The organism is Bacteroides sp. AM37-9 (assembly GCF_003603455.1).
GTDB lineage: Bacteria > Bacteroidota > Bacteroidia > Bacteroidales > Bacteroidaceae > Bacteroides > Bacteroides xylanisolvens.
In genome coordinates this window covers 230,687-288,357 of sequence record NZ_QTNF01000003.1, presented here as the reverse complement: position 1 = coordinate 288,357, position 57,671 = coordinate 230,687, and the positions used below count along the sequence as shown (strand labels likewise).

Annotated in this window: 45 protein-coding genes and 4 pseudogenes (2 of these 49 running past the window's edge); 31 read left to right on the top strand and 18 right to left on the bottom strand. The window is 42.3% G+C overall.

Annotation, left to right across the window (positions count from 1 at the left end):
- Nucleotides 1-664, bottom strand: partial view of a tetratricopeptide repeat protein gene (locus DW862_RS03860; protein ID WP_004323056.1) — the 5' portion only. The gene continues 1,031 nt to the left of window position 1, outside the view; only the first 664 of its 1,695 coding nucleotides appear in the window; it begins with the start codon at nt 662-664; its stop codon lies off the left edge, out of view.
- A gap of 135 nt (nt 665-799) precedes the next feature.
- The gene (gene xerD / locus DW862_RS03855) at nt 800-1,759 is read right to left on the bottom strand and encodes a site-specific tyrosine recombinase XerD (RefSeq protein ID WP_004317151.1); all 960 of its coding nucleotides are present in this window, start codon (nt 1,757-1,759) and stop codon (nt 800-802) included.
- A gap of 62 nt (nt 1,760-1,821) precedes the next feature.
- Between xerD and aroQ the strand changes: the two genes are divergently transcribed.
- The 20 genes from aroQ to DW862_RS03755 all read left to right on the top strand — a co-directional run bounded on the left by aroQ (nt 1,822) and on the right by DW862_RS03755 (nt 32,890).
- Nucleotides 1,822-2,241: a type II 3-dehydroquinate dehydratase gene (aroQ, locus tag DW862_RS03850; RefSeq protein WP_004311171.1), complete on the top strand. Its 420-nt coding sequence runs from the start codon at nt 1,822-1,824 to the stop codon at nt 2,239-2,241.
- Between the two features lie 36 nt (nt 2,242-2,277).
- Complete coding sequence (gene pyk / locus DW862_RS03845) at nt 2,278-3,735, top strand: pyruvate kinase (RefSeq protein ID WP_008023274.1); 1,458 nt, start codon at nt 2,278-2,280, stop codon at nt 3,733-3,735.
- Between the two features lie 20 nt (nt 3,736-3,755).
- Nucleotides 3,756-4,412, top strand: coding sequence for an O-methyltransferase (locus tag DW862_RS03840; RefSeq protein ID WP_120067301.1), 657 nt, complete (start codon nt 3,756-3,758; stop codon nt 4,410-4,412).
- 16 nt (nt 4,413-4,428) lie between these two features.
- On the top strand, nt 4,429-4,761 hold the full coding sequence (gene rbfA / locus DW862_RS03835; protein ID WP_004296522.1) for a 30S ribosome-binding factor RbfA: 333 nt from the start codon (nt 4,429-4,431) through the stop codon (nt 4,759-4,761).
- A gap of 17 nt (nt 4,762-4,778) precedes the next feature.
- Nucleotides 4,779-6,005 carry an FtsX-like permease family protein gene (locus DW862_RS03830; RefSeq protein WP_120067300.1) on the top strand — a complete coding sequence of 409 codons (1,227 nt, stop codon included), beginning with the start codon at nt 4,779-4,781 and terminating at the stop codon, nt 6,003-6,005.
- Nucleotides 6,006-6,150: 145 nt separating this feature from the next.
- On the top strand, nt 6,151-6,702 hold the full coding sequence (locus tag DW862_RS03825; protein WP_008642439.1) for an RNA polymerase sigma factor: 552 nt from the start codon (nt 6,151-6,153) through the stop codon (nt 6,700-6,702).
- A gap of 156 nt (nt 6,703-6,858) precedes the next feature.
- Entirely contained in the window at nt 6,859-7,974 is a 1,116-nt protein-coding gene (locus DW862_RS03820) for a FecR family protein (protein WP_120067299.1), read from the top strand.
- A 151-nt stretch (nt 7,975-8,125) separates the two neighbouring features.
- On the top strand, nt 8,126-11,515 hold the full coding sequence (locus DW862_RS03815) for a TonB-dependent receptor (protein ID WP_074910504.1): 3,390 nt from the start codon (nt 8,126-8,128) through the stop codon (nt 11,513-11,515).
- An 11-nt stretch (nt 11,516-11,526) separates the two neighbouring features.
- Nucleotides 11,527-13,473, top strand: coding sequence for a RagB/SusD family nutrient uptake outer membrane protein (locus DW862_RS03810; RefSeq protein WP_008642445.1), 1,947 nt, complete (start codon nt 11,527-11,529; stop codon nt 13,471-13,473).
- A 32-nt stretch (nt 13,474-13,505) separates the two neighbouring features.
- The gene (locus DW862_RS03805; RefSeq protein ID WP_087317350.1) at nt 13,506-15,146 is read left to right on the top strand and encodes a SusE domain-containing protein; all 1,641 of its coding nucleotides are present in this window, start codon (nt 13,506-13,508) and stop codon (nt 15,144-15,146) included.
- Between the two features lie 98 nt (nt 15,147-15,244).
- Nucleotides 15,245-16,807 (top strand): DUF4832 domain-containing protein, encoded by a 1,563-nt coding sequence (locus DW862_RS03800; RefSeq protein ID WP_087322166.1) that lies wholly within the window; start codon nt 15,245-15,247, stop codon nt 16,805-16,807.
- Nucleotides 16,808-16,818: 11 nt separating this feature from the next.
- Nucleotides 16,819-18,468 carry a DUF4832 domain-containing protein gene (locus DW862_RS03795; RefSeq protein ID WP_087317346.1) on the top strand — a complete coding sequence of 550 codons (1,650 nt, stop codon included), beginning with the start codon at nt 16,819-16,821 and terminating at the stop codon, nt 18,466-18,468.
- Nucleotides 18,469-18,691: 223 nt separating this feature from the next.
- A complete protein-coding gene (locus DW862_RS03790; protein ID WP_118196026.1) occupies nt 18,692-20,899 on the top strand; it encodes a glycoside hydrolase family 3 N-terminal domain-containing protein in 2,208 nt (735 codons plus the stop codon).
- A 79-nt stretch (nt 20,900-20,978) separates the two neighbouring features.
- Nucleotides 20,979-23,432 (top strand): glycoside hydrolase family 3 protein, encoded by a 2,454-nt coding sequence (locus DW862_RS03785; RefSeq protein WP_120067298.1) that lies wholly within the window; start codon nt 20,979-20,981, stop codon nt 23,430-23,432.
- 29 nt (nt 23,433-23,461) lie between these two features.
- Nucleotides 23,462-24,574, top strand: a complete 1,113-nt coding sequence (locus DW862_RS03780; RefSeq protein ID WP_008023255.1) for a glycoside hydrolase family 105 protein — start codon at nt 23,462-23,464, stop codon at nt 24,572-24,574.
- Between the two features lie 53 nt (nt 24,575-24,627).
- The gene (locus DW862_RS03775) at nt 24,628-26,496 is read left to right on the top strand and encodes an FAD-dependent oxidoreductase (protein ID WP_120067297.1); all 1,869 of its coding nucleotides are present in this window, start codon (nt 24,628-24,630) and stop codon (nt 26,494-26,496) included.
- A 7-nt stretch (nt 26,497-26,503) separates the two neighbouring features.
- Entirely contained in the window at nt 26,504-28,570 is a 2,067-nt protein-coding gene (locus DW862_RS03770; protein ID WP_120067296.1) for an alpha-galactosidase, read from the top strand.
- A 234-nt stretch (nt 28,571-28,804) separates the two neighbouring features.
- A complete protein-coding gene (locus tag DW862_RS03765; RefSeq protein ID WP_120067295.1) occupies nt 28,805-30,103 on the top strand; it encodes an acetylxylan esterase in 1,299 nt (432 codons plus the stop codon).
- Nucleotides 30,104-30,217: 114 nt separating this feature from the next.
- Nucleotides 30,218-32,014, top strand: coding sequence for a glycoside hydrolase family 2 protein (locus DW862_RS03760; protein WP_120067294.1), 1,797 nt, complete (start codon nt 30,218-30,220; stop codon nt 32,012-32,014).
- 21 nt (nt 32,015-32,035) lie between these two features.
- A complete protein-coding gene (locus DW862_RS03755) occupies nt 32,036-32,890 on the top strand; it encodes a DUF4886 domain-containing protein (protein WP_120067309.1) in 855 nt (284 codons plus the stop codon).
- A 146-nt stretch (nt 32,891-33,036) separates the two neighbouring features.
- Here the strand turns inward: DW862_RS03755 and DW862_RS03750 are convergent, their stop codons facing one another.
- On the bottom strand, nt 33,037-34,242 hold the full coding sequence (locus tag DW862_RS03750) for an ATP-binding protein (protein WP_015531771.1): 1,206 nt from the start codon (nt 34,240-34,242) through the stop codon (nt 33,037-33,039).
- Nucleotides 34,243-34,408: 166 nt separating this feature from the next.
- On the opposite strand from DW862_RS03750, the pseudogene DW862_RS03745 reads away from it, so the two are divergent.
- From DW862_RS03745 to DW862_RS03725, 5 genes and pseudogenes are all read left to right on the top strand, one after another.
- Nucleotides 34,409-34,531, top strand: a pseudogene (locus DW862_RS03745) (N-acyl-D-glucosamine 2-epimerase); the annotation flags it as partial.
- A 623-nt stretch (nt 34,532-35,154) separates the two neighbouring features.
- Nucleotides 35,155-36,285 carry a hypothetical protein gene (locus DW862_RS03740; protein WP_087306392.1) on the top strand — a complete coding sequence of 377 codons (1,131 nt, stop codon included), beginning with the start codon at nt 35,155-35,157 and terminating at the stop codon, nt 36,283-36,285.
- An 8-nt stretch (nt 36,286-36,293) separates the two neighbouring features.
- Nucleotides 36,294-38,429, top strand: a complete 2,136-nt coding sequence (locus tag DW862_RS03735; protein WP_087306394.1) for a ThiF family adenylyltransferase — start codon at nt 36,294-36,296, stop codon at nt 38,427-38,429.
- A 9-nt stretch (nt 38,430-38,438) separates the two neighbouring features.
- Entirely contained in the window at nt 38,439-39,707 is a 1,269-nt protein-coding gene (locus DW862_RS03730; protein ID WP_087306396.1) for a patatin-like phospholipase family protein, read from the top strand.
- Nucleotides 39,708-39,872: 165 nt separating this feature from the next.
- The gene (locus tag DW862_RS03725) at nt 39,873-41,231 is read left to right on the top strand and encodes a transposase (RefSeq protein WP_118313744.1); all 1,359 of its coding nucleotides are present in this window, start codon (nt 39,873-39,875) and stop codon (nt 41,229-41,231) included.
- Nucleotides 41,232-41,588: 357 nt separating this feature from the next.
- On the opposite strand, the gene DW862_RS03720 is transcribed toward DW862_RS03725, so the two are convergent.
- Nucleotides 41,589-42,659: a ComEC/Rec2 family competence protein gene (locus DW862_RS03720; RefSeq protein WP_087306398.1), complete on the bottom strand. Its 1,071-nt coding sequence runs from the start codon at nt 42,657-42,659 to the stop codon at nt 41,589-41,591.
- Between the two features lie 385 nt (nt 42,660-43,044).
- On the opposite strand from DW862_RS03720, the gene DW862_RS26135 reads away from it, so the two are divergent.
- From DW862_RS26135 to DW862_RS03700, 6 genes are all read left to right on the top strand, one after another.
- On the top strand, nt 43,045-43,182 hold the full coding sequence (locus DW862_RS26135; RefSeq protein ID WP_186337514.1) for a hypothetical protein: 138 nt from the start codon (nt 43,045-43,047) through the stop codon (nt 43,180-43,182).
- Nucleotides 43,163-43,483 (top strand): helix-turn-helix domain-containing protein, encoded by a 321-nt coding sequence (locus tag DW862_RS03715; RefSeq protein ID WP_004308054.1) that lies wholly within the window; start codon nt 43,163-43,165, stop codon nt 43,481-43,483. Before DW862_RS26135 ends, DW862_RS03715 begins: the two co-directional genes overlap by 20 nt.
- 12 nt (nt 43,484-43,495) lie before the next feature.
- Entirely contained in the window at nt 43,496-43,843 is a 348-nt protein-coding gene (locus DW862_RS03710; protein WP_005680084.1) for a hypothetical protein, read from the top strand.
- 99 nt (nt 43,844-43,942) lie between these two features.
- Nucleotides 43,943-44,515 carry a DNA cytosine methyltransferase gene (locus DW862_RS26275; RefSeq protein ID WP_241150204.1) on the top strand — a complete coding sequence of 191 codons (573 nt, stop codon included), beginning with the start codon at nt 43,943-43,945 and terminating at the stop codon, nt 44,513-44,515.
- Nucleotides 44,516-44,572: 57 nt separating this feature from the next.
- Entirely contained in the window at nt 44,573-45,013 is a 441-nt protein-coding gene (locus DW862_RS26270) for a hypothetical protein (RefSeq protein ID WP_241150205.1), read from the top strand.
- Between the two features lie 97 nt (nt 45,014-45,110).
- Complete coding sequence (locus tag DW862_RS03700; protein ID WP_087306400.1) at nt 45,111-45,884, top strand: phage antirepressor KilAC domain-containing protein; 774 nt, start codon at nt 45,111-45,113, stop codon at nt 45,882-45,884.
- A gap of 78 nt (nt 45,885-45,962) precedes the next feature.
- Here DW862_RS03700 and DW862_RS03695 read toward each other — a convergent pair whose 3' ends face one another.
- From DW862_RS03695 to DW862_RS03625, 14 genes and pseudogenes are all read right to left on the bottom strand, one after another.
- Nucleotides 45,963-46,448, bottom strand: coding sequence for a hypothetical protein (locus tag DW862_RS03695; protein WP_087306403.1), 486 nt, complete (start codon nt 46,446-46,448; stop codon nt 45,963-45,965).
- Between the two features lie 11 nt (nt 46,449-46,459).
- Nucleotides 46,460-46,924 carry a TraQ conjugal transfer family protein gene (locus DW862_RS03690; RefSeq protein WP_087306405.1) on the bottom strand — a complete coding sequence of 155 codons (465 nt, stop codon included), beginning with the start codon at nt 46,922-46,924 and terminating at the stop codon, nt 46,460-46,462.
- Between the two features lie 51 nt (nt 46,925-46,975).
- Nucleotides 46,976-47,464: a hypothetical protein gene (locus DW862_RS03685; RefSeq protein WP_087306407.1), complete on the bottom strand. Its 489-nt coding sequence runs from the start codon at nt 47,462-47,464 to the stop codon at nt 46,976-46,978.
- 10 nt (nt 47,465-47,474) lie between these two features.
- The gene (locus DW862_RS03680) at nt 47,475-48,059 is read right to left on the bottom strand and encodes a conjugal transfer protein TraO (RefSeq protein WP_087306409.1); all 585 of its coding nucleotides are present in this window, start codon (nt 48,057-48,059) and stop codon (nt 47,475-47,477) included.
- A 2-nt stretch (nt 48,060-48,061) separates the two neighbouring features.
- Nucleotides 48,062-48,961, bottom strand: coding sequence for a conjugative transposon protein TraN (traN, locus tag DW862_RS03675; RefSeq protein ID WP_087306411.1), 900 nt, complete (start codon nt 48,959-48,961; stop codon nt 48,062-48,064).
- A 33-nt stretch (nt 48,962-48,994) separates the two neighbouring features.
- A complete protein-coding gene (traM, locus tag DW862_RS03670; protein ID WP_087306413.1) occupies nt 48,995-50,110 on the bottom strand; it encodes a conjugative transposon protein TraM in 1,116 nt (371 codons plus the stop codon).
- Entirely contained in the window at nt 50,111-50,299 is a 189-nt protein-coding gene (locus DW862_RS03665; RefSeq protein ID WP_087306415.1) for a hypothetical protein, read from the bottom strand.
- Nucleotides 50,299-50,559 carry a hypothetical protein gene (locus tag DW862_RS03660; protein ID WP_087306417.1) on the bottom strand — a complete coding sequence of 87 codons (261 nt, stop codon included), beginning with the start codon at nt 50,557-50,559 and terminating at the stop codon, nt 50,299-50,301. The genes DW862_RS03665 and DW862_RS03660 overlap by 1 nt, the downstream gene beginning before the upstream one ends.
- A gap of 12 nt (nt 50,560-50,571) precedes the next feature.
- Nucleotides 50,572-51,195: pseudogene (gene traK, locus DW862_RS03655) on the bottom strand (conjugative transposon protein TraK).
- Nucleotides 51,196-51,225: 30 nt separating this feature from the next.
- On the bottom strand, nt 51,226-52,245 hold the full coding sequence (traJ, locus tag DW862_RS03650) for a conjugative transposon protein TraJ (RefSeq protein ID WP_118313745.1): 1,020 nt from the start codon (nt 52,243-52,245) through the stop codon (nt 51,226-51,228).
- A 24-nt stretch (nt 52,246-52,269) separates the two neighbouring features.
- The gene (locus tag DW862_RS03645; RefSeq protein ID WP_118313746.1) at nt 52,270-52,902 is read right to left on the bottom strand and encodes a DUF4141 domain-containing protein; all 633 of its coding nucleotides are present in this window, start codon (nt 52,900-52,902) and stop codon (nt 52,270-52,272) included.
- A gap of 20 nt (nt 52,903-52,922) precedes the next feature.
- Nucleotides 52,923-53,357, bottom strand: a pseudogene (locus DW862_RS26265) (conjugal transfer protein TraG); the annotation flags it as partial.
- A 101-nt stretch (nt 53,358-53,458) separates the two neighbouring features.
- The gene (locus tag DW862_RS03630) at nt 53,459-55,270 is read right to left on the bottom strand and encodes a reverse transcriptase/maturase family protein (RefSeq protein ID WP_118313748.1); all 1,812 of its coding nucleotides are present in this window, start codon (nt 55,268-55,270) and stop codon (nt 53,459-53,461) included.
- Nucleotides 55,271-55,828: 558 nt separating this feature from the next.
- Nucleotides 55,829-57,671 (bottom strand): annotated as a pseudogene (locus DW862_RS03625) (TraG family conjugative transposon ATPase) (its annotated part continues 242 nt past the right edge of the window); the annotation flags it as partial.

The window sequence follows — 57,671 nt, the reverse complement described above, 5'->3', positions numbered from 1 at the left end:
CTTCGATGTTGCTGATCTTCTTGTTAGCAGCTTCGTTGACGTTAGCTACTTCTTTGTTGAATTCTTTAGCAGTCTTCAATTCGCTGGAACGAATGTTAGCTTGTTGGATCAAGAACATGATGTTGGCATCGTGTTTTTCTTTGATGATACGTTGGAAAGCGTCTTCGCCCAATGCAGGGTTAGCGTTACCTAATGTATTGTTTACTAATTCAGAAGTAGAGATTACACCATCAGCTATTTTCACAGCAGGAATAGTCACCACTTTCTTTCCGATAGTAGCTTTGAATTCCAGATACAATTCTGACTTAGCCATTTCAGGAACATAGTCAAAAGAAGTTTTCATCGTGTAGCTACCGCCCATCTTGTAAGAGATAGTCTGGTCGTTACCTTCCACTTTTTCACCTTGGAAAGTAGCTGGTTGGCCTTTAGCTTCGCCGCCATTCCATTTCAAAACCGGAGTAACTTCTACAACCGCTTTTTTGTTGAAATACTTTTCAGGAAATTTACCATTGATGGTCGCAGGAACTTTACCACCTACTGCCTCCAGCACTTGCGGAGTAACAGTGAAGTAATCAGCTGACAATTCACCCATTTTTTTGCTGCAAGAAGAGAATAATGCAACAACCATTGCCATGAGTAAAGGCAAGTACAACTTCTTAGTCATTTTAGGTATAAATTAAATGTTTGTAATTGAAATATCGTCTATTTGCCAATCTCCTTCTGCTCACACAGAAAAAGTAACGCAAAGATATTAATTCTTAATATAATTATATAGATAAGGGGGCGATTTTATCATAATTTAATGAAATAACTCCTCTTTTTCTTTCCTATACTTGATATTTCGTGGGTGATGCTCGATAATCTCACTACGAAGCATATTGCGGTCGATGTGGGTATAGATTTCCGTTGTCGCAATGGATTCATGTCCGAGCATACATTGAATGGCTCTCAAATTGGCTCCACCTTCCAGTAAATGAGTGGCAAAGGAGTGCCGGAAAGTGTGCGGACTGATGTTTTTGGTAATACCCGCTTTTTGTGCTAATTCTTTTATCATGTGAAAGATCATAATCCGGGAAAGACCTTTGCCTCTCCGCTGACTGACGAAAACGAAATCCTCATGCCCTTTTTTCACTTCAATCTGGTTACGGTCTGTGATGTAAAGCTTTATTTCATTAATAGCCCGGGGGGAGATTGGTACGAGTCGTTGTTTGCTTCCTTTTCCTTCTACTTTGATAAAGCCTTCATCAAAATAGAGGTCGGATAGTTTAAGGGTGATAAGTTCTGATACCCGAAGTCCGCAGCTGTATAGTGTTTCTAAAATAGCTCTGTTTCGCTGTCCTTCAGCTTTGCTGCGGTCGACGGCGGAGATAATCCGGTCAATTTCCTCCACAGTCAGTACTTCGGGAAGTTTGAAACCTATTTTAGGGCCTTCTAATAGTTCACTGGGATCTGCTTCCAGATAGTTTTCGAGGATGAGGAAACGGAAAAATGATTTGATTCCTGATAAGATGCGGGCTTGTGAACGGGGATGAATGCCGATGTCATGTAATCCGGCCGCAAAACGTTGAAGATCGGACAGGCATACGTCCAATACGTAAATCCCTTCCAATGTCAGAAAGCTCATCAGTTTGTCCAGATCCGTCAGATAGGCATCCAGAGTATTAAGAGATAAGGACTTTTCGAGTTTGAGATACTGCTGATACTTCCTGATTATCAGCTCTTGTTGTTCCTTCTTATGCTTTTTTTCGTTGATTTCCATTTCTTTTTTCTACCTTTGCACATTCTTTCAGATACAAAGGTATAAAAAAACAGGATTGCGCGATGAAGATACAAATTATTAATGGCCCGAATATTAATCTGTTGGGTAAGCGTGAACCTTCCATTTACGGAAGCGTTACATTTGAAGATTACTTGGCTGATCTTCGCAAAAGATACGTTGACGTGGAGATCGACTATTTTCAATCGAACATCGAGGGAGAAATGATAGACTGCATACAGCAGGTGGGATTTGATGTGGATGGTATAATCTTGAATGCAGGTGCGTATACACATACTTCCATAGCTTTGCAGGATGCTATTCGTTCTGTGACATCTCCGGTGATTGAGGTGCATATTTCTAATGTGCATAGTCGCGAGTCTTTTCGGCACGTATCGATGATTGCTTGTGCTTGTAAAGGAGTGATTTGTGGCTTTGGGCTAAATTCGTACCGTTTGGCTTTGGAGGCTTTATTGGATAGATAATAAATAAGGTAATAATATATAATAGGTAGAAAGACTATGTTATTGAAACAGACTAAGATTGTGGCTTCCATCTCGGATAGACGTTGTGATGTGGATTTTATAAAACAGTTGTTTGAAGCTGGGATGAATGTAGTGCGTATGAATACAGCGCATGCTAGCCGTGAAGGTTTTGAAGCTTTGATTGCAAATGTACGTGCTGTGTCCAACCGTATTGCGATTTTGATGGATACAAAAGGTCCGGAAGTTCGTACAACGGCTAATGCAGAGCCGATTCCATATAAAATAGGAGAGAAAGTAAAGATTGTAGGTAATCCGGATTTGGAAACAACTCGTGAGTGTATTGCTGTTTCATATCCGAACTTTGTGTCTGACCTGAATATCGGCGGTACGATTCTGATTGATGATGGCGATCTGGAACTGGAAGTTATTGATAAGACGGATGGTTATTTGCTGTGTGAAGTTAAGAACGATGCTACTTTGGGAAGCCGTAAAAGCGTAAATGTCCCGGGTGTTCGCATCAATCTTCCTTCATTAACGGAAAAAGACCGTAACAATATTCTTTATGCTATCGAAAAGGATATTGATTTTATCGCTCACTCTTTCGTACGCAACCGTCAGGATGTACTTGACATACGTGAAATTCTGGATGCACATAATAGTGATATTAAGATTATTGCTAAGATTGAGAATCAGGAAGGGGTGGATAATATCGATGAAATCCTGGAAGTGGCAGATGGCGTAATGGTTGCCCGTGGTGACTTAGGTATCGAGGTGCCTCAAGAACGTATTCCGGGAATCCAGCGTGTATTGATTCGCAAGTGTATTCTGGCAAAGAAGCCGGTAATCGTTGCTACTCAAATGCTCCATACAATGATAAATAATCCTCGTCCGACTCGTGCGGAAGTGACTGATATTGCCAATGCAATCTACTATCGTACAGATGCTTTGATGTTGAGCGGAGAAACCGCTTATGGTAAGTATCCGGTAGAAGCGGTGAAAACGATGACTAAAATTGCGGCTCAGGCAGAAAAAGATAAACTGGAAGAAAATGATATCCGTATTCCGTTAGATGAGAATAGTAATGATGTTACGGCGTTCCTTGCTAAACAAGCAGTAAAAGCTACTTCTAAGTTAAAAATACGTGCTATTATTACTGATAGTTATAGCGGACGCACTGCTCGTAATCTGGCTGCTTTCCGTGGAAAGTATCCAGTGCTGGCTATCTGCTATAAAGAAAAGACAATGCGTCATTTGGCTTTGTCTTATGGTGTGGAAGCTATCTATATGCCGGAATTGGCTAACGGACAGCAATATTACTTTGCGGCATTGCGTCGTCTGTTGAAAGAAGGCCGTTTGCAGCCTTCCGATATGGTAGGTTATTTAAGTAGTGGTAAGGCAGGAACAAAGACCTCATTCCTCGAAATCAATGTAGTGGAAGATGCTTTGAAGCATGCAGAGGAGACTGTATTACCTAACAACAACCGTTATCTTTAATTTTTAGAGAGGTAAGTTTTATGCAGGAAACCGAATCGATAGACGAATATATTTTGCAGCATATTGATCCCGAGAGCGATTACTTGAAATCGCTCTATCGGGATACGCATGTAAAGCTCCTTCGTCCTCGTATGGCTTCCGGGCATTTGCAGGGACGGATGCTGAAGATGTTTGTAGAAATGATTCAGCCTCGTCAGATATTGGAAATCGGAACGTATAGCGGCTACTCCGCCCTTTGTTTGGCGGAAGGTCTGCCGGAAGGTGGACTGTTGCATACGTTTGAGATCAATGATGAACAAGAGGACTTTACCCGTCCATGGCTGGAGAAATCACCGTTTGCTGATAAAATTCGTTTTTATATAGGTGATGCTTTAGAACTTGTTCCGCGTTTAGGTGTTACTTTTGATATGGCTTTTATTGATGGCGATAAACGTAAGTATATTGAATACTACGAGATGACATTGGCGTATCTTTCCGAAGGCGGATATATCATTGCTGATAATACTTTGTGGGACGGGCATGTGCTTGAACAGCCTCGCAATACGGACGCTCAAACAATTGGTATTAAAGCCTTTAATGATTTGGTAGCACAAGATGTGCGAGTGGAAAAAGTAATACTTCCTTTGCGTGACGGATTAACGATCATAAGGAAGAAAATAATAAGTAGTAAATCGTAAAACAGTAAATAACTTTATGGAAACAACCAGACAGAATAAGATATCTCGCCTGTTGCAGAAAGAGCTAAGTGAGATATTCCTGCTTCAAACAAAGTCCATGCCGGGTACATTGGTCTCTGTTAGCGCAGTTCGCATCAGTCCTGATATGAGTATTGCCCGTGTCTACCTCAGTGTTTTTCCTTCAGAGAAAGCAGAAGAGATGGTGAAGAATATCAATAACAATATGAAATCCATTCGTTATGAGCTTGGGACTCGTGTACGTCACCAGCTACGTATCATTCCTGAACTGAAATTCTTCGTGGATGATTCATTGGATTATATTGAGAAAATAGATTCATTGCTGAAGTGAAATAACTCATTGCAGAGGTGAACTTCTCTTTTTATATAGCCAGGCGTTATCTTTTTTCAAAGAAAAAGCATAATGCTATTAATATCATATCCGGCATTTCCGTATGTGGAGTGGCTCTTGCTACGCTTGCTTTGGTTTGCACTCTTTCTGTTTTTAATGGTTTTCAGGATATGGTGGCCAGCTTTTTTACGGCTTTTGATCCGCAGTTGAAAATTACGGTCCGTGAAGGAAAAGTCTTTGATGCACAAGATGAACGGATTCGTGCCGTTTGTGAGCTTCCTGAAGTGGAAGTGTTTACAGAGACGCTCGAAGAGAATGCAATGGTGCAATACAAGGACCGTCAGGCTATGGTTGTACTAAAAGGGGTGGAAGATAATTTTGAAGAGTTGACGGCCATAGACAGCATACTTTATGGCGCGGGAGAATTCGTTCTTCATGATTCGATCGTGAATTATGGCGTCATGGGAGTGGAATTGGTTGCGACTTTGGGAACTGGTTTGGAGTTTGTCGATCCTCTTCAGGTATATCTTCCCAAGCGAAATGCCAAAGTGAACATGGCAAATCCAGGCGCTTCTTTTAACCGTGATTATCTGTATTCTCCAGGTGTCGTATTTGTGGTGAATCAGCAAGAATATGATGGAAAATATATTCTGACTTCTCTTGATTTTCTTCGTCAGCTTCTGGATTATACAACAGAAGTCTCTGCGATGGAATTGAAATTGAAACCTAATGTAAATACTTCATCGGTACAATCTAAAATAGAAAACATACTAGGTGATGATTTTGTTGTTCAGAATCGTTATCAGCAGCAGGCAGATGTTTTCCGTATTATGGAGATAGAGAAACTAATCTCTTATTTGTTCCTCACTTTTATTTTAATGATAGCCTGTTTTAATGTGATAGGCTCTCTTTCTATGTTGATCTTGGATAAGAAGGATGATGTAGTAACTTTGCGGAGTCTTGGAGCTAGTGATAAACTCATCTCCCGAATATTCCTCTTTGAAGGACGTCTCATTTCTCTTTTTGGCGCTATTTCCGGTATTGTCCTGGGCTTAATCCTATGTTTTATACAACAGAAATTCGGTATAATTTCATTGGGAGGCGGTGGTGGTACTTTTGTTGTAGATGCCTATCCTGTCAGCGTTCACGCTTGGGATGTCGTATTAATCTTTATCACAGTTTTAGCCGTTGGTTTTCTCTCCGTATGGTATCCTGTACGTTATCTAAGTAAGAGACTTTTATAGCTAAATGGTAATGTTTTTATTATAGCCATTTTTCTATAATTGATAACTTTTAATTCCTTTTTATGGTGTTTTATTTTCGTAATTGATACGATACTGCTATATTTGGCTCAATTTTGTTAATTGGAAATAATCTATAAATACTTCTGTGAAACTTGAGAATAATGAAATATGTAGAATAGTAGACGGCGATGAAATTGCTTTCAATCGTTTTATGGAGCATTATTCTTCGCGTTTATATCACTATACATTTGCGCTACTTGGCCAGAAGGAGTCAGCTGAAGAGATTGTGAGTGATGTTTTTTTTGAAGTTTGGAAAAATAGAAAAAGTCTGGCTGAAATTGGCAATATGAATGCTTGGATCCAGACAATCACCTATCGAAAAGCGATTTCTTTTTTGCGGAAGGAAACTGGAAAGTATGAATTGTCATTTGATGATATCGAAGATTTTATTTTTGAGCCGGTTCAATCTCCAGCCGAGGAGATGATTAGTAAGGAAGAAATGGCTAAAATTAATGACGCCATTCAACAACTTCCTCCCAAGTGTAAACATGTCTTTTTCTTAGCAAAAATAGACGGGCTTCCTTATAAAGATATTGCAGATATGTTGAACATATCAGTGAAGACTATCAATAACCATATTGCTTTTGCGTTAGATGAAATTGCTAAAAGATTGAATATGAAATCTCGCAAGAGCTAAGTTTTTTACTCTCCTGCATTATTAATGCCTTATTTTTTCACATAGCTAACTCCACTTTTATTCTTTTTACCCGAAAAATGAAAAAAAATCATTTTTGACTGGGAGATTTTTTTTTTAGTTGCGTCTTTATCTATAGAACAACATTAAAATAGGATTATGAGCTTGAAAGAATACCATCGTCTCGCAGATTTATTTAGTAAATTGAATTCTCAAGAAAATATTGAGGATGATTTTACTTCTATGCCTGATGCTGAGAAGTTGAAATTCTTTTGGGAAAATTGTGTGCAGGAAAAGATTGATTCATCTTCTATCATAGAGAAGACTCAACGAAAGATGCGAAAAGATACTATGAAGCGCAGAAAGAAATATTTCTTAGTTGCTTCAGCTTCTATTGCTGCTTCCTTTTTGATTTGCATTTCAACTATTTATTTTTTTAATCAGAATGGAAGTGTTAATTTAGACTTCCAGGCTATTGCTGAAGAAATGGATAGCCAATCTGTTGAGGAAGTGACTCTTATTACTTCCAAGGAACAGCTTAATTTGGATGAAGATGTTTTCATTAAGTATTCGAAAGAGGGGAAAGTTGCTGTCAATTCACAAGTGATAAAAGAGAAAGAAGAGAAAACCAAAGAGGAACAAGAATATAATCAGTTGCTTGTCCCTGCGGGGAAAAGGGCTAGAGTAGAATTGTCTGATGGGACTCGGCTGGTCGTTAACTCCCAGTCAAAAGTGATTTATCCTCGTTGTTTTAAAGGAGACATTCGTAAAATCTATGCCCAAGGAGAAGTTTTCCTGGAAGTTGCGCATGATAAGAAACATCCTTTTATAGTGGAGTCTGATGATTTTAAACTGCAAGTGTTAGGAACGAAGTTCAATATCTCGAATTATAAAGGAGGAACAACTAATATTGTATTGGTGGAAGGTGCGGTAGAAGTTACTGATAAGAATGAAAAGAAAGCACGTTTGAATCCTAATGATCTGTTGAATATAGCAAATGGTACAATTGCTTATCAAAAGCAAGTTGATGTAGCAGAGTATATTAGTTGGGTAGAGGGGATTATGTTATTGAATGGTAATGATTTGTCGCAGATCATTCAAAGACTAAGCATCTACTATGGTATATCTATTCAATGTGATCCAATTATTGGTAAAGAAAAAGTGTATGGGAAATTAGATTTGAAAGATGATATAGACGAGGTGATTGAATGTATTCAGCAAACCCTGTCATTCACGATCGAAAAAAGTGATACTAGTATATATTTAAATAAATAATTTTTTTAATTAATCTTTTAATATGTTTGCCTATGAAGAACAGACTGCCATTATGACAAAAAAAATCGGATAAATATTGCCGTATTTACCCGATAGTAATTCCCTAGTTAAATCAATAAATCCAAAATTGTTAACCTAAAAAGAAATTTTTATGGTAAAGAAAACTATTTTTTTACACTTAAAGAAAAGACTTAAGCTTTTTTGCATTATAAACGTCTTTTTTATGATTCCATTCTCTTCATTCGGTACTAATTCTATTAGTTGGAATTCCGAAGAAGATTTATTCTCAGTACAGTATGAGAATGTTACAGTTAAAGATATTTTAGATTATATCGAAAAACATAGTAAGTATATTTTTATTTACTCTGCTAATGTTCAGAAAAATCTGAATAACAAAGTCTCCATTTCAGTTTCCAATAAGAAAATAGACGCTGTATTAAAAGAGTTGTTCTCAGAGACAGGACTGAATTATAAGATGTCGGGAAGACAAATTACTATTTCGGTGCCAGAAGCTCCTAAGGTACAGCAAACTACACAACAAAAGGGTATTAAGGTAACAGGTAACGTTTCAGATGAAAAAGGTGAGCCTTTGATTGGTGTAACAATCATTTTGAAAAATGATTCCACAGTGCATGCATTGACAGACATGAATGGTAATTATAGTATTATTGTTCCTGAAAGAAAATCTGTGCTTTCTTTCCGTTATATTGGTTTTGTTCCTAAAGAAGAGGTAGTTAATAACCGGAAGGTTGTTAATGTACAAATGGTAGAAGATGTTGGTCAATTAGATGAGGTTGTAGTGGTTGCCTATGGCGCACAAAAGAAAGAGTCTGTTGTTGGTTCTATCACAACGATTGAACCTGCTAAGTTAAAGGTTTCTACTACTCGTTCAATAAGTAATAATTTGGCTGGTACAGTTGCCGGTGTATTAGCTGTGCAACGTTCTGGTGAACCGGGATATGATAATTCTTCTTTCTGGATTCGTGGTATTAGTACATTCCAGGATGCCGGACAAAACCCATTGGTTTTGATTGATGGTATAGAACGCGATTTGAATAATATTGATCCTGAAGAGATAGAATCTTTTTCTGTGTTGAAAGATGCTGCTGCAAGTGCTGTTTATGGAGTGCGGGGAGCTAATGGTGTTATTTTAATTAATACAAAACGCGGACAAGTTGGTAAACCTCGTGTGACTGTAAAGGCTGAATTTGCAGCTACACAGCCTGTTAAACTTCCCGAGTATTTGGGTGCGGCAGATTATATGCAGGTTTTGGATGATATCTTGATGGATACAGGACAACAGCCTAAATATACAGATCGTATTGCAAAAACTCGTGCAGGTTATGATCCTGATTTATATCCGGACGTGAATTGGATGGATGCAATTGCAAATGATTATGCTTCGAATCAGCGTGTAACAGTAGATATCTCTGGTGGTACAGAGACATTACGTTATTCTTTTGTTGCTGCTGCGTATAATGAACGTGGTATTTTGAAACGTGATAAAAGCTATGATTGGGATCCTACTATTAAATTGCAACGTTATAACGTTCGTTCTAATGTGGATTTGAAATTAAGTCCTACTACGCAATTACGTTTTAATATTGGTGGATATTTGCAAGATAGAAATTCTACAACGAAAGATATATCTCAAATTTTCCAAAAAGCGTTCGTTGCTGTACCTCATGCTTTCCCTGCACAGTATTCCAGTGGACAGATACCGACAACAGAGGAGCCAAACGTTTGGGCATGGGCTACTCAAAGTGGATATAAAAGAAGAAGTGACAGTAAGATTGAAACACTGTTTTCTGTAGAACAAGATTTGAAATTCTTACTTCCGGGATTGAAAGTAAAAGGTACATTCTCATTTGACAGGTTTTCTTCAGGTACTGTTTCTCGTGGAAAGACACCGGATTATTATGTACCTGCTACAGGACGTGATGATGAAGGTAATTTGATTATAGCATCAAAATCCAATGGTACTAATTTCCTGGATTACTCAAAAAGCGGTGACTATGGAAATAAGAGCGTATATATGGAAGCAACTTTGTCTTATGACCGTACATTCGCAGAGAAACATTCCGTTGCTGCAATGTTATTGTTTAATCGTCGTAATTATGATGATGGAAGCAAGTTGCCTTACCGTAATCAGGGATTGGCAGGACGTGCATCTTATACCTATTCGGGTAAATATGTAGGTGAATTTAATTTTGGCTATAATGGCTCTGAAAATTTTGCCAAAGGTAAACGTTATGGCTTTTTCCCTTCAGGAGCAATTGGGTGGATTGTATCGGAAGAGGCATTTATGCAACCATTGCGTAAGGTCATATCTAAATTGAAATTGCGTGCGTCTTATGGTCAGGTAGGTAATGCTAATTTAGGTGGACGCCGTTTTGCGTACCTTTCTACAATTACCGATGACTATGATACATTAAACATGTATAAATGGGGATTGGATAGTAGTTATGGTTTAACTGGTATGGCGGAAGGTGAGTTTGCTGTACAAGATTTGACGTGGGAGATTGTTAATAAGATGAATTTGGGGGTTGAGCTAGGTTTCCTGAATGGTATGATTGATTTGCAATTAGATTATTTCGACGAACGCCGTAAAGATATATTTATGCCACGTGAGTCTGTTCCGATGACGGCTGGATTTATGAAGCAGCCTTGGAAGAATTTTGGAAAAGTGACTAATCAGGGTGTAGAAGTTTCCTTAAATGTTAATAAACAGTTTGGCAAAGACTTATTTGTCAGCTTAATGGGAACATTTACCTATGCTCATAATGAAATAACAGAAAAGGATGAACCTAGTGCAGTAGTTGGTACTAACCGTGCTGAAACAGGACATCCGGTAGGGCAATTAACTGGCTATATAGCAGAAGGTTTGTTTACAGAAGACGATTTTGAAGACGTAAGTACAGGTAAACTGAAAGAAGGAATTCCGACTCAAAGTTTTGTAAGCAAACTCCGCCCGGGAGATATCAGATACAGGGATGTCAATGGTGATGGTAAAGTGGACGTATTTGATAAATCGCCAATCGGAGGAACAAAAGATCCGGAGATAGTATATGGCTTTGGACTGAATATGAAATATAAGGATCTAGATTTTGGAGCTCTCTTTCAAGGAATAGGTCGTAGTTGGAATATTTTAGGATCAAGCATTATTCCGGGTGCCAATAGAGGAGTGACAGGCAATATGTTTACTAATGCAAATGATCGTTGGACTGTAGACAACCCAAGTCAGAACGTATTTTATCCGCGATTGGATGACGGTATAAATAGTAATAATAACCAACCATCTACATGGTGGCTGCGGAATATGAGTTTTTTACGTTTAAAAAACATTGAACTTGGTTATTCCTTACCAAAGAATTTGTGGAGAAATACTACAGTTATATCAGGCATTCGTCTTTTCGTGAGAGGAACAAATCTTTTAACATTCTCAAAATTTGATTTGTGGGATCCGGAAGTCGAAAATACTACAGGGGCTGCGTACCCAATTATGAAATCGTTATCTGCAGGTTTTGAAATTAAATTCTAATAATAGCGCATATGAAAAATAGCATATTAAAATTTATAGTACTAAGTATTATTACGACATTTACTTTTTCTTCTTGTTCTGATTATCTGGATAAGCAACCGGATGACCAGTTGGATTTAGAATCAGTATTTGAGAATAAAAAGAATATGGAACGTTGGCTGGCATATATTTATCGCGGCCTGCCCGAATATTATACTTATGATGGTCCGGATGCCATAGCTGATGAACTGATTCCTTCAGTTGGTTGGGAAGCGCAAGGATTTAAAGCCATTCAATATCAAAAAGGTAACTGGACAGCAGACAATCCCGGGGTAATTGCTTATTGGAATACTTATCCCAAATATATTCGTTCTGCTTATTTGTTTATAAAACATGCTCACCCATTGGAGGCTGTACCGGCTGAAGAAGTAGACTTTATGAAAGCTGAATGCCGTTTCTTTATAGCTTATTATAATTCTATGATGGCTATAGCTTATGGTTCAGTTCCTATTATTCGCGAGGCTAGTGAAAGTACTTCGGCTGATGATCTGATGTTGAAACAAGAGCCGTTTTATAATGTAATTGATTGGGCAGATCAAGAAATGCTGGAAGCTTCAAAACAATTGCCTGCCACTCAAACTGAAGATAAGAAATATGGCCGTGTGACTTCTGTTGGATGTTTGGCAATGCGTGCTCGTATGTTATTATTTGCTGCTAGCGACTTGGTGAATGGTAATCCTGCATTGGCGAATATAAAAAACATTGATGGAACCCCTATCTTTAATTCTGCACATGATCCGGAACGATGGAAAAGAGCAGTAGATGCTTGTAAACTGGTTATCGATGAGGCGGAAGCCGCTGGCTATCATTTGCATTATGAATATTTGGATAACGGTGATATTGATCCTTTTCTTTCTTATCAGAATGCAGTGATGAAGAGATGGAACGAAGCTAACAGAGAATTACTGTTTGTTCGCACAATGGATTCTGGTGGATGGTATGATAAAAACTGTATTCCACGTGGTTTGGGTATTAATGGAGTGGGAGCGATCGGAATAACCCAATCTTTGGTTGATGCTTTTTTCATGAGAAACGGTCAAAGACCTATTATAGGTTATAATTCGGATGGTTCTCCTAAAGTTAACCCTGATGCTAATTATTCAGAGACAGGCTTTAGTACGCAAAAAGAGACCTATTCTACAAAGTGGCAGTATGGGTCTTCAGAAGGAGATCGTAATAAAGATGAAAATGTAGTTGTAGATGCCAATACCTATAAAATGTATTGTGACCGCGAGCCTCGTTTTTATATTTCAGTACTGCATAACGAACAATGGCATATTGGTGGTAAGAGAAATACAGATTTCTATATGGATGGTAAAGACGGTGGTCCTTCTCATGACGCTCCATGGAGCGGCTATCTGGTACGTAAGAGAGTAGATCCATCTGCAAATCCCAAAGAAGGTAGTGGAGATTATAAAAACCGTCATGGTGCATTATGTCGTTTAGCAGAGATCTATTTAAGTTATGCTGAGGCGTTGAATGAATATAGCATTGAGAAGGGCACTTATACTGCCAATCAAAAAGAGATTCTGAAATATGTCAATTTGATTCGTGAGCGTGCGGGTATTCCCGAATATAGTGTTTCAGCTGAAGAAGGCAAGATAACAGCCCCATCAGATCCTGTAGAAATGCGCGAGTTAATTCGTCAAGAAAGGCGTGTGGAATTGAATTGTGAATCTGGACTTCGTTTTAATGATCTGCGTCGCTGGAAATTAGCCGAGAAAGTATTGGATGGTGATTTTTATGGCATGAATGCTTATATTAAAGTATCCGATGCGGACTATAGAAATAAATATTATACTCGTACAGTATATCAGACACGTAAGTTTATAAGCTATTGGTGGCCTATTCCACAGGACGATATTGATAAGAATTGGAATTTGGTACAAACTCCTGACTGGACCGTCGGAAACCAATAAATAGTTATAATATTAATATATTGAATATAGATATGAAAAACGGATATATATTTAAGAAGAACCTTTTACGGTTCTTCTTCCTGACACTTGCTTCGTGTTTCATAGTAGCATGCAATGATGATGACGATGCTACTAATTCGCTCGACAATCGTACAAGTTTAGTTCTTACTCCTTCTGATTATGAAATAGAACTCAAGGAAGATACCCCGGATGAGGTTGCATTGACGTTAAACTGGACGGAAGCTGACCCAATAGGCTCTGACTATTATATTTCCTATCTTTATAAAATGGATCTGGAAAATAACAGTTTTGGAACAAACACAATGATAAGGGAGTATATTGATGATGATTTTTCTAAAAGTTATACTCATAAAGAATTGCAGAGTTTATTGGTGTCAAAGTGGAAGCAGCAGCCTGGTGATTTAGTAAAGTTACAAGCCCGTATTATCGGTTCTGTAGAAGGGCCTAAGTTTGTAAAACCGGAAGTTTCTACAGTTACTATAAAAGTAAAGATGTATTCTGAAAAGACTTTTGTAGCAGACCATCTTTATATGTCAGGCACAGCTGTTGATGGTGAAGATATTGAAATCTTGCCAATGGAAAGTCAGCCGAAGCGTTATGTTTCCATTTGTGACTTGAAGGCAGGTAATCTTCACTTCCCGATTGTTTGGAAAGATGAAAATAAGATTAATGCCATCTCACCAGTTGCTGCAGAACAACAGATTACTGATGGAGCAATGGAAGCTAAAATTAAGGGGATAGATAATGCTGGATATTGGGTGATTCCTGAAGATGGGCAGTATCGTGTAGTGGTAGATTTTGAAACACGTACCGTTACTATAGGTTTGGCTAGTAATTTTATAGAAGCTGATAAAATCTATATTGCCGGAACTTGTGTTAGTGCAGATGTAGAGATGACTCGCACGATAGAAGATGAAAATCAATATGCGTTCCATGCAGAACTGCAACCTGGTACTATTTATTTCCCGATCTTGTTTAATGGACAGAAAGATATGGCTATTGCTCCCGAAGAATCGGGCGATTTTACAGATGGTACAGCAATGAATATCTCGACAATGAGTCCGGAAGCAGCTGCACTTGCTTATCATTGGAATATCAAGACTGCGGGTGTCTATCGTGTTGTGATTAACATAAATACTAAAAAGGTTACGATTTACTCCCCCGAAACAGATCCTAAACCAATGGTTGTTTCGTGGACATGGAATAATAATACGATGACTACCACTATTGAAAGAGTCTTTATTTGGGGACCATACGATGGATGGGCTAAAGATGGCACTGGTGATACAGGATTCACTATGGCTCATTCTATGACACCTAGTTTGGCAAATCCTTATTTGTTTATATACAAAGGAGCGGAGTTACCCAGAAAGAATTCCATTAAAGACAAAGATGGAAATGCACATCCGGGTGGATTGAACTTTAAAGTCGGACCGCAAAGTGCAGGTTGCTATACCTTTGGCTCAACAGCAGATGCCATCAGAGGATCTTATGACGGTTGCCTTGATATTGCAGAGAGTGACTACAATCAGAAACAGACTGTAGTCGGAGGGCAATCTCACAACCGCTATGCCTTCTTTAGTGTACCTGTAGGAGTTAATTACATAGAATTAGATATTAAAGAACTGACAGTCTTCTTTGATAAGAGATAATCAAGCAGGATAAAATTAAGAGTGCTATATCAATCTCGTGATTTTTATATGAATAAAGAGAACAATGATATAGCACTCTTTAAAAAACAATTAGTAGTATGGTTATAAGAAAGATTAGTTATTATAGAGTAATTGTGTCTCTTTGTCTGTTTATGTTCCTTTTATCTCCTGTTTTCGGAGACGAGAATTCAGCCGTTTCATTTGATAAGGAACTACCGGAGAATAACATAGTTACGATTCAGCCTGATTCTTTGCGTATTCTTCATAACCCGCTTACAGGATGGGTGCTCTATGCAAGTATGGGAGTGGATGCTGCAGATTTTTGGGCACAGTATGACCATATGTATATTCCTGAATTAGGACACAATGTTAGTGTGACAGATTATGCTCATACGCTTTATATTCGCGCTAGTTGGACAGATTTTAATCCACAGGAAGATGTATATGGTTGGAAAATTGATTCTAATTTAAGAGCATATATTGAAGGAGCTTATCAGCGGAATATGCGTTTGGCATTTCGTGTTGTAGTTGACAGTCGTGATAAGAGAACAGAATTTACTCCTCAATTTGTAAAAGATGCCGGTGCAAAAGGATTTATGAATAAAGGTAAATGGTCACCTTATTCTGATGATTCAGTTTTTCAGAAGTACTATACTAAATTTGTGAAGGCCCTGGCTAAAGATTTCAACGATCCTTCGAAAGTTGAATTTATAGATGGATTCGGACTTGGGAAATGGGGAGAATATCATACAATGATTTATTCAACAGGTGATGATACTCCAAAGAAAGCAGTTTTCGATTGGGTGACAGATATATATTCTCAAGCTTTTGATAAAGTTCCAGTAGTAATTAACTACCATAGATGGATTGGTGCGGGAAAAGATTGGGTAGATGATGAACATTTTGCTGCTGACAGTGAAGAAATGTTGGAAGAAGCAATCAAGAAAGGATATTCATTGCGTCATGATGCATTTGGCATGACAACCTATTATGGCAGTTGGGAGCGTAGGTTCGCAAAAAAATATCGTAATATCTGCCCCATTATTATGGAAGGTGGCTGGATTGTCAAATCACATAGTTATTGGCAGGATCCTAGAGGATATCGCAAGGATTCACACGAGGACGTAAGACGCGGTGAGTTTGATGACAGCAAAGAGGCACATGTCAATATGATGGATTTCCGTTTTGGCGATACAGAGTCCTGGTTTAAAGATGCTTTTGATTTAGTACGCCGATTCCTTCGGGAGGGGGGGTATAGGCTCTATCCCAGTGAAATCTCTTTGCCGCTAGAAGTCTCTAAAAAAACAACTCCGACTATTAAACATTGCTGGAACAATTTGGGATGGGGGTACTGTCCTACTAATATTCCGCAATGGAATCAAAAATATAAAGTAGCTTTCGCTTTGCTCGATTCTGAAACGAATGAGGTGCGATATACATTTGTGGATACGAATACTGATTTATCGAAGTGGATAAAAGGAAGTCCCGTTGAATATGTATTTGAGCCGGATATGTCCAAAGTTGAAACGGGTACTTATGTTTGGGCTGTGGGTTTGGTTGACCGGAGTAATAAAGATCTCATAGGGCTGGATATTGCCGCCAAAGGGGATATATTGGATTCGGGCTGGTTAAAATTGTCGAAAGTAAGCATAAAAAAATAAGAGCTATAGGTATGAAGATTAATTTTCAAAATATGTGCAGTTTGAGAAAAATAAGTTGTGGGCTTATTTTTTCTATGGCTATATCATTAGTCGCTTGCGGCAGTGATAATGATGAAGAAGGAGGTGATAATGGTGATGATGGTTTGGTAGAAGATACTTCTATTCCTGGAAACAGCATTGTCACGGTAAAGCAGAATCGAAATATCATTTTGCATAATCCTCTTTCCGGATGGGTATTATATGCGGGTATTGGTGATGGTTTATCTTCCACATTCTGGCAGGATTATGATAATTTCCCGTCATCGGAAGGCACTGTAAAGGTCTCTGATTATGCAAATACCTTATACCTTCGTGGTGCCTGGGCTGATTTTAATCCTGAAGAAGGAAAATATGCATGGAACTCCGATTGTGATACCCCTTCGGCTAAGCGACTGAAGATGTTGATAGAGGGAGCTAAGCAAAGAAATATGAAATTGGCCTTTACTTTTGTGGTGGATAGTCGTGATAAGCACTATAATTTTACTCCGAATTTTGTAAAAGAGGCTGGCGCGAAAGGATATGAAACACAAACAGGTTCAGTAAAAGTATGGTCTCCCTATCCGGATGATCCTATTTTCCAGAAATATTATGAGAAATTTATCAGGGCTTTGGCTAAGGATTTTAATGATCCCGACAAAGTACAGTTTGTAAGTGGTTCAGGATTTGGAAAATGGGGAGAATATCATAGTGTATGGTACTATCAGGTGCGTGAGTTGGGAAAACCGGAGCTGCCGACTCGTGAGGCTGTTTTCGATTGGGTGACAGATTTATATTCTCAAGTATTTGATAAAGTTCCTGTGTTTGTAAATTATCATCGTTGGATAGGTACAAGTAAGGAATGGGATGGCAATAATTATGATAAAGATACTGAAAGATTAATAGGAAAAGCAGTAGCTAAAGGATATTCATTACGTCACGATGCGTTTGGTATGAAAACTTATTATTCTACTTGGGAACGCAATTTTATAGCCAAGTGGAAGTATCTCGTTCCTGTAGTAATGGAAGGTGGCTGGGTGAAAAATTCTCATGGAAACTCGATTCAGGGAGATGGATATGCCAATTATGCAGAAGTACGTCAGGGTGAGTTTGATGAGGCTAAAACAGCCTGCGTCAATATGATGGATTTACGCTATAATTCAGACTTTCGTAATGGAGAAACTTATTCATGGTTTAATGAAGCTTTCCAATTAGTTAAACAATTCTGTACAGAAGGAAGCTACCGTTTATTTCCAGACAGGATTTCTTTGCCTACAACTATCTCTAATGGTAAACAGATTGAAATAGCGCACCGTTGGAATAATTTTGGTTGGGGATATTGTCCGACGAATATTCCCCAGTGGAAGAATAAATATAAAGTGGCTTTTGCTTTATTGGATACCAAGAATGATAAACCGAAGTATGTATTTGTTGATGGAGAACCGGAAGCTTGTGATTGGGTGAAAGGTACGGCTAAATCATATACGTTTACAACCCGGGTTGAAGGCGTGGAGGCAGGTAAATACATGTGGGCTGTTGGGATTGTTGACACGGCAAAGCAGAATGAGATTGGAATTCACCTTGCTGTAAAGAACAATGTAACATCTGCCGGCTGGTTGAAATTATTTGAAGTTACCGCTCGGTAAGTCATAGTCAATTGCTACGAGATACATTAATTGTTGGTAATGAGTGTATTGGCAGGTCATAGTTCTCCGGTTCGTTGGGCATATATCTCCAATGAACTGATTGTAAGTATCTGGTACTTAGCTAAATGATAAGTGCATGGAATGGCTGGAATAAGTATCTGCTTACGTATTGCCTGATATACATCTGAAAACTAGAAATAATAATTAACTGACGAAAACATTGATGAGAAAAAAAGTTTTGATTTTGGGATTGTGCCTATTGGGAGTCACACATTCTCTTTCGTCAAAAGATAAAAAGAGTATTCCTTTGTATAAGGATGCCAAAGCTCCAATTGAAAAACGTATTGATGATTTAATATCGCGTATGACATTGGAGGAGAAGATTTTGCAGCTAAACCAATATACATTGGGACGAAATAACAATGTGAATAATGTTGGCGAAGAAGTGAAAAAAGTACCGTCAGAGATTGGTTCTTTGATTTACTTTGATATAAATCCAGAGTTGCGTAATAGTATGCAGAAAAAAGCGATGGAAGAATCTCGTTTGGGTATTCCCATCATTTTTGGCTACGATGCTATTCATGGATTTCGCACCATATATCCTATTTCGTTGGGGCAGGCATGTTCATGGAATCCAGGATTGGTAGAACAGGCATGTGCGGTATCTGCACAAGAAGCCCGCATGTCTGGGGTTGATTGGACTTTTTCTCCCATGATCGACGTGGCACGTGATCCTCGATGGGGACGTGTAGCCGAAGGATATGGTGAAGATCCTTATACAAATGGAGTGTTTGCCGCTGCTTCGGTGCGTGGGTATCAGGGAGATGATATGTCAGCAGAGAACCGTATGGCTGCTTGTCTGAAACACTATGTAGGTTATGGTGCTTCGGAGGCTGGGCGAGATTATGTTTATACCGAAATTTCAGCTCAAACTCTTTGGGATACTTATCTACTGCCCTATGAGATGGGAGTGAAAGCTGGTGCGGCCACTTTGATGAGTTCTTTCAATGACATCAGTGGAGTACCCGGGTCAGCTAATCCTTATATCATGACCGAGATATTAAAGAAACGCTGGAAACATGACGGGTTCATTGTGTCTGACTGGGGGGCTGTGGAACAGTTAAAGAATCAGGGATTGGCCGCTACAAAGAAAGATGCTGCTCGGTATGCTTTTAATGCGGGGCTTGAAATGGATATGATGTCTCATGCCTACGATCGTCATCTGAAAGAGCTTGTAGAGGAAGGTAAGGTAACAATGGCACAAGTTGACGAATCAGTTCGTCGGGTATTGCGTGTAAAATTCCGTCTGGGTTTGTTCGAACGTCCTTATACTCCGGTTACTAATGAGAAGGATCGTTTTTTCCGTCCGCAAAGTATGGTTGTGGCCGCTCAACTGGCAGCAGAATCAATGGTGTTGTTGAAAAATGACAATCAGATATTACCACTTACAAACAAAAAAAAGATTGCCGTAGTAGGTCCAATGGCAAAAAATGGTTGGGACTTATTGGGTTCCTGGTGCGGACATGGAAAAGATACGGATGTGGAAATGCTCTATGATGGGTTGACTGCCGAGTTTGGAGGAGATGCCGAATTACGTTATGCAATGGGATGCAAACCGCAGGGCAATGACCGTTCAGGTTTTGCTGGCGCATTGGACGTTGCTCGTTGGTCTGATGTAGTCATTGTTTGTTTGGGCGAGATGCTTACCTGGAGTGGTGAGAATGCCTCCCGTTCTACGATTGCTTTGCCACAGATTCAGGAAGAATTGGTGAAAGAGCTAAAGGAGGCTGGTAAACCTGTTATATTGGTACTTTCTAATGGACGTCCCTTGGAGTTAAATCGCATGGAACCTCTTTGTGATGCTATATTGGAGATATGGCAACCGGGAATAAATGGTGCACGTTCAATGGCAGGTATTTTATCCGGACGTATCAACCCTTCCGGTAAACTAGCCATGACGTTCCCTTACTCCACAGGACAAATTCCTATTTATTATAATCGCCGCAAGAGCGGACGCGGACATCAGGGATTTTATAAAGATATAACAAGCGATCCGTTATATCCGTTCGGGCATGGATTAAGTTATACCGAATTTAAGTATGGCACTGTTACCCCTTCTGCCACTAAGGTGAAGCGTGGCGATAAACTGTCAGCAGAAGTGACCGTCACCAACACCGGTTCTCGCGACGGAGCAGAGACTGTTCATTGGTTTATCTCCGATCCTTATTGCTCTATCACCCGTCCGGTGAAAGAACTGAAACACTTTGAGAAACAACTTATCAAAGCCGGCGAAACGAAGACTTTCCGTTTCGACATCGACCTGGAACGTGATTTCGGTTTTGTCAATGAGGATGGTAAACGCTTCCTTGAAGCCGGCGAATATCATATTCTGGTACAAGGACAGACCGTTAAAATAGAACTGATAGACTAAAAATGTAAAGAACAAAAGTGTGTGAAGAGCTGATAGCTAAGTTGGTTTTTTACACATGCTATATTAACACAGAATCACCATGAAAAAGAAAATAGGAGGCATAGGTTTATGTATGCTTGCATGGAGTATATTAACCTGTGCACAGACAATCACTCCCCAAGTCGAACAACGTGCGAAGGACATTGTAACAAAAATGACTTTGCAAGAGAAAATAGAGTATATCTCCGGATATACCAGTTTTTCTCTGCGTGCCATCCCCCGTTTGGGAATACCTGAAATCAAGTTGGCTGACGGGCCGCAGGGAATTCGTAATCATGCTCCCAAGAGCACTTTATATCCTTCCGGAATACTTTCCGCTTCTACTTGGAACCGGGAATTACTTTATAAGTTAGGGCAAGGCTTGGGACAGGACGCCAAGGCAAGAGGAGTTAATATTCTGCTTGGTCCGGGCGTGAATATCTATCGTGCTCCATTGTGCGGCCGTAACTTTGAATACTTCGGTGAAGACCCTTACTTGACAGGTGAAACGGCGAAACAGTATATCCTGGGAGTACAATCGGAAGGAGTCATTGCTACAATCAAACACTTTGCTGCCAACAACCAGGAATGGAGCCGCCACCATGCCAGCTCTGACATAGACGAACGTACTTTGCAGGAAATCTATTTCCCGGCTTTCCGAAAAGCTGTACAGGAAGCCAATGTCGGCGCTGTAATGAACAGCTACAATCTGTTGAACGGTGTCCATGCCACCGAACATAAATGGCTGAATATTGATGTCTTGCGCAATCTTTGGGGCTTCAAAGGTATTCTGATGTCTGACTGGACTTCTGTATATTCCGCCGTAGGCGCTGCTAACGCCGGACTTGACCTCGAAATGCCGAAAGGACGTTTTATGAATTTGGAGAATCTGTTGCCTGCTATCAAGACTGGCACAGTGACAGAAGAAACCATCAACCTGAAAGTACAACACATCCTGCAAACTCTGATTGCTTATGGTATGCTGGATAAGGAACAGAAAGACAGCAACATCGCAGAGGATAATCCTTTCTCCCGACAGACAGCTTTAGAGCTGGCGCGCGAGGGTGTAGTCCTGTTGAAGAATGAAGGAAACTTGCTTCCGCTGAAAGGGAAGACAGCCGTGATGGGGCCTAATGCAAATTTGATTCCTACCGGTGGCGGCAGTGGTTTTGTCACTCCTTTTTCTACCGTCTCAGTGGCTCAAGGCTTGAAAGAATTGAAGAAAAAGAATCTGTTACTATTGACGGATGATGTGATTTATGAAGATATTGTCCATGAGTTTTATACTGATGCTAATCGTCAGATGAAAGGCTTCAAGGCTGAATACTTTAAAAACAAGACCCTTTCGGGACAGCCTGAAGTAATACGCACGGAATCCTCTGTTGATTATGACTGGGGATATGGGGCACCTTTGGACGGCTTTCCGACAGATGGATTCTCTGTCCGTTGGACAGCCTGCTACATGCCACAAACTGACGGTCAGTTGAAACTTCATATCGGTGGTGATGACGGTTATCGTCTGTTTGTGAATGACAAGCATATTACGGGAGATTGGGGAAATCATTCCTACTCTAGCCGTGAAGTTGAACTGCCGGTTGAGGGTGGTAAGGAGTACCGTTTCCGGATTGAATTCTTTGATAATATTTCTTCGGCCATCATTCGTTTTAATGCTTATAGTCTTAATGAGGCGAAACTTCGTCAAGGATTGGCAAAGGTGGATAATGTTGTGTTCTGCACAGGTTTCAATAGTAATACCGAAGGCGAAGGCTTTGACCGTCCGTTTGCCTTGCTTCGCTATCAGGAATTGTTTATCAAGAAGATTGCGTCTATGCATCCCAATGTTGTGGTTGTGCTGAACGCCGGTGGCGGTGTGGATTTCACCAACTGGTATGATGCCGCAAAAGCGATTCTTATGGCCTGGTATCCGGGACAGGAAGGCGGCCAGGCGATAGCTGAAATCCTGACCGGTAAGATTTCTCCAAGTGGAAAGCTACCGATTTCTATCGAGCGGAAGTGGGAAGATAATCCGGTGCACGGCAGTTATTACGAGAACTTAAAGGCGGAGATTAAGCGTGTAGACTATTCCGAAGGTGTCTTTGTCGGTTATCGTGGATACGACCGTTCGGGAAAAGAACCTTTCTATCCGTTTGGCTACGGTTTGTCCTATACTACTTTCGCTTATAGTAATATGGCTGCAGAGAAAACGGGTAAGCATCAGGTTACCGTTAGCTTTGATATAGAGAATACAGGTAAGATGGATGCTTCGGAGGTGGCACAGGTGTATGTGCATGATGTACAGTCTTCTGTTCCCCGTCCGTTGAAAGAACTGAAAGGATATGAAAAGGTATTCTTGAAGAAAGGGGAGAAGAAGCGGGTTTCTGTTGTGCTGGATGAGGATGCATTCTCTTTTTACGATATGAATCAACACCGCTTTGTAGTGGAAAAAGGAGACTTTGAGATCTTAGTCGGTCCTGCTTCCAGTCAATTGCCTTTAAAGGCTATGGTTGAACTGTAATGACCGAATGATAAACAAATAAATATATAATGAAAAAAACACTTTTATTGGGAGCGTCTCTGTTATGTTCCGTTTTTATAATGGCAACAGAGATTCCTTTTCAAAAAGCAGAAATAAAGTCTATCATGCGAAAGGTGGCAGATTGGCAGATTGCCAATCCACACCCCGCTCCTGAACATGACGACTTGAACTGGCCGCAAGGTGCTCTTTATGTCGGCATGGTGGATTGGGCGGAATTGGCTGAAAAAGAAGACAATGATGATACATATTATAAGTGGCTTACCCGTATAGGCCGACGGAATTGCTGGCAGCCGGACAAACGGTTTTATCATGCTGATGACATCGCTGTATCACAGTCCTTTTTGGATTTATACCGCAAGTACAAAGACGAAGCAATGATTATCCCTACGCTCGCCCGTACGGAATGGATTGTCAATCATCCATCCGAAGGTAGTTTCAAGCTGGTGGAGGGAGACTTAAAGACCTTGGAACGTTGGACTTGGTGTGACGCTCTCTTTATGGCTCCCCCTGTATATGCCAAACTGTATATGCTGACCGGAGAGAAAAAATATATCAAATTTATGAATCGTGAGTATAAAGCGACTTATGATTACTTGTTCGATAAAGAAGAAAACTTGTTCTACCGTGACTGGCGTTATTTTGATAAGCGCGAAGCCAATGGTAAGAAAGTCTTTTGGGGACGTGGCAACGGTTGGGTGCTTGGTGGTCTAGTTGAAATATTAAAGGAACTGCCCAAGAAAGATAAGAACCGCAAATTCTATGAGGAATTATTTGTAAAACTGGCTACCCGTGTTGCCGGATTGCAGCATCCGGACGGTTTTTGGCATGCCAGTCTCTTGGATCCTGCCTCTTATCCATCACCGGAAACGAGTTGCACTACTTTCATTGTCTATTCCATTGCTTATGGAATAAACGAAGGTTTATTGGATAAGGAAATTTATCTTCCTGTAATGATAAAAGGCTGGAATGCATTAGTCTCGGCTGTGGAACCGAATGGGAAACTGGGTTATGTGCAGCAAATCGGTGCCGATCCGAAGAAAGTGACTCGTGACATGACGGAGGTTTATGGAGTTGGTGCTTTTTTGATGGCAGGCAATGAAATTTATAAAATGGCGAGATAATCTGTTCCTTCTGTGAAGATAGTAGACAATAATCATAAAAACGCTGTACTGTGATGAAAAAATTCTTATTGACATGCATAGCCGTAGCCTGTAGCCTTGTGGCTGTAGCCGAAGAACTGCTCATCGAAGCTGAAAGTTTCAGCCAGCGAGGCGGCTGGGTGCTCGACCAGCAGTTCATGGATCAGATGGGTTCGCCCTATCTCATGGCACATGGCATGGGCATCCCTGTGGCGGATGCTACGGCAGAAATCAACATTCCCCAGGCGGGCACTTACTACGTATATGCCCGTACTTACAACTGGACTTCACCTTGGACCGATGCCGAAGGTCCCGGAAAATTCCGCCTGGCTTTAGGCGGCAAATTGCTGAAAGCTACATTAGGACATACAGGTAATTCCTGGCAATGGCAATTTGCCGGAAAGACAGTATTGAAAGCAGGGACTACCACCCTTGCGCTGAAAGACCTCACCGGTTTCGATGGTCGTTGCGATGCCATTTACCTTACGACCGATGCGAACACGCAGCCCGCTACCTGGGATGCGGCAGAGACAGCCGCACTTCGTACCCGCCTGCGACAACAACAGACGGTGCCCGCTCATCAATACGACTTTGTGGTAGTAGGAGGGGGAATAGCCGGAATGTGTGCTGCCGCATCTGCTGCCCGATTGGGTTGTAAGGTAGCACTAGTGAACGACCGTCCTGTATTGGGCGGCAATAACTCGTCGGAGATTCGTGTACATCTCGGTGGTATCATCGAAATGGGGCCTAATCAGGGATTGGGTCGTATGATACGTGAGTTTGGCCATGAGCGTTCCGGCAATGCCCAACCGGGCGACTACTATGAAGACCGGAAGAAGGAAGACTTTATAGATGCCGAAAAGAACATTACCCTTTATGCCTCTCAGCGTGCGGTAGCCGTGAAGATGCAAGGAGACCGCATTGTGTCAGTCACTATCCAGCACATCGAGACGGGCGAACAAACTGAACTTACTGCTCCTCTCTTTAGCGACTGCACAGGTGATGCTACCATAGGCTATTTAGCCGGTGCCGATTGGGCTATGGGACGTGAAGGCCGCGATGAATATGGTGAGAGCCTTGCTCCCGAGCAACCCGACTCATTGGTGATGGGGGCCTCTATTCAATGGTATAGCAAGGATATGAAGAAGAAAACCTCATTCCCTCATTTTGAATATGGCGTGCGCTTTGACGCTGAAAACTGTGAGCCTGTAACCATGGGCGAGTGGAAATGGGAAACGGGTATGAACCGTAATCAAGTCAGCGAAGCTGAACGTGTACGCGACTATGGACTTTTGGTGATATATTCCAACTGGAGCTATCTGAAGAATCACTATAAAGACCATAAGAAGTACGCCAACCGTTCCCTCGACTGGGTGGCGTATGTTTCAGGCAAACGTGAATCACGCCGTCTCTTGGGCGACTACGTACTGTCACAGGACGATATAGACAAGAATGTGGCGCACGAGGATGCTTCGTTTACCACCACTTGGAGCATCGACCTTCACTTCCCCGACAGCGTGAACAGTGTACGTTTTCCCGGCAATGAATTCAAGTCGGCTACGGTGCATCGTTGGATTCATCCTTATGCCGTTCCCTATCGCTGTCTCTATTCGCGTAATGTGGACAACCTCTTTATGGCAGGCCGCAATATGAGCTGCACCCATGTAGCCTTGGGTACGGTACGTGTGATGCGTACTACCGGCATGATGGGTGAAGTAGTAGGTATGGCAGCCGGACTCTGCCACAAACATAGTGTAGAGCCACGCGACATCTATCATCATCACCTGCCCGAACTGAAGCAACTTATGCAAGCGGGGCTGGGCAAACGCGATGTGCCCGATAACCAACGCTTCAACGAACCCAACAAATTGTTGGAAGTTCCGGGAGCTTACATCAAACCGTAGACAAACTATGAGCAAAAAAAATATTATCACGATATTTCTATCGGCAATATGTACCTTGCCGCTTTGGGGAGGACAACAGTATTACGCTTTTCTGAAAGGTGACACACTACGTATGGGCAATAACTATATGGAACGCGCCATGCTGTGGAATAACGGTGCGCCTGTTACTATCAGTCTTACTGACAAGCAACACGGAAAAACCATTCCGGCACAGGGCAAACAACCCGATTTCTCGATTGTGAAAGGTATCCCTACGGACGCCACATTCACCGTGAACGAGATACCGACGAACGGCATCCACGCCAGTTATCTGCAGGCTACCGTGGCTTGCACTATCGGTTCGCTGAATATAGAGCGTCGCTATCGCATTTATGCAGACTGTCCCGCCATTGCTTGCGACACCTATCTGAAAGGGCAAGTGGAACTTTATCAGAATAAGGAGGATAACCGCTCTAACGCCGACCGCAAAAATATAGAGCACACGGCCGATATGGCTACGGGGGTGAAAACTCCCACGCTCGACAGGTTGCAACTATCCGGCAATCATTGGAGTGCCCGCACAATCGAGTTTTTCGACTACACCGATTGGAACGACAATCTGGTGACCGGGCGTACCTGGCTTCCTTACCGTCGCAATACGTATCGTGGTAATTTGCTTTTTGCTCATGACGTAGTTACGCGTCAAGGCTTCTTTTTTTTGAAAGAGGCTCCTAGCAGCAGTACCCAATTACATTATCCGGGTTCTGACTTCGTGGCGGACTTTAGCGATTTTATGGTAGTGGGGCTGGGCATTGCGTCTCATGATGTAAAGCCGGATAGCTGGACCCGCGTTTATGGATGCGTCACCGGCATCTATACTGGCGGCGAGCAAGAAGCGCTTACTGCCTTGCGCCTCTATCAGAAACAACTGCGCCATCATACCGCCGTACAGGATGAGATGATTATGCTCAATACCTGGGGCGACCGTAGCCAGGATGCCAAAATAGATGAGGCTTTCTGTCTGGCAGAACTGGATCGTGCCGCACGCATGGGCATCACGCTCTTTCAACTGGACGATGGCTGGCAGAGCGGAAAAAGCCCTAACTCGAAGACTGCCGGAGGTAGTTTTAAGGATATTTGGAAGAATACCGGTTACTGGACGCCCAACCCCACGAAATTCCCTCATGGTCTGAAACCTATTGTAGAGAAAGGCAAGAAATTGGGTATTCGCATCGGATTATGGTTCAATCCCAGCATACAGAATGATTTTGCCGATTGGCAAAAAGATGCGCAAGCCATTATCGGACTTTATAAGAAGTACGGCATCTGCTGTTTCAAGATAGACGGCTTGCAGATACCTACCAAGACAGCCGAACAGAATCTGCGCCGACTGTTTGATACCGTGTTGGAGCAAACCAACTATGAAGTGATTTTCAACCTCGATGCCACTGCCGGTCGTCGCGGCGGGTATCACTATATGAACGAGTATGGCAACATCTTCTTGGAAAACCGCTATACCGATTGGGGCAACTATTACCCTTATCGCACCTTGCGCAACCTCTGGATGCTGTCCCGCTATGTACCGGCGGAGAAGATGCAGATAGAGTTCCTTAATAAATGGCGCAATGCCGACAAGTATGACGCTGCCGACCCTTTTGCCCCCGCCCGTTACAGTTTCGATTACCTCTTTGCTATCACCTTGGCGGCACAGCCATTGGCTTGGATGGAAGCTTCGAACCTGCCCGAAGAGGCTTATATTACGGCATCTCTACTCAAGAAATACCAACCCTTGCAACTCCGGTTTCATCAAGGCGTCATACTGCCTATTGGTGAAGAACCTTCGGGACGCTCGTGGACCGGATTCCAATCGACCGTCTCCGGCACGCAAGGCTATCTTGTGGTTTACCGCGAAGATAATGAGCAAGCCAGGGGGACTATTGACACTTGGCTTCCTGAGGGTAAGAAAGTTACTTTTATCCCTGTAATGGGAAGTGGCAAAAAGTTTGCCGCAAAAGTCGGCGCACAGGGTAGAGTAAGTTTCGAGCTAAATGACAAGAACTCTTTCACACTCTATCAATACGAAGTAAAACCATAAAAAGGCGGCTATCTGTATTTTACGCTAATCACGAATGATGTGTTAACTTCTGATTCGCAGAGTGTTATGATGTGTGGAGAGGAGCATTAATATCTCTGCTGTTGGATGTTAATAGTTGAGTTGTCAAGTATTAATAGTTGGGCGGATAGGTATTAATAGTTGAGACAATGGGTATTAATAGCTGATAAATGGAATATTAATATAGCAATGACAAATGAAATAAAATAGGGAACTATGATAAAAAGTGTACGTTTTCTTCTTCTCCTGATAGCATTTGTCTCCATGCAGATAGTTGCATGGGGGCAGCCACAGGAAAGACTGGTTCAAGTGCAGGTCACTCCCGACCACACCAATTGGCTGTATAAACCGGGAGAAAAAGTGAAATTCAAAGTGGCGGTATTGAAATGCAATATCCCGCAGGATAATCTGGAAGTGCGCTATGAGATTTCGGAAGACATGATGAAACCTCATCAGACAGGCAAACAGACTTTGAAGAATGAAAAGCTTGAAATTAACGCAGGGACTATGAAAAAAGAAGGGTTCCTGCGTTGCCGCGCTTTCGTCACTTGCCAAGGGCGTGAGTATGAAGGCGTGGCTACCGTCGGCTTCTCTCCTGAGAAATTGCAACCGACCACTCCGTTGCCTGCCGACTTTCTGGAATTTTGGAAAAATACCAAAGAAGCCGCAGAAAAGTGGGCATTGGAACCGATAATGACTTTACTGCCGGAAAGGTGCACAGATAAGGTGAACGTATATCATGTTTCCTTCGCGAACAATGACTATGCGTCCCGTATGTACGGCATCCTTTGTGTTCCGAAGGCTTCCGGGAAATATCCGGCGATTCTGAAAGTGCCGGGGGCAGGTATCCGTGCCTATAACGGAGAAGCCGAACGTGCCGGAAAAGGTTTTATCATTCTGGAAATCGGTATCCACGGCATTCCGGTCAACCTGACGGGAGATGTGTATCACCGGCTTTATAACGGTGCTTTGAAGAATTACCACTCGTTCAATATGGACAATCGGGACAAGTACTATTACAAACGGGTTTATACAGGCTGTGTGAGAGCCATTGATTTCATTTACACACTTCCCGAATTTAACGGTAATCTGGCGACCTTTGGAGGAAGCCAGGGCGGTGCGCTTTCCATCGTGATTGCCGGACTCGATGACCGTGTCAAGGGATTGGTTTCTTTCTATCCAGCCTTGTGTGATATGGCGGGTTATACCCACGGTCGTGCAGGCGGTTGGCCGCATTTGTTTAAGGATGCGAAGAACCGGACGCCAGAAAAGATGAAAACCATTCAGTATTTTGATGTGGTGAACTTTGCCCGACAGGTCAAAGTTCCGGGATTCTATACTTTTGGTTATAATGATATGGTTTGTCCGCCTACCACCACTTACTCCGCTTACAACGTGATTAATGCTCCGAAAGAGCTGTTTGTAGCTGAGACGACCGCTCATTATGCCTATGCCGAACAGTGGAGCGCAGCCTGGAACTGGGTAATGAATTTCCTGAAAAATAAATCGAAATAGCACGGATTACACGGATTAACACTGTTGTTTTACCTATTCTATTCTAAAAACCATGAAATCCGTATAATCCGTGCCTGAACTTATTATATACACTAATTATAACAACATTCTTAAATGAAAACAGGTGAGAAATTAAGTCTATGTCTATTGTTGCTAATCGTTTTTGCTGGAAGCGTTGCGGCACAGGAGCTGATAACGAATGTATATGGTCGCAACATCCATTCGCTGAATGGTAAATGGAATGCTATCATCGACCTGTACGACCAAGGGCAACGGATGAAAATCTATGAGAACCGGCAACCGGAAGGAAATATCGATTTCTATGAATACGCGTTTGAAGGCGGGTTGCGTCTTAATGTTCCGGGAGACTGGAACTCTCAATCGCCCGAATTGAAGTATTACGAAGGCACTGTATGGTATGCTCGTCACTTTGATGCCAAACGCTTGGCAGACAAACGCCAGTTTCTTTATTTCGGTGCTGTCAGCTATCGTTGCAAAGTCTATCTGAACGGAAAAGAGATAGCAGAGCACGAAGGCGGCTTTACTCCTTTCCAAGTGGAAGTGACAGACTTGTTGAAAGACGGTGACAACTTCCTGGCGGTAGAAGTGAACAACCGCCGTACCAAAGACGCCATTCCCGCTATGGCATTCGATTGGTGGAACTATGGCGGCATCACAAGAGATGTGCTGCTGGTGAAAACTCCCCGGACATTTATAGAAGATTATTTTATCCAACTGGATAAAAATGCTCCCGACCGGATAATTGCCCGTGTGCGTCTTTCTGATAAAAAAGCAGGTGAGAAAGTAACAGTTGCCATCCCCGAACTCAAAATCAACGCGGAGCTTACCACCGATGCAGAAGGAAAGGCGGAAACCGTGTTGAATGCGAAGAAGCTGCAACGCTGGACGCCGGAAGAACCGAAACTCTATGGCGTGACTGTATCTTCAAGTGCCGACCGCGTGGAAGAGCAAATAGGCTTCCGCAATATCACCGTGAAAGGAATTGATATTTACCTGAACGGGAAGCCGACATTTATGTGCTGTATCTCTTTCCACGAAGAAATCCCGCAACGTATGGGGCGTGCTTTCTCGGAAGCCGATGCAGCTATGTTGCTAAATGAAGCGAAAGCTCTTGGCGTGAACATGATTCGCCTGGCTCATTATCCGCAGAATGAGTACACGGTACGCCTGGCGGAAAAGATGGGCTTCCTTCTCTGGCAGGAGATTCCTATTTGGCAAGGCATTGACTTTACAGACGATGATACCCGTAAGAAAGCGCAGAGGATGCTTTCTGAAATGATTAAGCGCGATCAAAACCGCTGCGCGGTAGGTTATTGGGGTGTTGCCAATGAAACACAGCCTTCCAAAGAACGGAATGAATTCCTTACTTCCCTGCTCGAAACGGGAAAACAGCTGGACACTACCCGCCTGTATGTTGCCGCTTTCGACCTTGTGCACTTCAATAGCGAAAAACAGCGTTTTGTAATGGAAGATTCTTTTACTTCCCAACTGGACGTCGTAGCTATCAATAAATATATGGGCTGGTATCATCCGTGGCCTGTGGAACCGAAAGACGCTATATGGGAAGTAGTGACGGACAAACCATTGATAATTTCGGAATTTGGCGGCGAAGCATTGTACGGTCAGTCCGGTGATGAGAACGTAGTCAGCTCCTGGAGTGAAGAATACCAGGCACGCTTGTACAGAGACAATATCCGTATGTTCGACAATATCCCGAACCTGCGTGGCGTATCTCCCTGGATTCTGTTCGACTTCCGTTCCCCATTCCGTTTCCACCCCACCAATCAGGATGGCTGGAACCGCAAAGGACTCATATCCGACCAGGGTATGCGTAAGAAAGCGTGGTATCTGATGAGAGATTATTACATGAAAAAGAGAAATAACCGATAAGTTTAGCTATATTTGAATGTGATGAAGCAATATAAGATTGTAGTGATTTGTATGTGCATACTGCTCCTTCTTGCCGGAGGAGTGTATGCGCAGCAAAAAACGGTCAGGATACTTGCTATCGGCAACAGTTTCTCCCAGGATGCCGTGGAGCAATATCTGCATGAACTTGCCGAAGCCGAAGGCATTTCAACCATAATCGGCAATATGTTTATCGGCGGTTGTTCTCTAGAACGTCATGTGAAAAATGCCCGTGACAATGCTCCTGCCTATGCCTACCGGAAAATCGGTACGGATGGAAAGAAACGGGAAAAAGGCAAGATGTCTTTGGAAGCGGTGCTGGCAGATGAAGCCTGGGATTACGTCAGCCTGCAACAGGCAAGTCCTTTTTCGGGAATGTATGAGACGTATGAAGTCTCTCTTCCCGAGCTCATAGAATATGTAAAAGTACGCCTTCCAAAGAAAACAAAGCTGATGTTGCACCAAACCTGGGCGTATGCGTCTACTTCCAAGCATAGTGGATTTAAAAACTACAACTGCAATCAACTCACCATGTATCAGGCTATTGCCGATGCAGTGAAGAAAGCGGCTAAGGCGAATAAGATAAAGATTGTCATCCCTTCGGGCACTGCCATACAAAATGCGCGCACCTCTTTCATCGGCGACCACCTGAATCGGGACGGCTATCATCTGGATGTGAAGATTGGACGTTATACCGCTGCCTGTACCTGGTTCGAACGCATCTTCAAACACAATGTAGTCGGGAATCCTTATGCCCCGGAAGGGTTGGATGAGGCGAGGAAAGCTGTTGCTCAGAAAGCTGCCCATGCAGCAGTAAAACATCCGTATAAGGTAACCGAGCTGTCTATTACTAACTAACAATAGACATTGCCGCCCGTCTTGCAGCAGAATCCATGGCATTATCGATGACTTGATTCAAATGTAAATGCAGCACACCAAAGGCGATTTGATTGCTCGTGGTAACCCGATGGTGTACTGCATTTATTTTTCGTATATCGTATGGTTTACTCCATTAAGAACTGGCGTATGGGACAATGGCGTATACCCTCGTAACTGTTTCCGCTGAATGTATCTTCTGTTACCACTATTTTGGGATAGTTGTCCTGTATCTTTAGCAGGTTTCCAAATTCTCTTTCTGCTGTCTTGTCGCTATCTATTTTTAAAGCGACCTGTATATATAGTTTTTCTCCATTCTTTTCTCCGATAAAGTCAATTTCCTTATCTCCGTAATAGCCAACCTTAATATCGTAACCTTTGTATAAAAGGTGGTTATACACTAGATTTTCCAATATTTTGGCTTTGTCTGTAATGCGATATCCGATGACAATGTTCCGGATTCCCATATTTTCGAAATAATATTTCTCTCCTATCTCAAATACGCGTTTCCCAATTAAATCATACCGCTCTACCCGGTGGATCAGGAAAGCATTGTTTAAATATTCCGTATAGCTTTGTATTTGGTTAACTGATATGGTGGTATGTTGTGATTTTAAATAATCACTGATATTCTTTGCCGAAAAGAGATTGCCTATGTTTTCGGATAAAAATTGAATCAGTTTCTCAAGGAACAAAGTATTGCGTAACTTGTATCTACTGACAACATCACGAAATACAATCGTGGAATATACACTCTTCAAATATTCATTGACCGTTTCATCTTCGAGAGGGAGATTTAATAAATAGGGAAGTCCGCCATAACGGCTATATAATTCGTAACTCGTTTCACTTTCAGTTAATCCGTGGAATTCAAGAAACTCAGAATAGGAGAGACTATATATTTTGAATTCGATATATCTGCCACTTAAATAAGTGGCGAGTTCTCCTGAAAGCATCTTGGCGTTACTACCTGTAATGTATATATCATTATCTTCATTGAGCAGGAGCGAACGGATGACTTTTTCAAACCCGGGAATATCTTGTATTTCATCGATAAAGATATAATTCTTAGCTTTTTCTTTGCTATGAGAAATGATGTACGAGTGTAAATCTTCTGCTGTTTGCAGAGAACTGAATGTAAAATCTTCAAGATTGACATAGATAATATTCGCATCCGGTTCTTTTGCTAAAATTTCTTCAATAAGCTGGTAAAGGAGGAAACTTTTGCCTACACGGCGTTGCCCTGTTAACACCTTGACTACAGATTTTTGCATAAAAGGTTTTATTCGGTCAATATAACCTTTTCTTTTTTTGAGGATTCGAGGGAAGTTCATACGCCTGAAAGTTTTAATTATACTTTAAACTCTTGCGAATATACGGAAAAGTTTTAATTATACTTCAAACTTTTATAGATTTAATGAGATGTTTTAATCATACTTCAAACTCAGTGAAATGATGTAGGAGGCTTGAGTAACTCAAGTACATGGCTCGGCTTGCTTCGGTGAATGGTACTGGAGCCTTTCGGCTGTTGGGACTGTCAACCGTGAGGATGATAAAGCTGGATTTTGGAAATGTCCTTACCATAACGGGCGTATGTGTATGGAGATAATGGAGCGCTTTTGATTTCATTGCAGTCGTTTAGTTCCAACCCTGTTTGGAACTGTTTGTTTCTCGGCGTGAAACACTTTGTTTCCCTGCTTGAAACATTTCGTTTCATCAAGCAAAAGAGTGTAGTTCGTTTTAATCTTTTATAAATCAGCGATTAAAAGTGTTTTTATAAAGATGCAGGTAACGATATAGTAGTGAAAGTCCAGCTACACATTGCATTGCTCTGCATAATTTCAAATATCTCTCTAACGCAAAGGTAAGCAATGTTTTTGATGTTTACAAGTTAATCTAAGTATATTTAGAGATGGGCTGGCTATTAATAGCCAACCCTTTCTTGCTATTTATCTCTCGCTACACTAATTCCCGGTCTACATTTTTTTCAAGAGGAATAATAACTAAGAGTATTGGAATGAAGGTAATAGTCTTATGAAATAGAATTATTAAAAACGGTCATAATGTCATAAATCCCATTTTATATAAAGGAAAATAGAATTATACGAATATTGGCATAATATTTGTTCGTCTTTTAATAAGATAGTATTTGTGAGGTCATAATGTACATTTAGAATATTTGATAAATACTTTAGATGATTATTATGGCATTATTTATTTTTTAATAATTCTTATTTCTAACAAATATGGAACACACGATTAAATTTTATCCTGTCGGTAATGCAGATTGTACTTTAATAAAATTGAGTAACGGTAAGACGATTATTATTGATTGCCAAATAAAAGACAATCTTATGGACAATGGTAAACAGATCTATTTTGATGTAAAAAGAGATTTGTTGAACGAGCTTAAAAAGGACATCGAAGGTCGCCCTTTTGTAGATTTGTTTATTAATACACATCCTCACAAAGACCATTGTGACGGCTTTGGTACGAACTTCTTTCATGGTGCCCCCAGTGAATACAATAAGGAAAGAGATAAGAATAAAATCATAATCGGGGAATTATGGGTTACGCCGCGAGGTGTCGGCAACGTATTAGCTGATTGTGCTGAGGATATCAGAAGAGAAGCCAAACGTCGTCGGGAAATTTATGATCGTGATAGAAGCTATAATGGTGGATACGGCAATTACCTCCGCATAGTGGGATATGATAAAAATAAAGAATTTGATAGCCGTTACGGATATGTTCCAGGTAAGACGGTTCTATCGGCAAACGGAAAGCCACTCGAATGGTTGGAAATCTTTATTCATGCTCCTTTCAAGGAGGATATCACTGTCTGTAAAGAAGCTGATGATAAGAATGCGACATCTATAGTTGTTCAGTTCGGGTTCAAAATCTCATCTTGTACTAGTTTTAAATGCCGTGTATTAATGGGCGGGGATGCGGAACATGAAATTTGGCAGCATATTCTCGATAACAATATAGATGACGAACATTTGAAATGGGATATTTTCTTGGCACCCCATCATTGTTCGTGGACGTTCTTCAATGATTCTTCAGACAAGGAAAAGGTCATGCCTTCCGCTGATGAAATAATGAAGAAGCAACTGGGTAGCAGAGCTTATGTGGTTGCCTCTTCCAACGCGATTATGAATGATGGCAAAAATCCTCCTTGTTATCAGGCCCAAACGGAGTATAAGAAACGGCTTGGCAACAAAGACAATTTCTTAAATACTGCAACAGACCATCTTAAAGGAAGTATATCGCAGCCTATTGTCTTTAAAATTGCTGAAACAGGAAAACGACATGAAACTATTCCTGTGGCCGCCGGTGACACTATTATTTCGCGCCCGGCACCTAGAGCCGGTAAATAACAGATAAAATGTATAGAGAATATAAGGTACTAAAAGGCAGTGAAATACGTGGAAGTCAATTAAGGCTTCCACGTGCTATTGCAATACATAAGGCGGCTTTGCTACACCCTTGTGTGACAGTGAATTCATGTAGCCGCAATACGGCAGATGCGGAAATTATTATTCTAACTTTGCATCGTCTCAGCATACCAGATGAGCCGGTTTATCCTATTCAGGAAGTTGAGGAGGTAGCCGTTATTTGTACGAAAGAAGATCTCAGTTTACCAGAGGTCTATGCACTGCGAAAAGATTTTCCGGTAGGCCTTCCACATTCTAACGCAAGAGCCTTTGAGCATCCTGTATCCTTATGCATCAGTGATGTCCCTTTTTCAGACTTCAGACACCAGTTCAATGCTTATGATTATATCAATTATATCATAAATTGGTTTAACAGGAATAGTTTGGGACTGTTACACGAAAAGGATCGACCTTTGGAAGTATTCTTTCAATTTAATAAGATATGTACTTTTAAGAATATCCAGTCTGTAGATACTTGTTATGGGTTATATACGGAATTATCAAAATTGACCTCCACACTGGAGTTTGTCAGTAAGAACAAGGCAACCCATTATATTGTGAATATTCCAACAAACAGCAATGTTTCCAAAAATATGGCTTGTTTGCCTAAGACTATTGGAGAATTGGCTGATATATCATCTGTTATTGGAAAGTCGGTTCCTGATACCATTCTACAAACGCTTGTTTCAACGGTGGCTGGGAAGACACAGTTGCCTCTATTGATACTTCTTTATATACCTTCAAAGAGGATGGCAAGAGGTAAAGATGAGCGTATAGATTTATTTCTTGTAAGGATTACACCAAAGGCGAGGGACATTAGGCATAAGTATGGAATTCTTGCACCAGAAAATTTCAAGAAGTGGTTTAATGAAATTCCGATAGAAATTATTTTCACTGTTGAGCCGGTAGCGAGGCAATATAATGCTCTTTTTAACGCCAAAGATCTCCTCTACAAAAAGTTAGTTGTGGTAGGTGCGGGCACCCTTGGCTCTAATATCTTGGACTCTTTTGTGCGTGAAGGCATAAGTGAAGAGGTAGTATTTCTAGATTTTGACTATTTATTGCCGCACAATGTAGCCCGCCATATATTGCCTCCGAATGTGGTGATGCATTCAAAGGTAAAAGCTTTGGAGAATCATTATAGCGGTATTATTGACCAGAAAATTACTGCGATTGAGGAAGACATGCTTCGATTGTCAGAAAATGATAAGAAGAGCATATACAAAGATACGGATTTGATTGTTGATGCCAGTACTTCAGTTGCTGTAGAACGAAAGATTGCTTTTGAACCATATAGTGAGAAATATCGTTGTTGTACTGTCTTCTTGAATCCGAAGGGAAATGAGCTGGTTATGTTGATGGAGGATAAGGCAAGGACACAACGCTTGGATTTGCTGGAAATGAGTTATCAACGAAATCTGATCATCCGGCCTGAATTGTCATCACATTTGGAAATAGCGGACCAACAAAGAACAAATAGTTTTAGTTGCCGTTCAATATCAAGCATTCTGGATTATGATAACGTAGGTATTCTCGCAGGTATCGCTTCACAACAAATACAAAAAGCATCCAAAAGGGATGATTGTAGTTTGTGTATCTGGAGGGTGGATGGGCAGGATAGTACGGTCAGTAAAATTAGTTTAAACATTTCGAAATGGAAACAATACAAATCCGAGGATATACAGGTATATCTCGCCAATGATGTCCAAAATGAAATGGAAAACCAAAAGAGGCAGTCTCACGACAAAGAGACAGGTGGCTGTCTTTTTGGTTGTTATGATAAAGACCGACGAATAATTTATGTCTTGTATATGCATCCGGCGCCTTGTGATAGCCAATCTACTCCTGCCTCTTTTATTCGAGGATGTGAAGGGCTTTCTCAAGTGAAGAATGAGATATCGAGGAAAACATACCATCAAGTAGCTTATTTAGGAGAGTGGCACTCCCACCCGAATGGAAACTGTGCACCGAGTAGTACTGATAAAGAACAGTTCCGGCAAATGAGTGATTGGCTGGAACAGGAAGACTTACCGTTTGTACAAGCAATTTCTGGTAATGATGGAATATATATAAATGCAAAAATATAAATAATAAGTATGGGGAAAAACGGAAAACGTATTGGATTGGCATTGTCCGGTGGTGGCTACAGAGCAGCAGCTTATCATTTGGGGACTTTGCGGGCTCTTCATAAGATGGATTTGCTTGAAAAGGTTGATGTCATATCTTCCGTATCGGGAGGGTCTATTATTGCTGCATTTTACTTGTTGCATAAAGACGAACCCTTTGAACAGATTGAGCAATCTTTCCGTAAGTGTCTAGCACATTCTTCACTTTGGGGGGCTATATTAAACCTCGCAATCGTTTTTTTACTCCCAGCATTGTTGGGGATTTTTGTAAGTGGGTGGTGTTTGTTTTTGTATTTGTTGCTGTATTGGGGATTCTATCTTATTCCAAGTAGCAAGTGGATCGCCTTATATTATGACAGGTTGTTTTTCGGAAAGAAAAAACTGAAAGACTTACCAGATTCGCCTATTGCCGGCATTAATTCTACTAATGTGGCGACAGGACGTCTTTTTACATTTTCAAAACAAGATGTGGGAGGATATGATTATAAAGAAAATGGTCGAAGCAGCATTAAAGGAGAAGAAATTCCTATATCCTTCGCTGTTGCATCCTCCACTTGTGTGCCGTCTATATTCTCACCTACTCAAATAGCTAAACGATATTATGAAGAAGGAAAATATAAGGATACATTACTTGTTGATGGCGGCTTATATGACAATCAGGGGGCTTATATATTAACAGAAAGTACCAATAAATTATATCGGGTGGAGAATGTGGTAATTAGTGATGCGGGAAATACTCGTCCTGACATAAAGGGAGTTCGTAATACTATCTGCTTAATGCTTCAATCGATAGAAATTCTAATGAACAGAATCCGGACCATTCAAATACGAACTAATATTTATAATCGCACAAAGAAAAACTCCGCATATTACGCTTATGTTTCTTTGCTATGGTCAGAATGGAATTCAATGGTAGATCGGTTTATGGATAATATCAAAAAGGAAAATGTCCCAGAGTTAGTATTATCGGCTCATAGAATTTCTTTAGATGATGTTATTGCATTTAGAGAAAAGAATGATCAAAATGCAAAATTCCGAATTGAAGAATGTTTTAAGAAATCTATAGGATGGCAGGTACTGCTTGATAGCGCACCTTCAAAAGAACTGCATGAGATAGCACTATCTGTGGGTACAAATCTTACGCCACTGTCAAAAAGAAAAATAGATGCTCTTTCTGCTCATTCAGAATGGCTTACAGAATTACAAATTAAGACATATCTACCTCATTTATTACACTAGAAACAATACGTATAACTATTTCATTTTCATTGAAGGGATATTCAGTAAATAAAAAACATAAGGCAACTACTTCATTGCGAATTAGTTGCCTTTTTTGTATCTTTAAGCATTTCCCCGTAAATACAGTTTGACGACTAAAACGGGGGTAATTAAAAATAAAAACACATGGTAAAGATACGAAAAATTTCAGAAATTGAACCTACTTTAGGTTTTACAGAATTTGATATTCTCGAAAAATATCGTCAAAGTTTTGAAAAGAGTGAATTGGGGCGTCTTCATTCTCTTTTTCCTTTCTCTGAACTGGCTCAACAGATGGATTTACATGAATCTCGTCTGGGTCGTAAAAGTTATTTTTCTCCTGAAGGTAAAATCGCCTTAATGGTCTTGAAGTCCTATACTAACTTTTCAGATTCACAACTGATTGAACATTTAAACGGTAATATTCATTACCAGTTATTTTGTGGTGTTCAGATTGATCCTCTTCATCCACTGACCAATCCTAAAATCGTCAGTGCAATTCGTCAGGAACTAACAGATCGCCTTGATATTGAGTCCCTCCAGCCTATTCTGGCTGACCGTTGGAAACCTTATCTTGAGAACCTTCATGTCTGTATGACCGATGCCACCTGTTATGAAAGTCATCTGCGTTTCCCTACTGATGTCAAACTCTTATGGGAAGGTATTGTATGGCTTCATCGTCATCTGTGCAAACATTGCCGGACATTGCACATACAACGTCCCCGTAACAAGTATCTTGATGTAAGCCGTGCCTACCTTGCTTACAGTAAACTGCGTAAACGCAGGAAATCACAGACTCGTATGGTTAAACGCAGACTACTTCAGTTATTGGAAAAGTTACTGGACCAGCTGGAGCAGCTTCATTCATCCTACAGGCACAGGCTTACACTATCCTCTGATTATCAAAGACGTTTCTCGGTCATACAGACGGTCCTTGAGCAAGGGAAGAATTTATTTGCAGGCAAAAAAGTGCCTAACCGTATCGTGAGTATCGACCGGCATTACCTTCGCCCCATTATCAGAGGCAAGGAAAACAAATCCGTTGAATTCGGAGCCAAGGTCAACAATATACAGATAGATGGAATCTCCTTTATAGAACATATCTCCTTTAAGGCTTTTAACGAAGGAGTACGTTTAAAAGACTGTATTCATCTGCAACAACAACTGATCAAGGTTAGGGTTAAGGCGATTGCAGCGGATTCAATCTATGCTAATAATGCCAACCGGAAATTTTGTACAAAATATCATATAAGTACTTCCTTTAAGCGTAAGGGCAGAGCGGCCAAAGATGAGCCGCTTCGGAAGATCTTACGGTCGGAACTTAGCCGTGAAAGAGCTACCCGTCTGGAAGGAAGTTTTGGTACACAGAAACAACATTACTCACTGGCTAGGATAAAAGCCAGAAACAGAAAAACGGAAATTCTTTGGATTTTCTTTGGAATACATATGGCCAACGCGGTATGTATGATAGAAAAGGTTGAAAAGAAAAAAAGAACGGCAGCATAATCAGACTGAAATAAGAACAGAAGAGGAGAGGTTTTTAACTTCACCTAAAAAAGTATGTGCATAACGCAGCGTTGCGAAGAAAAAACAATAATATGTAAATAATATTCTTGTAAAAAGATAGAAGAATCGAGAATTTACCAAGAAAAATACAGAGAAAAGTTCAAGAAAAGGAGAACTAATCTCTGTATTTATAAGAAAGAGGGACATTTACTGAATATCCCATTGAAATGATATTTGAAAGCAAGTTGACTTCAGATTTCTTCATCTACAACTTTTATATTAGATATTAAGGATTGAAAATGAGGCTAACAATATTGCTAGCCTCATTATTAATTCTTGAACAATCCATCTGATATCTTATAAAAATGAGATTATAGATGAATAATCATCCCTTGATGTAGTGCCGCAATGATGCCATACAGAACCATGTTTATGAGTAGAACAAACCTTACAATCACATTTTTTTAAAGCATTGACTACAGCTTGGCTTAAATAATGCCCGACCTTTTCGGTTGAAATGAAAGCATTTTTAGGCCTTAAATGATCGATCATCCAATTATCCATATTATATTTACTACCATGATGAGGAACTTTTAGCCAATAGATTCCTTTGATTTTATATTTATCTTCTTCATAAAAAAAATGATCAATTGCATCCCGACCAGCATCCCCCATAAATAAGAACTTTTTTCCATCATCCGGTTTGAAAATAAATATAACACTACTTTGATTATGACTAGATGGATCATCACCTGCATCATCTAAAGTTTTGCTGTAAACTCTCCCCTCAATTAAGGTAATAGATGCATCCTCATTTTCGTCTGTTGTATAATCCTTTTTTTTCAATTCATTACGAAAATCAGGAACCAGTTGCTCGTAATATGTCACAGAAGGGCCCAGTACCTCAATGTGATTATCGAATGCGTCCACACTGTATGGTTTGTCAGAATATTTGCCTGCATCAGAAAAAGGTTCAGTCCATATTAATTTTTTATTACCTAATTCGTCTAATATATCTAGCATATTTTTATTATCACCAAGGTCATAAACAGAACGCGCTTTTACAACTAAAGAACCATGAGTTCTAATTCTCTTAACCATGCCTAAAGAGACATGATCAGCTGGATCATCTACCCAAAAATGAGAAATATTAATTCTATTAGGAGCATTGTCTCTTATTTGCTCAAGTAACCAAACAAACCCTCCAAAATGATCCTTGTCACAGTGGGAACATATAGCAAGGTCTATATTTTTTTTCCCATAACGATTTTTGATAAAATTTGCGATTGTTGGTCCGTTATTATAATTTCCTGCATCGACAAGAATGATATAGTCTTTGTCGTTGTCATCATCATCATAAAAATGGATTAAGAAAGCATCTGCCGACTTTACATCCAACATATCAATTTCGTATTTTGTGATTTTCATATTTCTTTTTTATATAATGTACAAAAAATATGCCACAGCTTCTCCTGGAAATAGCAAAAATAAATTTATGTCATTTTGTCTTGCTATTCTGCCATTATAATTATTCAGATTGGATATAGAATATAACCAGTATGTTGCAAACCTGAATTTTACAGTTTAAGATAAGAGTTATATGGTGAGCATCTATATGTGGAATATATGGAGTTAAGCTAACAACTGGCAAAAAAGAAATTTGCAGAAGAATTTAGAAATAAATGCTTCCTGAAACTTTTAAGTCATGAAAATATTCTCTCTACAATCTATCTGTTAAATAAACCCTCTTCTTTTCCTATTAATCCAAGTCGGTTATAGAAAAAAAGACAAACGATAAACGTTGAAAATAAACATGTTAGAAAAAAAATATGGGGCTGGCGGTTACCGTCAGCCCTATTTTTTCATGCCCAATTTTGAAAACTTTGCAACCGAAGAAAGAAAAATAACCCATTGGAACAAAGGAATATTGTATGGAAGAGAACAGAAATGATATTGAGATACTCAAAGCAATGATAAAGGACAACTTTGAGGAACAAAGAAAACTGATTGCCAAGCTGGAAACGGCTCTGGAAGCAGTAACCAGTTTCAACGGCAAGCAAATGCTGGACAGCCGGGATATGCGCCTGATGCTGAAAGTATGCGACCGGACACTGATCCGCTGGCGTAATTCCGGCAAACTCCCATTTTTCAAACTCAGCGGCAAGATTTACTTCTGGGCTTCTGACGTATATAAATTCCTGAGAGAAGAATGTCTAAACGAAGATTTCATATCCGATTCTATTAACTCATAAATAAAAATTCACATGGAAAATCAAGCTAAAGTAATCGTCATAGAACGAAACAAATTCGCATCACTTGTCAAATCACACCGCAAATGTCTTCAGATGCTGAACATCCTGACCTACATCTACACAGTTAAGGAAGTAAGCCTGACCCTGACCTTGCAGGAAATCTGTGAAGTCCTACACATGACTCCCGAGGAAGTGGAGATACAGCGACAGAAAGGATATATCCGCTTCACGACACAGAAAGGGATGACCGTCTATGAAATCACGGACCTGCTCCGATTGGAGAATATGCTGGAGATGGGGAGTGTCTATCGTAAGATCGACAAAAAAGTAATGAATCTCGAACCTCTAAATAATGAATAAACAATGAAAGAAGAAGAGCAAGACAAGAAACAGCGGAAGCGTCTGGTACACGCTTCTCTGTTTAGTGGATTCGGCGCCCCAGACCTGGCTGCCGAATGAATGGGATGGCAGAATGCCTTCCATTGTGAGATAGACGATTTTTGTAATACCATTTTAAATTACTGGTTTAAAGATGCAAAAAGTTATACAGATGTCACAACGACAGATTTCAGAGAATGGAGAGGAAAAATCAATGTCCTTACAGGAGGTTTTCCTTGTCAACCATTCTCTGTCGCAGGCCAAAGAAAAGGAGCGGATGATAACCGTTACCTCTGGCCTCATATGCTCAGGGCCATACATGAGATCAGGCCCGATTGGGTCATTGGTGAGAACGTTGCTGGCATCCTCACGATGGTACAGCCCGGCCAGGAGACTGAAGTGGGAAGTCAGTCCACTCTATTCGGAGAGAGTGAGCCTGTATTTAAAAGACGGCAGCAATATGTTGTTGAAACCATTTGCCGTGATCTTGAACGTGAAGGATATTCCGTCCAGCCGGTGCTTATACCGGCTTGTGCCGTCGGAGCTCCCCACCGCCGGGACCGGATATGGTTTATTGCCCACCGTGACAGCCCAGGATTACAAGCGCAGGGGACCGAACAGCCGCCAGCAGGGATTGCCGGAGATGATCCATGAAATACTCCTTCCCACTCCATTGGCTACGGAGATACACCATCCGGAAAGGGTTCACAAATGGAAACAGGCCTATGCTCCATCCCTGTACAGCCAGCTCAATGGGGAGAAGAAACCCAACGGATTGAGCGACTTTCTGGACTTTTACGGGATGCTGTTGCCCACCCCAGTAGCCAGCGATGCCGGTGTGGGTGCGGTAATGGGGAAAAACGACAAGATCATAGTGACACCGAAAGGAAAGGTGAGAAAGATCAATCAGAAAGGCCATGTCTGGAGTGTAGGGCTTGGGAGGATGGCGGAGCTTCTGCCCACTCCGACAGCGAGGGACTGGAAGGGCGCAGCAAGCCCGGAAAGTCTGGAGAAGAGAGGCCGGATACCGGAAAAGAACAGCCTGCCCGATTTCTTCGCCCGGACTGGAAAGAGTTTCCAGCTGAATCCCCTGTTTGTAGCCGAGATGATGGGCTTCCCCCCCGACTGGACGGTATCTCCTTTTCTCGGTGAAGACAGGCATCCATTAAAGGATATGGGAACGCTATCGTCCCCCAGGTAGTCTACGAGATATTTAAAGCAATAGAAGAAACCTATAAATTAAACAGTCATGAATAAAGTATCAATATTTGAACATCCTGAGTTCGGACGCATCCGGACACTGGAAATTGACGGGAAAATATGGTTCTGCGCCTCAGATGTTGCCGCCGCACTTGGCTACTCCAATCCGAGAGATGCCGTCGTAAGACATTGTAAACCAATGGGCGTCGTGGTTTACGACACCCCTACACGCAGTGCCGTCCAGAAAATCAAGTACATCAACGAAGGGAACGTATACCGGCTGATTGCCGGTAGCAAGCTGCCTTCCGCTGAGAAATTCGAAAGCTGGATATTTGATGAACTGGTTCCCGAAACACTAAAGAACGGTGGCTATCTTCTTAAGAAGAATGGCGAAACGGATAATGAACTACTTGCGCGTGCCATATTGCTCGCACAGAACCGTATAAAAGAGCGAGACAGCCGTATTTCAGCATTGGAGAAGGAGAACAACTATGCTATCCTGAAACTCAAGCTACAGGCCCCAAAAGTTCAGTATTATGACAAAGTCCTCCAATCCCAAAGCACCTACACGACCACACAGATAGCGAAAGAATTGGGAATGACTGCCGGTATGCTGAACAAACGGCTTCGATGGGCAGACATCCAGTTCCGTCAATCCGGTCAATGGCTGCTCAAAGCTCCTTATCAGAATCAAGGCTATACGGCAACCCGGACCCATGTATGGGAAAGCCGCACAGGAGAAACCGGCACGGCCATGTTGACCGTTTGGACGGAAAAGGGCCGGTTATTCATACATTATCTTTTTGAGGCTTATCTGGTATAGCCGGAATATAAGACTGGGATAAATAAAAAAGCTACTGAAACAAAAATTCAGTAGCTTTTTTATTGCTTTCAATTGATACTATCTCAACCGTGGTCCCGTTTTCTTCTTTTCTTTCACAGGCACAATTTCTTGTCGGGGTGCTTCTTGCGGCCTTATTCTTTCACTTACAGTCTCACTCTGAAGAAGCCTGTTTAAATACCGGAGGTCCTTCAGTAACTCCTGTTTGCATTCCATCTCCAGGGAATGGGCCATATTCGACATCGGGTTGGTACTTTTCTTGACAAGCGGACCGTTCAGGAGATCTTCTTCTACATACAGGGTACGACGCTTCAAATAGCCTTCAATGTCCTTCGGCGTTTCAGCGGTATCAATCGCCTCTTGAATAGCCTTATAATATTTATCCATATAACAGGCCTTATACAAGTCATCGGCATGCCAACCAAAGAAATGAAGATAGTTGCTTGCCAGTTGCGCGCTATACTTTTTTATATTGCTTTCTACAACACCTTTCTTCTTGTCAAGATATTGCTGCAACTGTTCGATTCTTAAATCACTTTTATCCATCGTTGTCTGATTTATAGTTCCGTATCCGTTTCAATTTCACTCTGAAAGGAGATATCCAATTCCCTTTCCTGATGGAAATTATCCGTTGCCACGAGTTTAATCTCCGCATTCTTACTGCTTCGATTATGATAGAAGAGTGTGAATACCTGGCGGCAGGGATCGCTGCTGTCTAACTCCGCTATCGAATCCAACGGTTGCATCTCCCGGTTCACCAGATAGACCTTCTTCTTGTCGTACACCTTGCCGCTGCCCTCCATTTGTATATAACCGATTTGATAACCGGTTCCCTCATAGTTTCCGCTACGATTGAGTGTCAGACGAATCTCCACGGTCTCATCCGGGGAAATAGTCTTCTGGAGATACCAGGACGTTAGCGAGAAATCGTATGCCTGCTGCACTTCCAATTTATCATCACAGCCACCCAGCAGGCAAAGCAATGTGAGCATGATACCACTTATTATTAATTTAATCTTCATGATTTTACGTATTACTAAATGAATAATTTACTTGATTGAGTCCGTTGTCTGCTAACGCCTGATGCCCGTTTTTATCTTTCTTTCAGGCGGCTCTTCTCTCTTCTTTTCTGTTTTATTAGCCGTCTGTTGCAAATTCTCTTCGGGAGGCGTTTGCGCAAGGATATTCGCGAATTCCCGGTAATCCCTAACCAACTGCTGCATACACTCCAACTTCAGGAAATGGGCAACATTCGTTGTCCGGCTGGAACTGTTACAATCCACCTGACCGTTCAACAGTTTGCTCTCACAGTAAGCAATGTTGTCCTCAACAATATTCCGAACCGTATCCATGTCCTTTGCCCCGTCCACCGCCTGCCGGAGTATCTTATAACACCCGGACATAAAATGAGACTTATACAGGCTCTCCGCATTCCATTCGAAAAAGTGCAGGAAATTCCCATTTATCTTCTTGCTTTGTTCACGTATGTCCCGGTCTTCCCGGTTTATTTTCATATCCAGCCAATGAAGCATCTCATCCACGTTCCAATTGCCTTGTTCCATACTATTGCCGCTAATTAAAAATGTACTTGACACCGACAGCTACCGCCGTGTGGAAATTCCCCACGGATGATCCGAAGAATATCCTCTGGCGGACATTGAAAAGAAAAACCAGCCTGTCGGAAAGGAACGCCTCCATCTCGAAAGCCGGGGCAAAACCATAAATGAAGCATCCGTCATTCTTTAAAGTCGCCCCGTCATAGAGCAGCTTGCAGTTCCAGTTGGTCGTCTCATAACCCGCCAGAGCGGAAAGACCGGCAGAGAAGAACACGTTCCTGCCACGGTCCGAGAAGAACGGCACGAAATAGCCTACCTCTCCGGTAAACTGCGCTTTGGGAATCGCAATGTCCTTGTAGGAATAGTGCTTCTTCACATAATCCGCCCCGAACAGCCAGCGGGAATGGTTCCGGTTATACCGGCTCAGAGCCACTCCGAGCTGAAAGTTGCCACGCAGATGCTTCACATTCGAACCGAAGTCGTCCACACCGCCTAACGTGAGCTGGATACCTTTCTGTCCCGGCAGGTAACGCTGGGCAAAGCATTCGCCTGCCGCAAAGGGCAGACAAATGCATAACATAATAAATAAAACTCTTTTCATGATTACTCACCGATTAATTCATTCACAATACGCGCATCCACCAGGTCACTGTTCTCCATATAGAACCGCTGGTGACGGCCTCCCCCTTTCTCGTAAATTTCCACTTCCAGCAACTTGTCATCAGGAATGACAATCTTCGGGAAGGCATACACGATACGTCCCGTGCTCTTTCCCTCGATGCGTGTCAGGGCATTGAGCGTGCGTACCGGTTCAATATAAGTTTCCTGTCGGGCCGTCCTTTTGGCTATCTTCTTATCCACTATCTTAAACCGCACGAAATCCACATCGAAAGGCACATTGGAATTGTTCGTCAGGGAAACATGGAAGAATATCAGGTCCTTATGCACATAAATGCCCTTCAAAAGAGCCTGCATCCCGAACTGCCTGCACCCGATATGCTTCACGGCCCTGCGGTCCAGCCGGTGGATGGTGTACATCACGCTGGCAATGACCATCGGATCTTCCTCACCCAGTTCCGTGACACGGATGGAACTGCCTCCCTTCTTTTCTCCCTCGTCCGGGTTCATCCACTGGTCCATATTGATATTCAGCGTGGAAGGCTCCTCCTTATAAACGACATTGAAGGAGAAGAAAGAGCCGTCGCCAGTAATAACCGAGAAGTTCGTCTCGCCCGGAAACTCCTTCACCGCTGCCTTGACACGCACCACATTCTCGACCCCGTCAGCTTTACCTGCGATGATATTGTTACTTCCCAGGTCCACGTAACGCACTTCCGAAGGGAAAAGGATATGCACCGTCTTACCGAAAGTGACCTCTATCTTATAAGGAGTGATATGCTGGTTATCCGTCAGAATCCTGACGGGATTTGGCGGTGTTTTTTCCTGTGCGAAACCGGATACCGAGGCCAGAACAGCCATCAATAATGCTATAAATACTTTCATTGTCTTATCTTTTTTATTAAAGTGAATACTCCGTTATTGTTTCTTTGTGACCAGCAGCACCTTATATCCGGCTTTCAGCGTCACCTTGACCGCACGAACCCGTCCGGCAATCAACCGCGTGCCGCCCTGCATGACTCCGCGCGTCAGGTCCATGACCACCTGCTGTCCGGCAGAACGTGCAAATGATACGCTGTTTCCCATACTCTCGCTGACCGTCCCTGCCGCATCCTTTGCCGCATTGCGAGTTTCCGATCCGGGAACGAAAATGCCTTTCTGCCCGTCGATATCGTAAGTCGCCAACTGCACGGGGATGATATTCCCCGCATACTCGATGCTGCTGATCAGGATATCCAGACGCTCTCCCTGAATGACCGCCGCACCCGTTACCAGACTGTTCTCCGGAACGGTAATACTTCCTGCCTGCAGAGGTTGCAGCAACCGGAGTTTTACCCTGCCTCCCTGTTCAATGGTCTGGCTCTCCGAGATGCAGGCGGCGATGGTATTCGTCCCCATTTGGTAGCTGCTCCCGACAGCAGTATTGAAGCCGTAATTCCTCTCGACAGTAAGCGAAGCTACAAAAGCGGAATCCGTAACCGACTGTGAAAGGCCGGAGGTCGTCTGGTGCTCCGCCCGCTGAACCGGAACAACTTCCGGCAGTTCTTCTTCGTCTACCTTTTGCTGAATAGTATCCTTGTCCGGATTCAGATACTTTGCCGCCATCTTGTAGGAACGCTCCATCAGTTCCTCACGGGTAGCCGCCTTGTTCTTTTCCTTTTCCGCCTTTTCCAGCTTTTTGTTCAGTTCGTCCACTTTTCTTTCCAAATCACTGTTTGCTGTCTCTTTGGGAGTCTCATAGAAGTCATCCAGCTGTCTGGAGATTTGCTCGTAGGTATTGACGGACTGTTGCAACCGGTCTCCGTCCTTTTCTTTTTCACCGGTATCGGATGATTTTCCATTATTCATCAGTGTCCCGGCAAGCTGCTCCAGCGATTTCATCCGGCTTTCTTCCTCTACTTCCGCCTGTTGCTTTTCATAAGCAGCGGTCTTCTTATCTACAAGTTTGGCAGTGGTAGGCTCCGGCACGTTCACATTGAATCCTGAATTTCCGGGAGCTTCCGTTCCGTTTTCCTTGCCGGTGGGGGCAAATATTCAGTACATGACTCCCAGGAAGACCAGCACAAAAGCCGGAATCACAATGAACTTCCTTCTTTTTTCCATCTCTTCCGGCGTGAGTTCCTTCTTCTCTTTTTCCGGTTCTTCCTTAAAGGCTCTGCCGTTTTCCGGCTGTACCTCTGTTTCTTCTGCCGCTTCGGGCTTTTCCAAATCTTTATCTTCCATTACTCGTGGGTTTTAGGGTGATACATTATACTGTCTTTATCCGCCCGGTGGAGGAAGTCCACCGGATGGACAAACGGCAACTCCTTTTGCGTGCCGTGAGAGAGAAAACGCCCGAAAGCGCGTGTTACCGTGATGCCGCATAGAACGGTACTGATAACCAGCATGCCCACAATCACTTCCTTACGCTCTTTTTCAGACAGTTCTTCGCAGGCGTTCTTCAGCTTTTCGCTGATCTCTGCTTTTATCTTTCTACTTTTCATTACCTTATTATATTAGCGTTCAACGGTCCTTATATCCCTGTTTTCCAAAATCTCAAAGCGTTCCGCCATGAAACCTTGCGGATTATTATCCGACCTGACCGTACTCTGCAGGAAGCAACGGGTGACCAGGGAACGCTCGGTGATATTGCTGTTTCGGATAATCATCTGCCGGGCAAAGGTGGTGATCCGGTACGGATAGTTATCGAAGTCGCACTGCATGCTGTCTACCAGAACGGTCTGGTTAATATTGCCACTGATCAGCCTGTTATAATAGCCTTTCTCGTTCCAATCCCGGTAATAACTATAAAGACTCTTGTCCGCCAGATACATGGCCCGGTTGATATTGGATTCGATAGCGGCCTTATCAGGAGCCAGCGTAAAGAACAGTTCATGCATGCGGCGCACATGTTCTCGGGCCTCCACCGGACGGTTCAATGCCGCATCCTGGGATAACGCCACCATAAGTGACTTGCCCTGATCCAGTACGTAGACCTTCTCCCGCTGCTGATCCGCAAAGAGGTAGGACTTTCAGATGGCATACGTAGTCAGCGAGGCACAAATACCCAGAAAGACCAACGTGAACAGGCGGATCTGCCTGAACGAGGATTCGATGTTTTTAAAACTTTTAAATTCCATAATTCTACTTTTATCAGTTTATCTTCAACTTTATTTCTTTAGCAGGACCGCACCGACATTCCCCGTCGAAGCACCCGCCGCAGCACCGGCTACATTGCTCACCTTGGATGCCGTGTTGTTGACATTCCGGTTATAGGAGCTCATGCCTCCCGCCTGGACGATCCAGTTCGAAACCGTCGGCACACAAAAATATCCGATAATGCCTATCACCATGAATATCAGATAAATGGCCGACGAACCGTCCACATCGATGATACTCATCGGATCGGCCATCAGGTTCATCTCTTCCTGCAGGATAAGCGTCTGTATCTTGGCAAGCATCGCCCCGAAAAGGTCTGATACCGGCAACCAGAGATAAACACTGATATAGCGTGCCAGCCATTGGATAAGCGTATTCTGCAGCCCGTCAAAAACACTCAGGGCAAAGGCTATCGGCCCCAAAATGCTCAGGACGATCAAGAAAAAGGTACGGATCGTGTCGATGACCAGCGAAGCGGACTGGAAGAGAATCTCCAGCAATTTGCGCATGACCATCTGGACAATGCCTTGCAGGGAGAAGGCATATGAAACCTCATACATGGTCTGCAAGGCCGTATGCTCCTCCTCGCTCCAGCCCATGTTGTCCAGTTCCGCGTCCAGCTCCTCATTGGAAGCGAAGACACGCCCGGTCATCATCGTCTTTGCCATCATGTCCGCACGGAGCTTATCCTTCTCCTGCTGGTACTTCTGCAAGTCAAATGTCTGGTCACGGAGCAGCATTCCGGTTCCCTGGACTATAGGGCTGAAGATGCCATTGAGAGTACCCAGCACCATCACGTCGAAGAAGAGGATACACATGCCCAATACGAAAGGTCGGAGCATTGAAAAGACATCGATAGGTTCGGCACGGGAGAGCGACTGCCAGACACGGTAGGCGATGTAGAAGAGGGCTCCCAGGGCAGCGAGTGCCATCGCCATGTCCATCATCGGATGGCAGAGTTTGGTCATCGTATCATACAGGTCCCGAAGAATCCGGTGCATATTTTCAAATGAAATAGACATTAACAACATACTATTCTGCTTTTAATTGAATGATTACCAGTAACGCTCATCTTTTCCGTACAGGTCGAATACCTGTTGCTGCTCGTTTTTCTCCTTGGCACGCAGATAGGACACATGCAGGTTCTTGCGGGTGTAGTAATTGGCCAATTCTCTATAATGTACCATTTCCCTATATACCCGGTTCACCAGGTCGATGCGTTCCTTGTCGTTCATGGACATGCCGGTGGGATTGATGATATTCTTCAGCTCGGTAATGCTGCGGCTGCTCTTCTTCATGATCGTGTTATAACCGGCAGCTATCGCATTCAGCTCCCGCTGGCTGAAATTCTTGTCGGCCAGCATCTTGCCGAAATTGTTCACGTAAATCTCGGAGATATTACCGAGCATCAGGACGGACTCCTTGACTTTCTCGCTACCGCTGATCAGGTCGTTCACCTTGCGCAGCTTGTTGTAATACTCACGCCCCTGCTCGAAAATCTTTGAGGTTTCCTTCCATGTGGAGAGAGCATTCTGCGCCGTTTCCGAGGTCTCCACTATTTCGTTGACACTGTTCACGATACCCTGGACGAGGTTGCCCGGATCGGACACCACCCACTGTGCCTGTACGCTTGCCGGTACTATAAAGGCCGACAGGACAAACAACATGCTTAAAATTCTCTTTCTCATTGCTTCTTGATTTTAATCGTTTATTTTTTCTTTTTCTTCTCTTTAGCCAGCACACGGATAGCCTGCTCCATATTGCCGCCCAGCTTCTCAGTCATTTGTGTGACTTCCAACTTTTCGGTTTCTTCCGTGGTATAGGTGAGATACTCCTCGACAGAGGTTTCTGTGGCATAGACAGCGGACTGGACACCTCCCAAGCCTATTCAAACTTCCTTATACTTCCGTGCCGGATCGTTGGACTGATTGATAGACAATATCTGCCCTTTCTCTTTGTCGGTCAATCCGAGCAGGGACTGTACGGAGTCAAACTTGTTAATATACTTTCGTTGATCCAGCAGAATCTTGCAATCGGCATTGTTGATGATGGTGTCTTTAATAATGGGACTTGATACAATATCGTCCAGTTCTTGAGTGACGACAACGGCCTCACCAAAATACTTTCTAACCGTTTTGTGTAGGCTAAGCACCCAGCGCCTTATCATATTTCTATGGTAGGTTTCCAAATGCTCGCCCCCGAACCGGACTTACACCTCTCAGCGTATCCGGCTCTCCACTAATTTCAGTCTATCTTTCCGTCATGTATCTTCTTGTGACAACTCCTGCACACGGCAATCGTCTTGCGTTTACGGGCAATCATGTGTCGTTTCCAGCTTTCCTTTCCCTGCAAGTTCTTTAGTTTCCTTACATGGTGCATAACAAGGTCGTCTGTCGCTCCACATAATTCACACTCACAGGCTTTCAGCCTTTCAACAAGGCTTGTCCGCCCCGCAGTATAAATTGTTCGTGGCATAATGTCACATTCCGATTTATAGGTGGGCTTCTTTCGTTTGAAGCCACCGTCGTAAAAGTATCTTTCCTTTACACCTGTTTTAGTCATGTGCGTTACGATAAACCTACCGTTCTTACGATATTTCTTGTTTACCTTACGTGCTCGGCACTTATATTTGCCTGCAAACGTTTTGTACATGCTGTATTCCATGATGTACTTGAAATTATTCAAGGCATGGGCGCAGTTGTTGGCTATGGAGTAGTAATTATAGAACCCCACGATTTCCCGATTATAACTATCAAGGATTTCAAGGTCGTCATTGAATATCAGTCCCGATTTACATTTCGGTTTCCATATTTCCTTTCCGTTACGTTTTGTCAGTTCCAAGACTCCCCAATCGAAAAGTTTTTTACGGACAGTTTCCGTACTGACATTCAAGCAGACCCTTTTACCATAGGTTCTTCTCAATCTCCCCCGTTTATCCCGTCTTTGGTCATTGGACTTTCTTACAGTGATTTCATATCCGAGAAACTTGGCCGGTCTTTCCGTGTGAGTGACAAGTGTCTTTTCATCGGACAGCTCCAATGCCAGTCTGTCAGCAAGGAAGTTTTTAATATCTTCCTTTATCTGTTGCGCATCCTGCTTGCTTCCGATAATTCCCACAAGAAAATCATCTGCATATCTTGCATATTTCATTCTTCTGTAATCGGCATCCATTTCTTCGCCATTGGGATATTTAGCCCGTCCTTGTTCTATTGCTTTCAGTTCAAGGATTAGCTTTGTCCTTTGCCTTTCGTCTTTTACGAACTTCAATCTTCGCACAATACGTTTTCTTGCATTGCCAAAGTCCATACTTTCTCTACTGAATTTTCGTTTCTTTCCTTTGTCGAATTTGGCTGTGTATTCCTTTATATACTTATCCAGCTTGTCAAGGTATATATTAGCCAATATCGAGCTGATGATACCCCCTTGCAGTGTGCCACTGTAAGTATTGTGGAATTGCCAGTCTTCGATATATCCCGCTTTCATAAACTTGCGTATCAATCGGATGAAGCGTTCATCCGCAATACGCTCCAAGAGAATGTTTATCAATACATCATGGTTTATATTATCAAAGAAGCCTTTTATGTCTCCCTCCACAAACCATTTTGCACCATTAAACTCCTTTTGGATATGAGTTAATGCAGTATGGCAGCTTCGATTGGGACGGAAACCATGCGAGGTGTATTCAAAATTTCCCTCGTATATGGCTTCCAGTACCATTCTTACTACTTCTTGTATCAACTTGTCATTGAAAGTCGGCACGCCAAGAGGTCTTTTCTTGCCGTTTTTCTTCGGTATGTACACCCTCTTTGACGGTTGGGGCTGGTACGTTTCATCTTTTAACGTATCAATCAACTTTTCAATTCGTTTCAGGCTCATGTTGTCAATAGTCTGACCGTCTGAACCTTTAGTCATGTTACCCTCTTTAGCGTAGATACGCTGATAGGCAACGTAGAACATTTCCTCATTGAACAAAATTCTGTAAAGACGTTCAAACTTATAGCTTGCATCCTTACTGTGTTCTGATAGACTGTTTAATACTCTTTCTGGACTTCTCATAATGTCTCTCACATTTTCCATTAATTGTATTAATAATTAGCTACTTCCCTTCGCCATGTACAAGGCGTTACCTTGCTCAAACTACTATGGAAGCTCCGTTACCACTCCGAATTTTCATAGGTCGAACCTAATAGCCTTTCGGCACTTCGGGATAGGTAATCCCCGTTTATTACATCGTAACTGTTGGCATGATAGATTGTCGGATACGACTTCCGTCCTTTACTCGCTTACTGCGGTTGTGTCGTGATAAGTTCTTGCTACGTTCATTCCTATACACTGAAGTAGTATCACGATATGGCGATTGATAGTTACCTTACGCCATAGCCTCAAGGGTGACCACTCGGACTATCGTTCAATCAATTCGGACTTTATCCTCATATCTATCTTTTCATCTCGCCATTCAGTCGCAGTTTGGTAACTAACTGACTTATGACTTTTCCGACATGCTACACTCCCTGCTCGGTTAAGTTTTCCCGAAACAGATAAGTCGGCTGATGATAGGTCATTTTCAAAGAACACTTTCCTAATCTCTTGCCAAAGAGATATTTACGATGCAACCTTTACGGGCGCACATAAAAACTTTATATAGTCAGCCATGCCTTCACGTGCGATTGCCTTCCAAGCCTCTTCCACAACTATCATCTTCCGCACCCCATGCAAACGTCTCATTTTGTTTATGAAAGCCTCCATAATGATGACAGTGACTACCGGAAAAAGAATTTTATGCTCCTTAATTTCGTCAATTTCAAATACCACAAAACGCTTGTTCAAGAGGTCGAGCTGCTCGTCGGAGTTCAGCAGATAATCGTACTCTCCACCACGATAATAAGGAGCCAATACATTCAGAAAGTTAGTGAGGTCGAAATCCTTCTCGCGGTAATGCTTCTCCTCCAGTATTCCACGGAACTCTCCCTGTACGAACTCGTAGAAAGTATTAAAGGAAGGAACCAGTTCATTGTCCTCCTTTATCTTTTCAAGGAACAGGTTAACCGCCATTGAGAGGGCTACTTCCTCGGCACGGGTAATGACTTCCGTATCCCTTTTCCAGAGCGACATGATCAGCGTTTTAATGGACTCTTTCTTTTCCAGGTCAAAGACCTTGTCTTCGGTGAAAAATGGATTAAAAGCTATCGGATGTTTTTCACTATACGTATAATATATGCCATCCTCACCGTTTGTGCGCTGGTGAATCAGGTCACATAATCCTTTGTAACTGTTACCGATGTCGATCAATATAATGTGGGTATTCTGTTCCCAATACTGTCTCACAAGATGGTTCATGAAAAATGACTTGCCTGAACCGGAAGGACCGATGACCAGCTTGTTACGGTTGGTTGTAATACCACGACGCATCGGCTCGTCCGAAATATCCAGATGCAGGGGCTTCCCGTTTGTTCGGTCTGCCATCTTGATACCGAAAGGCGACAGGGAATCCGCATAGTTCGTCTCTTCCGTAAAGAAGCAGACCCCCTGTTCAACGAAAGTGAAAAAGGACTCCTCGGAAGGGAAATCGCCCTCGCCTCCCGGAATACCTGCCCAGTACAAGGCAGGTGCGTCAATGGTATTATAACGGGGCTTGCATCCCATCAGGGCTAGAGCAGAACCGGTATCGTTCTTTATCACCTTGAGCTTCTCCCGACTGTCCGACCATGCCATGACATTGCAATGGCAACGGATAGCGGTCAGTCCGAAGGAATGCGCTTCGTCCAGATATGCGTCAATCCACTGCTTGTTGAGCTGGTTGGCACGGCTGTATTTGGAAAGCGAATGCATGTTACGTGCCGTCTTCTCAAAGCGTTGCAGGATTTCTGTCGAATCATCGATGAACAGGAACTGGTTGTAGATATGGTCACAGGAGAGCATCAGCCCCACCGGAGCGGCAAAACTCAGACGGCAGTCACTGCGGTCGGTGGAATATTTCTCATACCGGGTATCCGTCTGGACGGAACCGGGAAGATCGTCCACATCGGAAAGCATATGTACGCAGAGGATATCATCCCCGATGCGCATCTCCGACGCGCTCATCTGTATATCCTTCAGGGTGGTCGTGTCCTGCTGTGATAGAGAAAAATACTTTTCAATCAATCCGGCCTGCTGTGGTGTGCCGACTATCTCATCGGTGGTCAACCGCTCCAGACGGATAAAGGTCGAGTCATTCAGGATGCGCTCGAACTGGTCGACACTCTCCAAAAACAGGCTGACCGTTTCTTTGTCTCGGACTTCCTTCGGAATGATATTCCCCCGGCAGAGGATGGAGAAATTGCTCTGGCTGCGGCTGCGTTCCTTGGTCGTCTTGGTGATAAACAGGTAAGAGAAATGATTTAGGAAAGGCCGTTCATTAAAATGAAGTTCGAAAGAACGGTCCAAAAAACTCATCCCGTCTTTCTGCGTGTCAGCCTTG

What these genes read in the sequence shown, in the direction of transcription:
- xerD (WP_004317151.1), bottom strand. Translation starts at nt 1,759, where the DNA reads ATGGAAATCAACGAAAAAAAGCATAAGAAGGAACAACAAGAGCTGATA.
- aroQ (WP_004311171.1), top strand. Translation starts at nt 1,822, where the DNA reads ATGAAGATACAAATTATTAATGGCCCGAATATTAATCTGTTGGGTAAG.
- pyk (WP_008023274.1), top strand. Translation starts at nt 2,278, where the DNA reads ATGTTATTGAAACAGACTAAGATTGTGGCTTCCATCTCGGATAGACGT.
- DW862_RS03840 (WP_120067301.1), top strand. Translation starts at nt 3,756, where the DNA reads ATGCAGGAAACCGAATCGATAGACGAATATATTTTGCAGCATATTGAT.
- rbfA (WP_004296522.1), top strand. Translation starts at nt 4,429, where the DNA reads ATGGAAACAACCAGACAGAATAAGATATCTCGCCTGTTGCAGAAAGAG.
- DW862_RS03820 (WP_120067299.1), top strand. Translation starts at nt 6,859, where the DNA reads ATGAGCTTGAAAGAATACCATCGTCTCGCAGATTTATTTAGTAAATTG.
- DW862_RS03815 (WP_074910504.1), top strand. Translation starts at nt 8,126, where the DNA reads ATGGTAAAGAAAACTATTTTTTTACACTTAAAGAAAAGACTTAAGCTT.
- DW862_RS03810 (WP_008642445.1), top strand. Translation starts at nt 11,527, where the DNA reads ATGAAAAATAGCATATTAAAATTTATAGTACTAAGTATTATTACGACA.
- DW862_RS03805 (WP_087317350.1), top strand. Translation starts at nt 13,506, where the DNA reads ATGAAAAACGGATATATATTTAAGAAGAACCTTTTACGGTTCTTCTTC.
- DW862_RS03800 (WP_087322166.1), top strand. Translation starts at nt 15,245, where the DNA reads ATGGTTATAAGAAAGATTAGTTATTATAGAGTAATTGTGTCTCTTTGT.
- DW862_RS03795 (WP_087317346.1), top strand. Translation starts at nt 16,819, where the DNA reads ATGAAGATTAATTTTCAAAATATGTGCAGTTTGAGAAAAATAAGTTGT.
- DW862_RS03790 (WP_118196026.1), top strand. Translation starts at nt 18,692, where the DNA reads ATGAGAAAAAAAGTTTTGATTTTGGGATTGTGCCTATTGGGAGTCACA.
- DW862_RS03785 (WP_120067298.1), top strand. Translation starts at nt 20,979, where the DNA reads ATGAAAAAGAAAATAGGAGGCATAGGTTTATGTATGCTTGCATGGAGT.
- DW862_RS03780 (WP_008023255.1), top strand. Translation starts at nt 23,462, where the DNA reads ATGAAAAAAACACTTTTATTGGGAGCGTCTCTGTTATGTTCCGTTTTT.
- DW862_RS03775 (WP_120067297.1), top strand. Translation starts at nt 24,628, where the DNA reads ATGAAAAAATTCTTATTGACATGCATAGCCGTAGCCTGTAGCCTTGTG.
- DW862_RS03770 (WP_120067296.1), top strand. Translation starts at nt 26,504, where the DNA reads ATGAGCAAAAAAAATATTATCACGATATTTCTATCGGCAATATGTACC.
- DW862_RS03765 (WP_120067295.1), top strand. Translation starts at nt 28,805, where the DNA reads ATGATAAAAAGTGTACGTTTTCTTCTTCTCCTGATAGCATTTGTCTCC.
- DW862_RS03760 (WP_120067294.1), top strand. Translation starts at nt 30,218, where the DNA reads ATGAAAACAGGTGAGAAATTAAGTCTATGTCTATTGTTGCTAATCGTT.
- DW862_RS03755 (WP_120067309.1), top strand. Translation starts at nt 32,036, where the DNA reads ATGAAGCAATATAAGATTGTAGTGATTTGTATGTGCATACTGCTCCTT.
- DW862_RS03750 (WP_015531771.1), bottom strand. Translation starts at nt 34,242, where the DNA reads ATGAACTTCCCTCGAATCCTCAAAAAAAGAAAAGGTTATATTGACCGA.
- DW862_RS03740 (WP_087306392.1), top strand. Translation starts at nt 35,155, where the DNA reads ATGGAACACACGATTAAATTTTATCCTGTCGGTAATGCAGATTGTACT.
- DW862_RS03735 (WP_087306394.1), top strand. Translation starts at nt 36,294, where the DNA reads ATGTATAGAGAATATAAGGTACTAAAAGGCAGTGAAATACGTGGAAGT.
- DW862_RS03730 (WP_087306396.1), top strand. Translation starts at nt 38,439, where the DNA reads ATGGGGAAAAACGGAAAACGTATTGGATTGGCATTGTCCGGTGGTGGC.
- DW862_RS03725 (WP_118313744.1), top strand. Translation starts at nt 39,873, where the DNA reads ATGGTAAAGATACGAAAAATTTCAGAAATTGAACCTACTTTAGGTTTT.
- DW862_RS03720 (WP_087306398.1), bottom strand. Translation starts at nt 42,659, where the DNA reads ATGAAAATCACAAAATACGAAATTGATATGTTGGATGTAAAGTCGGCA.
- DW862_RS26135 (WP_186337514.1), top strand. Translation starts at nt 43,045, where the DNA reads ATGTTAGAAAAAAAATATGGGGCTGGCGGTTACCGTCAGCCCTATTTT.
- DW862_RS03715 (WP_004308054.1), top strand. Translation starts at nt 43,163, where the DNA reads ATGGAAGAGAACAGAAATGATATTGAGATACTCAAAGCAATGATAAAG.
- DW862_RS03710 (WP_005680084.1), top strand. Translation starts at nt 43,496, where the DNA reads ATGGAAAATCAAGCTAAAGTAATCGTCATAGAACGAAACAAATTCGCA.
- DW862_RS26275 (WP_241150204.1), top strand. Translation starts at nt 43,943, where the DNA reads ATGGGATGGCAGAATGCCTTCCATTGTGAGATAGACGATTTTTGTAAT.
- DW862_RS26270 (WP_241150205.1), top strand. Translation starts at nt 44,573, where the DNA reads ATGGAAACAGGCCTATGCTCCATCCCTGTACAGCCAGCTCAATGGGGA.
- DW862_RS03700 (WP_087306400.1), top strand. Translation starts at nt 45,111, where the DNA reads ATGAATAAAGTATCAATATTTGAACATCCTGAGTTCGGACGCATCCGG.
- DW862_RS03695 (WP_087306403.1), bottom strand. Translation starts at nt 46,448, where the DNA reads ATGGATAAAAGTGATTTAAGAATCGAACAGTTGCAGCAATATCTTGAC.
- DW862_RS03690 (WP_087306405.1), bottom strand. Translation starts at nt 46,924, where the DNA reads ATGAAGATTAAATTAATAATAAGTGGTATCATGCTCACATTGCTTTGC.
- DW862_RS03685 (WP_087306407.1), bottom strand. Translation starts at nt 47,464, where the DNA reads ATGGAACAAGGCAATTGGAACGTGGATGAGATGCTTCATTGGCTGGAT.
- DW862_RS03680 (WP_087306409.1), bottom strand. Translation starts at nt 48,059, where the DNA reads ATGAAAAGAGTTTTATTTATTATGTTATGCATTTGTCTGCCCTTTGCG.
- traN (WP_087306411.1), bottom strand. Translation starts at nt 48,961, where the DNA reads ATGAAAGTATTTATAGCATTATTGATGGCTGTTCTGGCCTCGGTATCC.
- DW862_RS03665 (WP_087306415.1), bottom strand. Translation starts at nt 50,299, where the DNA reads ATGGAAGATAAAGATTTGGAAAAGCCCGAAGCGGCAGAAGAAACAGAG.
- DW862_RS03660 (WP_087306417.1), bottom strand. Translation starts at nt 50,559, where the DNA reads ATGAAAAGTAGAAAGATAAAAGCAGAGATCAGCGAAAAGCTGAAGAAC.
- traJ (WP_118313745.1), bottom strand. Translation starts at nt 52,245, where the DNA reads ATGTTGTTAATGTCTATTTCATTTGAAAATATGCACCGGATTCTTCGG.
- DW862_RS03645 (WP_118313746.1), bottom strand. Translation starts at nt 52,902, where the DNA reads ATGAGAAAGAGAATTTTAAGCATGTTGTTTGTCCTGTCGGCCTTTATA.
- DW862_RS03630 (WP_118313748.1), bottom strand. Translation starts at nt 55,270, where the DNA reads ATGAGAAGTCCAGAAAGAGTATTAAACAGTCTATCAGAACACAGTAAG.